This window comes from Kitasatospora sp. NPDC004669 (genome assembly GCF_040609455.1).
Classification (GTDB): Bacteria; Actinomycetota; Actinomycetes; order Streptomycetales; family Streptomycetaceae; genus Kitasatospora.
In genome coordinates, this window is the sequence record NZ_JBEXKB010000052.1 from 1 (window position 1) to 54,880 (window position 54,880).

Annotated in this window: 58 protein-coding genes and 2 pseudogenes (1 of these 60 cut by a window edge); 32 read left to right on the top strand and 28 right to left on the bottom strand. The window is 71.8% G+C overall.

Annotated features, from left to right (window positions below):
* Positions 1–236 precede the first annotated feature (236 nt).
* From ABZW30_RS33045 to ABZW30_RS33085, 9 genes are all read left to right on the top strand, one after another.
* On the top strand, positions 237–1,655 hold the full coding sequence (locus ABZW30_RS33045; protein ID WP_355674909.1) for a sensor histidine kinase: 1,419 nt from the start codon (positions 237–239) through the stop codon (positions 1,653–1,655).
* Positions 1,652–2,326 carry a response regulator transcription factor gene (locus tag ABZW30_RS33050; RefSeq protein WP_355674910.1) on the top strand — a complete coding sequence of 225 codons (675 nt, stop codon included), beginning with the start codon at positions 1,652–1,654 and terminating at the stop codon, positions 2,324–2,326. The genes ABZW30_RS33045 and ABZW30_RS33050 overlap by 4 nt, the downstream gene beginning before the upstream one ends.
* Positions 2,327–2,498: 172 nt before the next feature.
* Positions 2,499–3,146 (top strand): hypothetical protein, encoded by a 648-nt coding sequence (locus ABZW30_RS33055; protein WP_355674911.1) that lies wholly within the window; start codon positions 2,499–2,501, stop codon positions 3,144–3,146.
* A gap of 604 nt (positions 3,147–3,750) precedes the next feature.
* Positions 3,751–4,098, top strand: a complete 348-nt coding sequence (locus ABZW30_RS33060) for a PRC-barrel domain-containing protein (protein ID WP_355674912.1) — start codon at positions 3,751–3,753, stop codon at positions 4,096–4,098.
* A 102-nt stretch (positions 4,099–4,200) separates the two neighbouring features.
* Complete coding sequence (locus ABZW30_RS33065) at positions 4,201–4,467, top strand: metal-sensitive transcriptional regulator (RefSeq protein ID WP_355674913.1); 267 nt, start codon at positions 4,201–4,203, stop codon at positions 4,465–4,467.
* Positions 4,468–4,761: 294 nt separating this feature from the next.
* Positions 4,762–6,198, top strand: coding sequence for an endonuclease/exonuclease/phosphatase family protein (locus ABZW30_RS33070; protein ID WP_355674914.1), 1,437 nt, complete (start codon positions 4,762–4,764; stop codon positions 6,196–6,198).
* Between the two features lie 14 nt (positions 6,199–6,212).
* The gene (locus tag ABZW30_RS33075) at positions 6,213–8,198 is read left to right on the top strand and encodes a phosphocholine-specific phospholipase C (protein WP_355674915.1); all 1,986 of its coding nucleotides are present in this window, start codon (positions 6,213–6,215) and stop codon (positions 8,196–8,198) included.
* A 90-nt stretch (positions 8,199–8,288) separates the two neighbouring features.
* On the top strand, positions 8,289–8,762 hold the full coding sequence (locus tag ABZW30_RS33080; RefSeq protein ID WP_355674916.1) for a VOC family protein: 474 nt from the start codon (positions 8,289–8,291) through the stop codon (positions 8,760–8,762).
* Between the two features lie 4 nt (positions 8,763–8,766).
* Positions 8,767–9,216: an SRPBCC family protein gene (locus ABZW30_RS33085; protein ID WP_355674917.1), complete on the top strand. Its 450-nt coding sequence runs from the start codon at positions 8,767–8,769 to the stop codon at positions 9,214–9,216.
* Positions 9,217–9,245: 29 nt separating this feature from the next.
* Here ABZW30_RS33085 and ABZW30_RS33090 read toward each other — a convergent pair whose 3' ends face one another.
* Both ABZW30_RS33090 and ABZW30_RS33095 read right to left on the bottom strand, forming a co-directional pair.
* Entirely contained in the window at positions 9,246–10,511 is a 1,266-nt protein-coding gene (locus ABZW30_RS33090) for an aromatic acid exporter family protein (RefSeq protein ID WP_355674918.1), read from the bottom strand.
* A 105-nt stretch (positions 10,512–10,616) separates the two neighbouring features.
* The gene (locus tag ABZW30_RS33095) at positions 10,617–11,369 is read right to left on the bottom strand and encodes a polyprenol monophosphomannose synthase (protein ID WP_355674919.1); all 753 of its coding nucleotides are present in this window, start codon (positions 11,367–11,369) and stop codon (positions 10,617–10,619) included.
* Positions 11,370–11,616: 247 nt separating this feature from the next.
* Here ABZW30_RS33095 and ABZW30_RS33100 point away from each other — a divergent pair, with 247 nt between their 5' ends.
* Positions 11,617–12,393, top strand: a complete 777-nt coding sequence (locus ABZW30_RS33100) for a hypothetical protein (protein WP_355674920.1) — start codon at positions 11,617–11,619, stop codon at positions 12,391–12,393.
* 31 nt (positions 12,394–12,424) lie between these two features.
* On the opposite strand, the gene ABZW30_RS33105 is transcribed toward ABZW30_RS33100, so the two are convergent.
* The gene (locus ABZW30_RS33105; protein ID WP_355674921.1) at positions 12,425–13,990 is read right to left on the bottom strand and encodes a N,N-dimethylformamidase beta subunit family domain-containing protein; all 1,566 of its coding nucleotides are present in this window, start codon (positions 13,988–13,990) and stop codon (positions 12,425–12,427) included.
* 337 nt (positions 13,991–14,327) lie between these two features.
* Between ABZW30_RS33105 and ABZW30_RS33110 the strand changes: the two genes are divergently transcribed.
* A complete protein-coding gene (locus ABZW30_RS33110) occupies positions 14,328–16,268 on the top strand; it encodes an amino acid transporter (protein WP_355674922.1) in 1,941 nt (646 codons plus the stop codon).
* Between the two features lie 142 nt (positions 16,269–16,410).
* Here ABZW30_RS33110 and ABZW30_RS33115 read toward each other — a convergent pair whose 3' ends face one another.
* Positions 16,411–16,680 (bottom strand): GlsB/YeaQ/YmgE family stress response membrane protein, encoded by a 270-nt coding sequence (locus ABZW30_RS33115; protein WP_355674923.1) that lies wholly within the window; start codon positions 16,678–16,680, stop codon positions 16,411–16,413.
* A gap of 267 nt (positions 16,681–16,947) precedes the next feature.
* On the opposite strand from ABZW30_RS33115, the gene ABZW30_RS33120 reads away from it, so the two are divergent.
* A complete protein-coding gene (locus ABZW30_RS33120; protein ID WP_355674924.1) occupies positions 16,948–17,313 on the top strand; it encodes a hypothetical protein in 366 nt (121 codons plus the stop codon).
* A gap of 40 nt (positions 17,314–17,353) precedes the next feature.
* Here ABZW30_RS33120 and ABZW30_RS33125 read toward each other — a convergent pair whose 3' ends face one another.
* Positions 17,354–18,154: a HEAT repeat domain-containing protein gene (locus tag ABZW30_RS33125; RefSeq protein WP_355674925.1), complete on the bottom strand. Its 801-nt coding sequence runs from the start codon at positions 18,152–18,154 to the stop codon at positions 17,354–17,356.
* A gap of 42 nt (positions 18,155–18,196) precedes the next feature.
* Complete coding sequence (locus ABZW30_RS33130) at positions 18,197–18,916, bottom strand: TetR/AcrR family transcriptional regulator C-terminal domain-containing protein (RefSeq protein ID WP_355674926.1); 720 nt, start codon at positions 18,914–18,916, stop codon at positions 18,197–18,199.
* 140 nt (positions 18,917–19,056) lie between these two features.
* Between ABZW30_RS33130 and ABZW30_RS33135 the strand changes: the two genes are divergently transcribed.
* From ABZW30_RS33135 to ABZW30_RS33145, 3 genes are all read left to right on the top strand, one after another.
* Positions 19,057–20,304, top strand: coding sequence for an FAD-dependent monooxygenase (locus ABZW30_RS33135; protein WP_355674927.1), 1,248 nt, complete (start codon positions 19,057–19,059; stop codon positions 20,302–20,304).
* Between the two features lie 848 nt (positions 20,305–21,152).
* Complete coding sequence (locus tag ABZW30_RS33140) at positions 21,153–21,782, top strand: CBS domain-containing protein (protein ID WP_355674983.1); 630 nt, start codon at positions 21,153–21,155, stop codon at positions 21,780–21,782.
* Between the two features lie 186 nt (positions 21,783–21,968).
* Positions 21,969–22,619, top strand: coding sequence for a beta-glucanase (locus ABZW30_RS33145; protein WP_355674928.1), 651 nt, complete (start codon positions 21,969–21,971; stop codon positions 22,617–22,619).
* 94 nt (positions 22,620–22,713) lie between these two features.
* On the opposite strand, the gene ABZW30_RS33150 is transcribed toward ABZW30_RS33145, so the two are convergent.
* On the bottom strand, positions 22,714–23,085 hold the full coding sequence (locus tag ABZW30_RS33150) for a hypothetical protein (protein ID WP_355674929.1): 372 nt from the start codon (positions 23,083–23,085) through the stop codon (positions 22,714–22,716).
* Between the two features lie 276 nt (positions 23,086–23,361).
* Between ABZW30_RS33150 and ABZW30_RS33155 the strand changes: the two genes are divergently transcribed.
* The gene (locus ABZW30_RS33155) at positions 23,362–23,694 is read left to right on the top strand and encodes an SHOCT domain-containing protein (protein WP_355674930.1); all 333 of its coding nucleotides are present in this window, start codon (positions 23,362–23,364) and stop codon (positions 23,692–23,694) included.
* A gap of 153 nt (positions 23,695–23,847) precedes the next feature.
* Here ABZW30_RS33155 and ABZW30_RS33160 read toward each other — a convergent pair whose 3' ends face one another.
* On the bottom strand, positions 23,848–24,258 hold the full coding sequence (locus ABZW30_RS33160) for an organic hydroperoxide resistance protein (protein ID WP_355674931.1): 411 nt from the start codon (positions 24,256–24,258) through the stop codon (positions 23,848–23,850).
* A gap of 174 nt (positions 24,259–24,432) precedes the next feature.
* Between ABZW30_RS33160 and ABZW30_RS33165 the strand changes: the two genes are divergently transcribed.
* From ABZW30_RS33165 to ABZW30_RS33175, 3 genes are all read left to right on the top strand, one after another.
* Positions 24,433–24,906, top strand: coding sequence for a MarR family transcriptional regulator (locus ABZW30_RS33165; RefSeq protein WP_355674932.1), 474 nt, complete (start codon positions 24,433–24,435; stop codon positions 24,904–24,906).
* A 349-nt stretch (positions 24,907–25,255) separates the two neighbouring features.
* On the top strand, positions 25,256–25,825 hold the full coding sequence (locus ABZW30_RS33170) for a sigma-70 family RNA polymerase sigma factor (RefSeq protein ID WP_355674933.1): 570 nt from the start codon (positions 25,256–25,258) through the stop codon (positions 25,823–25,825).
* Positions 25,822–26,535 carry a hypothetical protein gene (locus ABZW30_RS33175; RefSeq protein ID WP_355674934.1) on the top strand — a complete coding sequence of 238 codons (714 nt, stop codon included), beginning with the start codon at positions 25,822–25,824 and terminating at the stop codon, positions 26,533–26,535. Before ABZW30_RS33170 ends, ABZW30_RS33175 begins: the two co-directional genes overlap by 4 nt.
* Positions 26,536–26,607: 72 nt before the next feature.
* On the opposite strand, the gene ABZW30_RS33180 is transcribed toward ABZW30_RS33175, so the two are convergent.
* The 3 genes from ABZW30_RS33180 to ABZW30_RS33190 all read right to left on the bottom strand — a co-directional run bounded on the left by ABZW30_RS33180 (position 26,608) and on the right by ABZW30_RS33190 (position 30,028).
* Positions 26,608–27,276 carry a GAP family protein gene (locus ABZW30_RS33180; RefSeq protein WP_355674935.1) on the bottom strand — a complete coding sequence of 223 codons (669 nt, stop codon included), beginning with the start codon at positions 27,274–27,276 and terminating at the stop codon, positions 26,608–26,610.
* Positions 27,277–27,478: 202 nt separating this feature from the next.
* Positions 27,479–28,891, bottom strand: coding sequence for an argininosuccinate synthase (argG, locus tag ABZW30_RS33185; protein ID WP_355674936.1), 1,413 nt, complete (start codon positions 28,889–28,891; stop codon positions 27,479–27,481).
* A gap of 420 nt (positions 28,892–29,311) precedes the next feature.
* On the bottom strand, positions 29,312–30,028 hold the full coding sequence (locus ABZW30_RS33190; protein WP_355674937.1) for a rhomboid-like protein: 717 nt from the start codon (positions 30,026–30,028) through the stop codon (positions 29,312–29,314).
* A gap of 215 nt (positions 30,029–30,243) precedes the next feature.
* On the opposite strand from ABZW30_RS33190, the gene ABZW30_RS33195 reads away from it, so the two are divergent.
* A complete protein-coding gene (locus ABZW30_RS33195; RefSeq protein ID WP_355674938.1) occupies positions 30,244–30,954 on the top strand; it encodes a rhomboid-like protein in 711 nt (236 codons plus the stop codon).
* Positions 30,955–31,137: 183 nt separating this feature from the next.
* The gene (locus tag ABZW30_RS33200; protein ID WP_355674939.1) at positions 31,138–33,831 is read left to right on the top strand and encodes a glycosyl hydrolase; all 2,694 of its coding nucleotides are present in this window, start codon (positions 31,138–31,140) and stop codon (positions 33,829–33,831) included.
* Between the two features lie 169 nt (positions 33,832–34,000).
* On the opposite strand, the gene ABZW30_RS33205 is transcribed toward ABZW30_RS33200, so the two are convergent.
* The 3 genes and pseudogenes from ABZW30_RS33205 to ABZW30_RS33215 form a co-directional block, all read right to left on the bottom strand.
* Positions 34,001–34,159, bottom strand: coding sequence for a hypothetical protein (locus ABZW30_RS33205; RefSeq protein ID WP_355674940.1), 159 nt, complete (start codon positions 34,157–34,159; stop codon positions 34,001–34,003).
* 349 nt (positions 34,160–34,508) lie between these two features.
* Positions 34,509–35,654, bottom strand: a complete 1,146-nt coding sequence (locus ABZW30_RS33210; protein WP_355674941.1) for a class I SAM-dependent methyltransferase — start codon at positions 35,652–35,654, stop codon at positions 34,509–34,511.
* A 285-nt stretch (positions 35,655–35,939) separates the two neighbouring features.
* A pseudogene (locus tag ABZW30_RS33215) lies at positions 35,940–36,059 on the bottom strand (radical SAM protein); the annotation flags it as partial.
* Between ABZW30_RS33215 and ABZW30_RS33220 the strand changes: the two are divergent.
* Positions 36,036–36,485, top strand: a complete 450-nt coding sequence (locus ABZW30_RS33220; protein WP_355674984.1) for a hypothetical protein — start codon at positions 36,036–36,038, stop codon at positions 36,483–36,485. The pseudogene ABZW30_RS33215 and the gene ABZW30_RS33220 overlap by 24 nt on opposite strands.
* A gap of 677 nt (positions 36,486–37,162) precedes the next feature.
* On the opposite strand, the gene ABZW30_RS33225 is transcribed toward ABZW30_RS33220, so the two are convergent.
* Positions 37,163–37,546 carry a hypothetical protein gene (locus ABZW30_RS33225; protein ID WP_355674942.1) on the bottom strand — a complete coding sequence of 128 codons (384 nt, stop codon included), beginning with the start codon at positions 37,544–37,546 and terminating at the stop codon, positions 37,163–37,165.
* 488 nt (positions 37,547–38,034) lie between these two features.
* On the opposite strand from ABZW30_RS33225, the gene ABZW30_RS33230 reads away from it, so the two are divergent.
* From ABZW30_RS33230 to ABZW30_RS33240, 3 genes are all read left to right on the top strand, one after another.
* Entirely contained in the window at positions 38,035–38,559 is a 525-nt protein-coding gene (locus tag ABZW30_RS33230) for a CbrC family protein (RefSeq protein ID WP_355674943.1), read from the top strand.
* A 122-nt stretch (positions 38,560–38,681) separates the two neighbouring features.
* Complete coding sequence (locus ABZW30_RS33235; RefSeq protein ID WP_355674944.1) at positions 38,682–38,918, top strand: hypothetical protein; 237 nt, start codon at positions 38,682–38,684, stop codon at positions 38,916–38,918.
* A gap of 138 nt (positions 38,919–39,056) precedes the next feature.
* On the top strand, positions 39,057–39,554 hold the full coding sequence (locus ABZW30_RS33240) for a DUF6745 domain-containing protein (RefSeq protein ID WP_355674945.1): 498 nt from the start codon (positions 39,057–39,059) through the stop codon (positions 39,552–39,554).
* On the opposite strand, the gene ABZW30_RS33245 is transcribed toward ABZW30_RS33240, so the two are convergent.
* From ABZW30_RS33245 to ABZW30_RS33280, 8 genes and pseudogenes are all read right to left on the bottom strand, one after another.
* Positions 39,482–40,729 carry an alpha/beta hydrolase gene (locus ABZW30_RS33245; protein WP_355674946.1) on the bottom strand — a complete coding sequence of 416 codons (1,248 nt, stop codon included), beginning with the start codon at positions 40,727–40,729 and terminating at the stop codon, positions 39,482–39,484. The genes ABZW30_RS33240 and ABZW30_RS33245 overlap by 73 nt on opposite strands.
* A gap of 16 nt (positions 40,730–40,745) precedes the next feature.
* Positions 40,746–41,384 (bottom strand): VC0807 family protein, encoded by a 639-nt coding sequence (locus ABZW30_RS33250; RefSeq protein ID WP_355674947.1) that lies wholly within the window; start codon positions 41,382–41,384, stop codon positions 40,746–40,748.
* Positions 41,381–42,019: a TetR/AcrR family transcriptional regulator gene (locus tag ABZW30_RS33255; RefSeq protein WP_355674948.1), complete on the bottom strand. Its 639-nt coding sequence runs from the start codon at positions 42,017–42,019 to the stop codon at positions 41,381–41,383. Before ABZW30_RS33255 ends, ABZW30_RS33250 begins: the two co-directional genes overlap by 4 nt.
* A 128-nt stretch (positions 42,020–42,147) precedes the next feature.
* Positions 42,148–42,762 (bottom strand): annotated as a pseudogene (locus ABZW30_RS33260) (class I SAM-dependent methyltransferase); the annotation flags it as partial.
* Between the two features lie 421 nt (positions 42,763–43,183).
* Positions 43,184–44,017 (bottom strand): transposase family protein, encoded by an 834-nt coding sequence (locus tag ABZW30_RS33265; protein WP_355674949.1) that lies wholly within the window; start codon positions 44,015–44,017, stop codon positions 43,184–43,186.
* Complete coding sequence (locus tag ABZW30_RS33270; protein ID WP_355674950.1) at positions 44,014–44,544, bottom strand: hypothetical protein; 531 nt, start codon at positions 44,542–44,544, stop codon at positions 44,014–44,016. The genes ABZW30_RS33265 and ABZW30_RS33270 overlap by 4 nt, the downstream gene beginning before the upstream one ends.
* 72 nt (positions 44,545–44,616) lie before the next feature.
* Complete coding sequence (locus ABZW30_RS33275; protein ID WP_355674951.1) at positions 44,617–45,126, bottom strand: helix-turn-helix domain-containing protein; 510 nt, start codon at positions 45,124–45,126, stop codon at positions 44,617–44,619.
* Entirely contained in the window at positions 45,062–45,931 is an 870-nt protein-coding gene (locus ABZW30_RS33280; RefSeq protein WP_355674952.1) for a helix-turn-helix transcriptional regulator, read from the bottom strand. The genes ABZW30_RS33275 and ABZW30_RS33280 overlap by 65 nt, the downstream gene beginning before the upstream one ends.
* A gap of 114 nt (positions 45,932–46,045) precedes the next feature.
* Here ABZW30_RS33280 and ABZW30_RS33285 point away from each other — a divergent pair, with 114 nt between their 5' ends.
* Together ABZW30_RS33285 and ABZW30_RS33290 are read left to right on the top strand one after the other, a co-directional pair.
* Positions 46,046–46,744, top strand: coding sequence for an SDR family NAD(P)-dependent oxidoreductase (locus ABZW30_RS33285; RefSeq protein WP_046426084.1), 699 nt, complete (start codon positions 46,046–46,048; stop codon positions 46,742–46,744).
* A gap of 706 nt (positions 46,745–47,450) precedes the next feature.
* Positions 47,451–48,146 carry an ATP-binding protein gene (locus ABZW30_RS33290; protein WP_355674953.1) on the top strand — a complete coding sequence of 232 codons (696 nt, stop codon included), beginning with the start codon at positions 47,451–47,453 and terminating at the stop codon, positions 48,144–48,146.
* A gap of 105 nt (positions 48,147–48,251) precedes the next feature.
* Here the strand turns inward: ABZW30_RS33290 and ABZW30_RS33295 are convergent, their stop codons facing one another.
* From ABZW30_RS33295 to ABZW30_RS33305, 3 genes are read right to left on the bottom strand one after another with little or no spacing between them, the layout of a single operon-like run.
* On the bottom strand, positions 48,252–48,851 hold the full coding sequence (locus tag ABZW30_RS33295; protein ID WP_355674954.1) for an ATP-binding protein: 600 nt from the start codon (positions 48,849–48,851) through the stop codon (positions 48,252–48,254).
* Positions 48,844–49,305, bottom strand: a complete 462-nt coding sequence (locus ABZW30_RS33300; RefSeq protein ID WP_355674955.1) for an ABC-three component system middle component 2 — start codon at positions 49,303–49,305, stop codon at positions 48,844–48,846. Before ABZW30_RS33300 ends, ABZW30_RS33295 begins: the two co-directional genes overlap by 8 nt.
* Positions 49,302–49,823 carry an ABC-three component system protein gene (locus tag ABZW30_RS33305; RefSeq protein ID WP_355674956.1) on the bottom strand — a complete coding sequence of 174 codons (522 nt, stop codon included), beginning with the start codon at positions 49,821–49,823 and terminating at the stop codon, positions 49,302–49,304. The genes ABZW30_RS33300 and ABZW30_RS33305 overlap by 4 nt, the downstream gene beginning before the upstream one ends.
* On the opposite strand from ABZW30_RS33305, the gene ABZW30_RS33310 reads away from it, so the two are divergent.
* The 5 genes from ABZW30_RS33310 (at position 49,822) to ABZW30_RS33330 (ending at position 53,344) form a co-directional block, all read left to right on the top strand.
* Positions 49,822–50,325 carry a hypothetical protein gene (locus ABZW30_RS33310; protein WP_355674957.1) on the top strand — a complete coding sequence of 168 codons (504 nt, stop codon included), beginning with the start codon at positions 49,822–49,824 and terminating at the stop codon, positions 50,323–50,325. The genes ABZW30_RS33305 and ABZW30_RS33310 overlap by 2 nt on opposite strands.
* 128 nt (positions 50,326–50,453) lie before the next feature.
* Positions 50,454–50,609 (top strand): hypothetical protein, encoded by a 156-nt coding sequence (locus ABZW30_RS33315; protein ID WP_355674958.1) that lies wholly within the window; start codon positions 50,454–50,456, stop codon positions 50,607–50,609.
* 128 nt (positions 50,610–50,737) lie between these two features.
* Positions 50,738–51,322, top strand: a complete 585-nt coding sequence (locus tag ABZW30_RS33320; RefSeq protein WP_355674959.1) for an isochorismatase family protein — start codon at positions 50,738–50,740, stop codon at positions 51,320–51,322.
* Positions 51,319–52,266 carry an AraC family transcriptional regulator gene (locus tag ABZW30_RS33325; RefSeq protein WP_355674960.1) on the top strand — a complete coding sequence of 316 codons (948 nt, stop codon included), beginning with the start codon at positions 51,319–51,321 and terminating at the stop codon, positions 52,264–52,266. The genes ABZW30_RS33320 and ABZW30_RS33325 overlap by 4 nt, the downstream gene beginning before the upstream one ends.
* A 124-nt stretch (positions 52,267–52,390) precedes the next feature.
* Positions 52,391–53,344, top strand: a complete 954-nt coding sequence (locus ABZW30_RS33330; RefSeq protein ID WP_355674961.1) for an IS481 family transposase — start codon at positions 52,391–52,393, stop codon at positions 53,342–53,344.
* Between the two features lie 648 nt (positions 53,345–53,992).
* Here the strand turns inward: ABZW30_RS33330 and ABZW30_RS33335 are convergent.
* The gene (locus tag ABZW30_RS33335) at positions 53,993–54,349 is read right to left on the bottom strand and encodes an immunity 51 family protein (protein WP_355674962.1); all 357 of its coding nucleotides are present in this window, start codon (positions 54,347–54,349) and stop codon (positions 53,993–53,995) included.
* Between the two features lie 158 nt (positions 54,350–54,507).
* Positions 54,508–54,880: the 3' portion of a HEAT repeat domain-containing protein gene (locus ABZW30_RS33340; RefSeq protein ID WP_355674963.1), read on the bottom strand. The gene runs 500 nt beyond the window's last position; only the last 373 of its 873 coding nucleotides appear in the window; its start codon lies beyond the right edge, outside the window — the gene reads right to left on this strand; it ends in the stop codon at positions 54,508–54,510.

Sequence of the window (54,880 nt, forward strand, 5' to 3'; positions counted from 1 at the left end):
CCCGGCCCCGCCCGCCCCCCCCCGCCCCCGCCCGCGCCCCCCCCCCCCCCCCCGGGCGGGGGGGGGGGGGGGGGCCCCCGGTTCCCCCCCCAAACCTTTCCCGTGGCTGGGGGGGCGCCGCCCGCGGGGCGCCCCCCGACCCGGCGCGCCGCACCCCACCCGGGGTGCGGCGCGGCACGAACTGGCAGAACCCTGCGAGGGTGCGGCCAGGGGACCCCGACCCGGAGAGCACGACCATGAGCGACACCTGGCAGCGCCTGCGCCGCGACCACCCCCGGCTGCTCGACGCCGTCGGCGGCGCGGCCATGATCGCGATCACCGCCCTCGGCGCCATGGTCGACCAGACCAGCGGCCGCTTCATCCCGGTCGGCCCGGCCACCGGCGTCCTGGCGCTGATCGCAGCCGCCGCCGTGTTCCTCCACCGCCGCCACCCGCGCGCGGTGGTCGTCGTCACGCTGCTCTGCACCATGCTGCTGACTCCGACCAGCCCCCGGCTCACCCCGATGCTGGCCACCCCCCTGCTGCTCGCCCTCTACTTCCTCGCCGTCCACACCGACCGCTCCACCGCCCTGCGCGCCTCGATCGTCACCGCCGTCCTGCTCCTCGGGATGTCCCTGCTGGCCGGCCCGGGCGGCCCGATCGGCGAGCGGATCAGCGTGCTCGCCTGGGCCCTGCTGCCCGGCGCTCTCGGCGACTCCATCCGCAACCGCCGCGCCCAGCTCGCCGAGATCGAGCAGCGCGCCGAACGCGCCGAACGCACCCGCGAGGAGGAGGCCCGTCGGCGGGTCGCCGACGAGCGGATCCGGATCGCCCGCGACCTGCACGACGTCGTCGCCCACCACATCGCCCTCGCCAACGCCCAGGCCGGCATCGCCGTCCACCTCATGGACACCCACCCGGTCCAGGCCCGCGAGGTGCTCAGCCACATCACCGACTCCACCGGCTCCGCCCTCCAGGAGCTGCGCGCCACCGTCGGACTGCTGCGCCGAGCCGAGGAGCCGGCCCCGCTGGAACCCACCCCCGGTCTGGACCGCCTGCCCGAGCTGATCAACACCTTCGAGCGGGCCGGCCTGTCGGTGCGGCTCGCCGTCGAGGGCGAGGCCCGGCCGCTGTCGCCCGGCGTCGACCTCACCGCCTTCCGGATCCTCCAGGAGTCGCTGACCAACGTCGCCAAGCACGCCCACGGCGCCGACGCCGAGGTCACCCTCTCCTACAGCGGCAGCCGGGTCGCCGTCAGCGTCGTCAACGGCCGCCCGCCCGCCATCGGGCGCCCCCGTACCGCCCTGCTGCCCCAGCCGGCCCCCGGTGAGAGCGGCTTCGGCTTGATCGGCATGCGCGAGCGGGCCGGCGCGGTCGGCGGCCGGCTCACCGCGGACCGGCGGCCCGACGGCGGCTTCCTGGTCCTCGCCGAGCTGCCGCTGCGCACCGGCGCCCGGGACGACGGCGCCGTACAGGCGGAGGACACCGCCCGGCCCGGCGGCGCCGCCCGGCCCGAGGAGCCGGACCGCCCCGGCGAGCCGGCCCGACCCGCCCCCGCCGTCCGACGGGACTGCCTGGTGCTGCCCGACCGCTTCACCCGCCCTGACCGCGCCGCCCGCCCCGACCGTTCCGTCCGACAAGATCGCGCCATCCGAAAGGACAACGACCGCACATGACCATCCGCGTGCTGCTCGCCGACGACCAGGCCCTGCTGCGCGGCGCCTTCCGGGTGCTGATCGACGCGGAGGAGGACATGGAGGTGGTCGGCGAGGCCGCCGACGGCCGGGAGGCGGTGGAACTCGCCCGGGCGACCAAGCCCGACATCGTCCTGATGGACATCCGGATGCCCGGCGTCGACGGCCTCGGCGCCACCGCCGAGATCTGCGGCGACGAGGAGCTGTCCGGCACCCGGGTGCTCATCCTCACCACCTTCGAGATCGACGAGTACGTGGCCCAGGCGCTGCGCGCGGGCGCCGGGGGCTTCCTCGGCAAGGGCGCCGACCCGAAGGAACTGCTCGCCGCCGTGCGCACGGTCGCGGCCGGCGACGCCCTGCTCTCGCCTGCGGCGACCCGGGCGGTGATCGACCAGTTCCTCGCCCAGCCCGATCCGGCCGCCGTCGCGCCCGCCGAGCGCCTCGCCGTGCTGACCGCCCGCGAGCGCGAGGTGATGTCCATGGCCGCCACCGGGCTCACCAACGAGGAGATCGCCGAGCGGATGTTCGTCAGCCCGTTCACCGTCCGTACCCATGTGCACCGGGCGATGTCCAAGCTCGACGCGCGTGACCGGGCCCAACTCGTCGCGATCGCCTACCAGTCCGGCCTGGTCCCGCCCGGCCGTCCGTCCTGACGGCCGCTCACCCTGCGTGCCGACCGGCCGCAGCTGTGCGGCACTCGATTGCTGAGCTGTCGTCAAAACATGAATCGGAGAAGCAGTTCAAGATCTCACCTGGCCGAAAACGACCTCCGAACTGGTGTATCGGCGAGTAGTCTGCCGATGACTCAGAATGAGGAGGACGTTCGTGGAAACCAAGGACACGGCAGGCGAGGTGCGGATTCTCCAGCCGTTGCCCGGACGCACGGAGGGCGGATCGCGGGCGTTCGAGCTGCGGCTCGCGCGGCTGCTCCTCCTGCTCGGGGTCGAGGTCGCGCCGGGTGCGGACTACCCGGGTGCGGCCCGGTGGGAGGTCCACAAGGCGCTCGCCGGGCGGTCCGAGCTGCCCGAGGAGTACTTCGAGGCGCTGATGGAGGCCGCGGTCCACGACCCCAACCCGAGTTTCAACCGCCGCTTCGTCGAGCCCGCCATGATCGCCTTCGGCCAGCGCCGGGTCCGCCTGGCCCTGCTCGGCTACCTGCAGACCGGCACCGACCCGGAGCGCGCCGGCGCCGCCCGCGCCTGGTACTGGACGGCCCTGTCGGTCGGCAGCGGCCGCAACGCGACCGCCGACGAGGGCGCGATCGTCCGGGACAGCTGGAACGAGGCCGCGCTGCGGGAGTTCGTCGCCAACGATGACATCGACGTCCGCCGCTGCATCCTCCCCGGTCTCCCGCTGGTGCCGCGCGCCTACCCGGCCGAGCTGCACGCCCTGGTGGAGACGGCCATTGCGATCGCCCAGTCGCACCCCGACGAATACATCCGCCACCGCGTCGAGATCCAGACCGGCCTCTGAGCTTCGGGCACGCCCGCTCCGGGTGCGCCCCCCAGGTGCGTACCCGGAGCGGCGGATCCCCCCGGATTTCCGTTTCGCCGACGACCCGCCGAATTCGGACGCCAACTGGCCGTTCCCGCCGAATGATTCGTGGGCTTGTCGTCCGATCGCGCCAATCCCGATCGACCGCCATCCACCGTACGGACTGCCGCCATGGCGTCATGACCGAGCCCCGGCCCGCCGCCGTTCGCCTCCTGGAGCCCGACCGGCTCCGCCTGGTCGAGACCCCGCCGCCGCCCCTCCCGCCGGCCGACCGCGCCGCGATGGACCACGCCTGGGAGAAGGTCGCGAGCGCCGGCCCGGGACTCTTCGACGGCCCGGTCGTCACCTGCACCGGCCTCGCTGCGGATGGCCCGGACACCCCGGTCCTGCACCGGGCCCGGATCCGCTACCGCCGCTTCGCGCTCGGGCCGGCCCCTTCAGCGCCTTGCCCCCGGGTGGTCGGGTCGCCCTCGCAGGTCCCTTTCGTCGTGCCGCGGGGCCCGTCCCGGCGCAGGATGGAAGCTCCGGGCTGTGCAGCCGGCGGCAGCCGCGACACGGGAGGTCCGAGGCCGTGGGGATCGCTATGGCAGACATCCGCGAGTGGCGCGGCCACGCCGTGGTCGACGAGAAGGGCCGCCGCGTCGGCACGCTGGAGTCGGTCTACGTCGAGACGTCCACCGACGAGCCGTTCTTCGCCACCGTCGTGGTCGGCATGATGGGCAGGCGCCGTCTGGCCTTCGTCCCGTTGGAGGGCGCGGTGGCCGGGCCGGGCTATCTGCGTGTGGCGTACCCGCGGAACAAGGTCCGGCAGGCCCCCGCGATCGGCACCGACGACATCCTGCCGGCCACCGACGAACCCGGGGTGTTCGCCTACTACGAGCTGTCGTACGCTACCGGCGCCGGAGGCGAGCGCCGCCTGGCCCGGCGCTGAGCTCATCGCCGAGTCCGTCGGCGGACTTCCGGGCCGCCCGGGAATGAATACCCCACCGGGTACACTTGTCAATCGACAGTCGATGTGAAAGGCGGCCCGGACATGCAGGTGGACGAGGAGGCGGTTGGCGCGGTCCTGAACCGACTGCGTCGCGCCCAGGGTCAGTTGGCCGGGGTGATCGCGATGATCGAGGCGGGTCGGGACTGCAAGGACGTGGTCACCCAGCTCGCCGCCGTCTCGCGCGCCCTTGACCGGGCGGGGTTCAAGATCGTCGCGAGCGGGATGCGCCAGTGCATGGCCGCCGCCGACGAGGAGGCCGCGCCGATGAGCGAGGCCGAGCTGGAGAAGCTGTTCCTCGCCCTGGCCTGAACCGCCGGCCCGACCCGGCGGGTGCGGCCGACAGTCCAGGAGGGCCGTGACGGATCGTCCGTCGCGGCCCTTCCGCATGTCGCGATGACGGTTCCGCCACGGAGTTCCCCGACCGCCCGACGCTCGGTCACGTGTCGTTCACGCGCCGGTCGCTGGTCTTCGGGTGAATGAGGGCCGCCCGTAGTTGTACAGCCAACTGTGGGCGTTCTCCCTCCCAACCTCCGTGACCAGCCGCGCGCGGCCCCGGCACCGTCCCCCGGCGGACCGGACCCGTTGGCGGCGGACAGGACAACCGTGGCCGCAGGCAGCGCCCTGACCCTGACCTCATCCAGCAGCCCCGCCGAAGGCGACCGGCTCAGCTTCCACTGGACCACCGACGCCCCCGACGCCAAGAACTGGGTCGGCATCTACGACGGCAGCCGCCAGCCCGGCAACGGCGCCTCGCTGCTGTGGAAGTACACCCCCGGAACCTCCGGCGACCTCCAGCTCGACACCTCCGCGCTGACGGGCGGCCCGTACACCGCCTACCTGCTCGCCAAGGACGGCTACGGCGTCCTCGCCCAGACCGCCCCGTTCAGCTTCCTCCCCAAGCCCGCCGTGGTCCGACCGCACGCCGCCGTCGACTCCTTCACCGCCACCCCCGTCGCCCCGGGCGCGGCCGTGCGGATCAAGCTCGGCGGCCTCTGGTCCCGCCCGACCGGCAACGCCCCCGGCTCCGCCGCCTACCGCAAGCTCGGCGGCGCGGCCTGGGCCTCGGTCGCCGCCGACGGCACCCTCACCGGCACCGCCCCCGCCACCCCGGGCCGGAACCCCGAGCTGGTCGTGGTCGGCGTCAAGGACAGCACCGGCGCCACCGACACCCTCACCGTCCTGGTCCCGGTCGCGGACCCGGCCGCCCCGCCCCGGCTCAAGGCCGCCAGCTGGAACCTGCACAACGCCGGCGCCGCCTACACCGACGCGCTGGAGAAGCAGCTGCGCGTCGTCCTGGCCCAGGGCCTGGACGTGCTCGCCCTGCAGGAGACCGCCGGCGAGCGGGCCAAGGCACTGGCCGACGCGCTCGGCTGGTACGCCCACCAGAGCCCGGGCAGCGTCGGCATCCTCAGCCGCCACCCGCTCATCGACCTCACTCCGGCCACCGCCGAGCTGCCCGCCGTCGCCGCCACCGTGCAGCTGCCCGGCGGCCGCGGCGTCCGCTTCTGGGCCGCGCACCTCGACGAGGCCGGCTACGGCCCGTACGCCGTGCAGGACGGCGGCAGCGCCGCCCAGGTGACCGCCGCCGAGAACGCCTCGCTGCGCTTCAAGCAGGCCAAGGCGCTGGCCGAGGCCGTGCGGGCGGACCTGGCCCGGCACCTCCCGGTGGTGCTGGCCGGCGCGCTCTCCTCGCCCTCCCACCTGGACTGGACGGCCGCCACCGCCGCCGCCCACAACGGTGTCGGCGCGCTCGACTGGCCGGTCACCGCGGCCCTGCAGGCCGCCGGGCTGACCGACAGCTTCCGCGAGGAGAACCGCGACCCGGCCAAGGTCCCGGGCTCCACCTGGTCGCCCACCCGAAAGCGGCGCGGCGACCGGCCCGAGCCGCAGGACCGCATCGACTACGTCCAGTACGCCGGGCCGCTGAAGCTGATCGAGGCGCACACCCTGGTCGCCGACTGGCCGCAGCCCGAGCCGAACTCCGCCGCCAACGAGTGGCCCTCCGACACCGCCGCCGCCGTCGCCACCTTCCAGCTCTGAGAGGCCAGTTCGTGATGCCCGAACTCTCCCGCCGCACCTTCGTCGGCGCCACCGCGGCCGTCGGTGCCACCGCCCTGACCGGCCTGTCCGCCACCCAGGCCCAGGCCGCCCCCGCTGCCGAGACCGACAGCGCTCTCACCGGCACCGTCAAGGACGTCAAGCACGTCGTCGTCCTGATGCAGGAGAACCGCAGCTTCGACCACTACTTCGGCACGCTGAACGGCGTCCGCGGCTTCGGCGACAAGCAGGCGCTCCAATTCCCGGACGGCACCGACGTGTTCCGCCAGCCCGACGGCCGTCGCAGCGACGGCGGGGCGATGCTGCCCTACCGGATGGACACCGCCAAGTACAACGCTCAGAACGCCGGCGGTCTCGCCCACGACTGGGCGACCGGTCACCAGGCCATCAACAACGGCGCGATGAACAAGTGGATCGCCGCCAAGGGCGAGCGCACCATGGGCTACTTCACCCGGGACGACATCCCCTACCAGTACGCCCTGGCCGACGCGTTCACCATCTGCGACGCCTACTTCACCTCGCTGGCCGGCCCCACCGACCCCAACCGGCTGTACCTGTGGACCGGCACCGCCGGGCCCGGCCGCGACGGCACCACCGGCCCCTGGATCGACAACACCCCGGTCACCGACAACCCCGTCGCCGACTGGACCACCTACGCCGAGCGCCTGCAGGCGGCCGGCGTCAGCTGGCGCGTCTACCACAACCCCAGCAAGGACGACCGCACCGGCGACTACGACGACAACGCCCTCTCCTACTTCAAGCAGTTCCACAACTTCCCGCACGACGACCCGCGTTACATCAACGCGATGACCAAGTTCGACCCCACCGACTTCGACCGCCACTGCAAGGACGGCACCCTGCCGACCATCTCCTGGCTGGTCGCGCCCTACCTGTTCTCCGAGCACCCGGAGGCCGGCCCGGCGTACGGCGCGCACTGGGTCAACCAGGCGCTGCAGTCGCTGATGTCCAACCCCGACGTCTGGCGACACACCGTCTTCCTGGTCATGTACGACGAGAACGACGGCTACTTCGACCACATGGTCCCGCCCACCCCCGAGCCCGGCACCCCCGAGGAGTTCACCCACGGGCGCGCCATCGGCCTCGGCAACCGGGTCCCGCTCTGGGTGGTCTCGCCCTGGTCGCGCGGCGGCTGGGTCAACTCCCAGGTCTTCGACCACACCTCGGTGCTGCGCTTCATGGAGCTGGTCACCGGCGTGGCCGAGCCCAACATCTCGGCCTGGCGCCGGGCCGTCTGCGGCGACCTCACCAGCTGCTTCGACTTCGCCGCCCCCGACGACTCGCTCCCCCAGCTGCCGGACACCAACGCCCTGATGGCCAAGGCGGACGCGGGCGCCAAGCTGCCCGGCGTCGCCCTCCCGGCGATCGGCGCCCAGTCGATGCCCGTCCAGGAGCGCGGCGAGCGCCCGCACCGCCCGCTGCCGTACCAGCCGTGGGCCGACGTGTCGGTGGACCGCAAGACCGGCAAGGTCAGCTGCGTGATGGGCAACGACGGTTCGGTGGCCTTCCCGTACACCGTCTACCCGAACATCCTGCTCCCGTTCGCGGGCACCCCGTACACCGTCGCCCCCGGTGCCAGCGCGACGTACGTCTGGGACGCGGCCGCCACCGACGGCCGCTACGACTTCACCGTGCACGGCCCGGACGGCTTCGTGCGCCGCTTCGCCGGCACGGTGGTCCGGGACGGTCAGGACGGGCAGAACGACATCGGCGTGCCGATCGTCACCGCCGACCTGCACGGCGACCTGAAGCTCACCCTCCAGGTGGCCAACGACGGCATGACCGACGTGGCCTTCACCGCCGCGCCCAACGACTTCGCGGGCACCGCGCAGACCGTGTGGGTCAAGCCCGGCAAGCAGGTCAACCTGCCCTGGCCGCTGGACAAGCAGGGCCGCTACGACGTCGTCGTCACCGCCCACACCGGCCAGCGCTTCACGCAGCGCTACGCGGGCTGGGTGCACTGACCCGCGGCCGGCCCGGCCGGGGGCGCCGATCCGGTGACCCCCGGCCGTGGCTCGGCCGCCGTGGCAGAGCCCGCCGCTACCGTCGGGCGCATGCAGAAAATCACCACCTTCCTCTGGTTCGACGACCAGGCCGAAACGGCCGCCGTCTTCTACACCTCGCTGTTCCCCGACTCCGGAATCACCGAGGTCACCCGCTACGGCGAGGCCGGCCCCGGAGAGGCCGGCTCGGTGATGACCGTCGACTTCGAACTCGCCGGCCGGGAGTACACGGCCCTCAACGGCGGCCCCGAGTTCACGTTCACCGAGGCGATCTCACTCCAGGCGGAGTGCGAGGACCAGCAGGAGATCGACGAACTCTGGGCCAAGCTCACCGCCGACGGCGGCCAGGAGGGCCCGTGCGGCTGGCTCAAGGACCGCTACGGCCTCTCCTGGCAGATCACGCCGCGCGTCCTGCGCGACCTGATCGCCGACCCGGACCGGGCCAAGGCCGACCGCGTGATGGCCGCCATGCTGCGGATGCGGAAGATCGAGATCCAGCCGCTGCTCGACGCGGCCAGGGGCTGAGGCCGTGACCGCCCACACCCACCGCGCCACCGTCTACCTGCGTGCCACCCCCGAGCGGGTCTGGCACGCGCTCACCAACGCAGACGAGTCCGGCCTCTACTGGGGCCACCGCAACGTCTCCACCTGGCTGCCCGGCGCGCCCTGGGAGCACCAGCGCGCCGACGACTCCGGCATCGCCGACGTGATCGGCGTCGTCGAGGTCGCCGAGCGCCCGCACCGGCTGGTGACCACCTGGGCCGGGCCGGAGGAGCGGCGCCCGGGCGGGCCCTCCCGGGTCAGCTTCGACATCCAGCACTGGCAGGACCTCAGCCGCCTCACCGTCACCCACGAGAACCTCGCCGACGAGACCGAGCGGGCGAACGCCGAACAGGGCTGGTCGGCGGTGCTGTCCAACCTCAAGACCTACCTGGAGACCGGGCACCCGCTGCCGCAGCAGCCCTGGCTGATGCCCTGACGTCCTGATCTCCCGGGCCCGCGGCAGGATCAGCGCCCGGCCTCCGCCGCCGGGCGCTCCGCCTGGGCGGACGTCCGACGGCCGGGTCCCCGCTCGCCCCGGATGTAGCGGCGCAGCCCGGCGAACCGGGAGAACCGCTCGCGGTTCGCCACCGAAGCCCGGTCGAGCTCCTCCATCAGCCGCCGACTGCGGTGCTCCAGGTCCAGTTCGTCCAGGATCCGGTCCACCTCGGCCAGCATCGAGCCGTGCAGCTGCCAGGCCTCCGGGTGCTCCTGGACCCTGCGCAGCAGCACCTGGGCGACGTTCTCCCGGGAGGCCCAGGCCGCCGCCAGTTCGGCGGTCAGCCGCTCCTCGGCCTCCTCGGCGTTGCGGCTCACCTGGGTGGTGACCAGCACCGCGAAGCTGACCATCGCCCCGCCGACGTGCGCCAGCAGCTCCTCCAGCCCGACCGCGACCTCCGGCGGGAAGAGCCGCTCGCCGGGCCCGCGCCGCTTGGCCAGGTCGGTCAGCGAGCGGGCCAGCACCCGGATCACCACCACGCAGATCTCCAGCGTGTCCAGCCCGGTGCGCAGCACCAGCCGGGAGAGCAGCCCCTCGCTGATCCGGGGGTTGAACCGCAGGCTGTCCTCGGCCTGGCGCAGCGCCGCGTCCACCTCGACGATCGCCTGGTCGAGCCGGCGGGCCTCGTGCAGCCGCTCGGCGGCCCGGGCCACCGGGGTAGGGCGGCCCAGCTCCTCCGCGATGTCCAGCAGCAGCTTCCGGGCCCGCCGGGCGAGGTCCTCGATCGACTCCCCGGCGGTGTCCACCCAGACCGGCGGGGCGAAGAGCAGGTTGAACAGCAGGCCGACGGCCGCGCCGATCAGCGTCTCCAGCACCCGGTCCCAGGCCTGCGAGGCCAGCTTGGTGACGCCCAGGATCAGCATCGCGCTGATCGCGACCTCCTGGACGAACTCCTCGACCCGGACGAACCGGCCGATGACCAGGGAGGCCAGGATGATCAGCCCGAGGCTCCACCAGGAGAGCCCGACCACGGCGCTGAAGCCGATCGCGATCAGCACCCCGACCACCACCGAGTTGACCCGGCGGATGCTGGTCTTGAGCGTCGAGTAGACGGTGACCTGGACCACCAGCAGCGCGGTCAGCGGCGCCGTCAGCGGCGCGGGCTCACTGCTGAGCCGGGTGGCCACCGCGTAGGCGAGGGTGGCGGCCACGGTGGCCCGCACGGTCTGGACGACGAAGGGCTCTCGGGCGCCACGGCGGACCAGGGTCGTGAAGGACTCCGGGAGAAGGGCCATGACGGCCTTCTTTCCCCGCGGCCGCCGCTCACACCGCCACCCGGCCGTCCTACTACCCGGATGACCGCGCCGGAGGCGCCGGTCGTTGCGTTCGGCCCATCGGCGTCAGTCGAGCTCGCCGGGTCCGTTCTCGCGGTTGAAGCGCAGCTTCCAGGGCGCGAGCGCGGACTCGACCTGCACCCCGATGCTCATCTTCGAGGCGCCCTCGATCCGCTCCTCGAAGCGGATCGGCACCTCGCGGATGGTCAGCCCGCGCTGGACGACCCGGTAGTTCATCTCGACCTGGAACGAGTAGCCGTTGCTCTGCACGGTCGGCAGGTCGATGGCCCGCAGGGTGGTGGCCCGCCAGGCCTTGAAGCCGGCGGTGGCGTCCCGCACGCCCAGGCCGAGGATCGCGTTGACGTAGAAGTTGGCCCAGGCGGAGAGTGCCTTGCGGTGCCAGGGCCACTCGGCGGCGGTCGAGCCGCCGGGCACGTAGCGGGAGCCGAGCACCACGGCGGTGTCGTCGGTGAGCAGGGCCCGCACCATCGCGGGTATCGCGGAGGCGGGGTGGGAGAGGTCGGCGTCCATCTGGACCACGACGTCGGCGCCCTCGTCCAGGGCGCGGGCGATGCCGGCCAGGTAGGCGCGGCCGAGGCCGTTCTTCTCGGTGCGGTGCAGGACGCCGACGGTGCCGCCGGAGTCGGCGGCGAGCTTGTCGGCGATCTCGCCGGTGCCGTCGGGGGAGTTGTCGTCGACCACCAGTAGGTGCAGGTTCTCCAGCGGGAGTTCCGCGAGGAGCCCGGCGAGGACCGGAAGGTTCTCCCGCTCGTTGTACGTGGGGACGACGACAACGACCTTGGGGGAGGCCTCGACCATGTTCTGTTTCCCTTGTGCCCTCGCCGGCGGGCACCCGTGCCGTACCGGTCGGTTGTCCTGGACGACCTTCGCTACTGACGACCTTCGCTGCTGTTAGACCGTGTGAGTCTAGCCGGGCCGACGGCCTCCTCCCGCCCGGGGCGTCCGGCCGGGGCCGCCCCACCGGGGTACGGAAACCAGTTCGACTGTGATTGGTCGCTGTGGCAGGCTTCCGGATCGTCTCGAACGGCCGACCCGGAGCATTCCTTTGACGATTCGTCGTACCGCCCTGCCCCTCACCGCGCTGCCCGTCACCGCCATGGCCCTCGCGCTCACGGCCGTCGCGGGCTGCGGCCCGGAGGGTTCGGCGCACCCCGCCGCGAGCCCCGCCGTCGGGGCACCCGCGGACGCCGCGGGGGCGTTCGACCCGGAGGTGGCGGTGGCGCACGCCGATCCGGCGCCGTACGCCGCGAGCCTGAAGATGACGACCACGGCGGGCGAGGGGGACGAGCGGGTGCTCATGAACATGAGCGGCCGGGTCAACGTCAACACCCCGACCCTCGGCAGCCATGTGGAGGGGACGACCACCGTCGGCGGGTTCCTGACCCTGAACTCGACGGAGTCGCTGACCGTGGACGGCACCACGTACATGCGCGACAAGGCGAAGGGCACGCCCTGGAAGAAGGCCCCGTCCACCGGGGACGACGGCGCCGACAGCAACCACTACGGCACGTACGCCAAGGTGCTGCTGGCCGCCGGCCCCTCCGCCCGCAAGGGCATGGAGTCCGAGGGCGGCGTCCCGGTGTTCCACCTGGCCGCGCGCCTGTCGGTGGAGCAGGTGCGCCGCGCGGACCCTTCGAACGCCGATCGGATGGCGTCCAACGGCGTGGACGGGCTCGACTACCAGCTGTGGATCGACCGGCTCGGCCGCCCGGTGCGGGGCGAGCAGTCGATGACGGTGAACGGCAAGCTGACCGTGGTCAAGGGCGTCTACTCGGACTTCGGCCCGCCGGAGACCTTCGTCCCGCCGATCACGGCGAGCTGAACCGGACCCACCGGCCGGCCCGCCCGGCCCGCTACGCCGTGCCGTAGACGGCGGCGAGGTTGTCCTGGGCGGGGTGGGTGCGGCCGGCCGGTCCGGCGGCGAAGGCGCGCAGGACGTTCTCGGTGGCCTTGCGGACCACGTCCCCGGCGTGCGAGTCGATGCCGTGGTCGGCCTTGCCGCCGCCGGGGCCGCGCGCGTCCAGCGTCTCCACCCAGCGCATCGTCCCGCTCGCGAAGACCCCGGCGCCGCTCGGCACGGTGTAGTACGCGGTGTCGGAGTGGGAGTGGCGGCCCTCGCAGACCACGGGGGAGTGGGCGATGACCTCGATCGGGCGCGGGGTGGGGAAGCCGGTGTCCACCCGGTCGTACTCGACGCCGACCAGGTGCGGGAAGGACGCCCCAGCCGCGACGCCCGTCCCCTCGAAGGCCCAGTGCCCCGGCGAGGTGACGACGTACGGGGCGTCCACCGGGTAGCCGTCGTAGATCACGCCGAGCATCGAGCTCTCCGGGTCGGCGCCCGGGCCGACCCGGAAGTCGGTGGTCGCCGGGGCGCCGGCCTGGTGGCCCGGGTCCTGCTCCCAGGCGTCCTTGTAGCAGACCACCGTGCGGTCCGGGCCGAGGTCGGTGGGCTCGAAGCGGACCCGGCGGAAGCAGCAGTTGGCGCCGAGGATCGCCAGGTTGGTCCCGGCGTCGCGGGCCGCGACCACGTTGGCCCGCTGCTCGGGGGACCAGTACTCGTCGTGGCCGAGCGAGAGGACGGCGGCGGCGCCGTGCAGCAGCCCCGGGTCGCGGGCCACGTCGATCCCGGTGGTGTAGGCGAGCGGCAGCCCGAGCCGCTCGGCGAGCGCGACCAGCGGCGCCTCGTAGACCAGGAACAGCCCGGCGCCGTGGTCGTAGTCGTACGGCCGGTCGAAGACCACCCGCAGCGAGCGGGTGGCCAGGGTGCCGGTCGGGCCGTTGTAGAGGCTGTAGCCGCCCCACTCGTTGTAGGCCTGCCAGGTCGCCGGGGCGCTCATGACCACGGTCTTCCCGGCGGTGCTCGCCGAGCGGACGGTGAGCGGGACGTAGCGGCGGCCGGGGCCGCCCTCGACGTCCAGGCGCAGCAGGTAGGCGCCCTCGGGCCAGCCGGTGGTGTCCACGGTGAGGGTGCGCTGCCAGCCGGTCAGCACGGTGCGGGTGGCCTGGTCCACGTGCGGCGCGGCCTGCTTGCTGCCCGGGACGTGCTCGCGGCGCCAGACCAGGCGGGCGCGGGCGCCGTCGTACCAGCCCATCCGGTAGGCGGAGACGGTGAAGGTGGCGGCCGGGGTGGAGACGTGCAGGCCGAAGGACTCCCCGGGCAGCACGCTGACCCGGTCGGCGAAGCCCTCGACGGCGTCCGCCGGGCCGGCGTCGGTGATCTCCCAGTCGGGGTTGCCGGGCTGGGACTGCTCGCTCTTCAGGCCGACGTGCTGGGCGGCGGTGGGGTCGGCCCCGCCCGGGGTGCCCTGGGCGTCGGGGGAGGGGTTCGGGGCCGCGTCCGGGTGGTGGGTCCCGCAGGAGGCGACGGTGGCCGCCATCAGGCCCAGGCCCAGAATCCCCCGCCGGCTCGGTTCCGCCACCACGGCCTCCCTGTCGTCCGTCGCTGCACCCCGCGGCCGGGGGGTCGCCGTCAACCTCGTGTGTCAATGCACGCGGTCATCCTCACCCGTTTCGGCCGGTTCATGCCGACCGCCGCGCCGGAGCCGCGATCACGGCCGGACGGCGGCCGCCACCCGGGAGGGCCGGACGGACGGACCCTGGCGTGTTGGCGCGCGGTTCCCGGTCGGCCGCGATCCGGTCACCTAGCCTGACCAGGCCCGCCGTCCGGCGGCCAGCAGGGGGCCCGGAGCCGCGCGCGGCCGGCCGAAGTCGTGGACAGGGGTGTACGTGGTTTCGTCGGGTTCGGCCGAACCGGGAATGGCTCCTGTGACGCGGGGCGCGAGATTCCGGGCGTGGATGCTGGAAGGCCTGTCGGACATGGCCAAGCAGCACCCCGGCCCGCACGCCCAGGCACCGGAGCACGAGGGCCAGAGCTGGTGGCGGGTCATGTGCCTGACCGGTGTGGACTATTTCTCGACCCTCGGCTACCAGCCGGGCATCGCGGCCCTGGCCGCAGGCCTGCTCTCTCCGGTGGCGACCGTGGTGCTGGTGGTCGTCACCCTGCTCGGGGCCCTCCCCGTCTACCGGCGGGTGGCCCGGGAGAGCCCGCACGGGGAGGGCTCGATCGCGATGCTGGAACGGCTGCTGTCGTTCTGGCAGGGAAAGCTCTTCGTCCTGACCCTGCTCGGCTTCGCGGCCACCGACTTCATGATCACCATCACCCTGTCGGCTGCCGACGGTGCCGCGCACCTGGTGGAGAACCCGCACGTGAGCAGCGTGCTCGGCGGGAGGCAGATGCTGGTCACGCTGGTGCTGGTGGCCCTGCTCGGCGCGGTGTTCCTCCGCGGCTTCGGGGAGGCGATCGGGGTCGCCGTCGTGCTGGTGGCCGTCTACCTGGTGCTCAACGTGGTCGTGGTGGTCAACGGTCTGTGGCACGTCCTGAAGTCGCCGCACGTGGTCACCGCGTGGTCGGACGCGCTGACCGCCGAGCACGGCAACGCGATCGCGATGATCGGCGTGGCGCTGACGGTCTTCCCCAAGCTCGCACTCGGCCTCTCCGGTTTCGAGACCGGAGTCGCCGTGATGCCGCACATCAAGGGCGACCCGGAGGACACCGAGCAGAGCCCGACCGGCCGGATCCGTGGCGCCCGCAAGCTGCTCACCACCGCTGCCGTGATCATGAGCATCTTCCTGATCGCGACGAGTTTCATCACCACCGTGCTGATCCCCCCCGACGCCTTCAAAGCCGGTGGGCAGGCCAATGGTCGCGCGCTGGCCTACCTCGCCCACAAGTACCTGGGCAGTTTCTTCGGCACCGTCTACGACGTGTCCACCATCGCGATCCTCTGGTTCGCCGGCGCCTCCGCGATGGCGGGCATGCTCAACCTGATGCCCCGCTACCTGCCGCGCTACGGCATGGCCCCGCACTGGGCGCGCGCGGTGCGGCCGCTGGTGATCGTCCTCACGTTGATCGCCTTCCTGGTCACCTGGCTCTTCGACGCCAACGTGGACGCCCAGGGCGGCGCGTACGCGACCGGTGTGCTGGTGCTGATCAGCTCGGCCGCCATCGCGGTGACCATCGCCGCCCACAAGATCGGGCAACGCCGCTGGCGGGCCGGTTTCGCGGTGATCGCCGCGGTGTTCCTCTACACCACGGCCGCGAACATCGCCGAGCGGCCGGACGGCGTCAAGATCGGTGGCTGCTTCATCGCGGGCATCGTGCTGGTCTCCTTCCTGTCCCGGCTGAAGCGTGCCTTCGAGCTGCGCGTCACCCACGTGGAGCTGGACGACGTGGCGGAACGGTTCGTGCGGGACTACATGCACCGCCCGTTGCGGCTGATCGCCAACGAGCCGAACAGCCGGGACCTCGCCGAATACCGCGACAAGCTCCGCCAGATCCGCAAGGACAACGACATCCCGGCCGAGGACGACCTGGTCTTCGTCGAGGTCACCGTGCTCGACCCGTCCGACTTCGAGGCCGCACTGACCGTGCGCGGCGAGGTGCTGCACGACCGCTACCGCGTGCTGTCGCTGGAGAGCTCCAGCGTGCCCAACGCCCTGGCCGCGCTGCTGCTGCAGGTGCGCGACCTGACCGGGCAGCAGCCGCACATCTATTTCGAGTGGACCGAGGGCAACCCCTTCGCCCAGTTCCTGCGGTTTTTCCTGTTCGGGCAGGGCGAGATCGCGCCGGTCACCCGCGAGGTGCTCCGCGAGGCCGAGCCGGACCGCACCCGGCGGCCCGCGGTGCACGTGGGCTGAGACGGTTCAGTCCTCGTCGCCGAAGGGCTCGTCCGACCAGCGGAACGACGCCCGGTCGTCGCGTATGTGCAGCAGGAACTCGGCGACCGGGCCCTGCGGGGAGGCCAGGGTGAGCGTCCTGTCGATCCGGCCGTACGCCGGGTCAGCGGGGTGGGCGGGACTTGGTCCAGGCGGGTGCGACGAAGGCCACCAGGGTGACGGCGAAGCCGAGTTGGAGGAAGTGGCGGATCCAGTCGATGCCTGCGGTGTGGCGGACGCCGATCCAGCCGGAGACGGCGTTGCCGAGCCAGGCCCCGGCGGCGCCGAGCAGCATGGTCAGCCACCAGGGGATCGACTGCGGTCCGCGCAGGATCAGCTTGGCGAGCACGCCCAGCACGAAGCCGATGAGCAGAATCCACAGGAGCTGGAACATCGCGGTCCACCTTCCCGGCGCGCCGGAGGGCACCGGCGTGCCGAATCGCCGAAGACGCGGTTCGTCCCATGATCACCCGGTTCGGCCGAACGGGCATGTCGGCGGGGCACCGGAGGTGACGGCCACCGGCGCTGACCGGTCCTGGTCGGACAAGGGCGAGAACCCGCCGCCGGTGGGGCCGGAAACGCACTGTTCGGCGGGTTATTCGTACCGGTAGGAATGGGCCCTGGCGCGGACACGCCGCGCCACCCGAGAGGAGCCGCTCCAGTGACCCGACTTCGTGCCGCCGTCCTCACCCTCGGCTGTACCGCCGCCGCGCTGACCCTGACCATGGGCACCGCCCAGGCGGCGCCCGGCGACACCAGCACCGTCTGCTCCTCCTCGCTGACCCCGGGCGGCTATGTGGACGTCCAGTGGTGGAACAGTGCCGGCTGCGGCTCCGGGTTCAACCCGAACACCAAGAAGATCATGCAGCTCACCGGCTACCCGGTCGGCACCGTGGTCAACGCCTGCGCGTCCACCTGGCCGCCGGCCGGCTGGACGATCGTCAGCAGCTTCTACAGCTCCGGCTGCCAGTACTCCTCCGTACCGAGCTTCAACAACAACTCCTGGCAGTTGAAGCGCGTCTCCTGACGGCTTCCGACAGCGGCCGGTCGCAGCGGTTCGCGGGGCCTCAGGGCTCCCGGACCGCCGCGACGGCCTCGCGGACCTCCTGGTGCGGGTCCTCGGCGAGGCCGTCCAGCAGCTCGGCGACACCCGGGGTGGACCAGCCGCAGACGGCCCAGACCAGCTCCTTGCGCACGCCCGGGTCCGGGTGGTCGGCCAGCCGGGCGAGGAGGTCCACCGGGCCCCGGCGGCGCAGGCCGAACCAGTGCAGGGCGGCGCGCAGCTCGGCCGGATCGCCCGCGTCGCCGGCCGCCTCGATCCGGGCGAGCAGGACGGGGACGGGCGGCGGCGGGCCGTCCAGTGGGTGCGGGTGGCGTTCGCGCATGCGCCGGTCGCCGTAGCCGCCGCGCAGGCGGCAGCCCGCGCAGGTGCAGGGGCGGGTGCCGGGGGCGTTCGGGAGGTAGCGCCAGCCCGCGACCTGCGGCACGGCGCGGATCCGGTGCACCTCGCGGGCGCCGAGGGCGCGCGGTACGACCACCTCCCAGCCGCGCGGATCCGTGAGCGCGCCGACCCTCGCGACCGCCTCGGCGGCCGAGAGCCACTTCTGGGCCTCCTTGGCGCGGTCCCGGTAGTGCCCGACCGACACCTGCTGGGTGTCGTCCAGCCGGACGTGCACCGCGACCAGCGACCCCTTCGGGCCGAACCGGGCCAGCTCGCGCAGCCACTGGTGGGTGAGCGTGTACGAGGGCAGCACCGGGAAGCAGTACACCCCGCGCACACCGCCCTGGCCCCGGCTGTCGGCCCGGATACCGGCGCGGCGGATGCGCGGCGCGTTCGCCGCGGCGGTCAGGTGTACGAACATCGCCATGGGGCGGGATGCTAGCCGTCCCAGGGGGTGCCGATCGAGGGGTTATCGCGGCGGTCGGGGCTCCGTCCGGCGGTCGATCAGGGCCGCCAGGCCGTCCAGGATGCGGTCCAGGCCGAAGTCCAGGGCCTGGTCGTGCCCGCCCGGCTCGGCCATGGCGGCGGCGAGGGCGGGGTAGCGGTCGGCGTGCCGGTGCACCACGGTGCCGAGGGCGGCGAGGAGTTCGGCCTCGGGGGAGCCGTTCGGGCCGACCGCGCGGGCCTGTTCGGCGATACCGCGCACGTGTCCGGCGAGCAGCACGGCGGAGTCCATCCGCTCGGCGCCGGTCAGCCCGTAGCCGTCGAGGGCGGCCACCACCCGCTCCAGCCAGGCGAGTTCCTTCGGGCCCGGCACCCGGGGGCCGACGGTGGCGTCCAGCAGCCACGGGTGCCGGGTGAAGGATGCGGCCAAGTGGTGGGCCCAGGCGGTGAGTTGCCCCCGCCAGTGGGCGCCCTCGGCGGGCGCCGGCGGCTCGTCGACGGCTGACTCGACCATCAGGGCGATGAGTTCGGTCTTGCCGGGGACGTAGCGGTAGAGCGACATCTTGGTGAAGTCGAGCAGTGCGGCCACCTTCTGCATGGAGACCGCGCCGAGCCCCTCCGCGTCCGCCACCTCGACGCCGGCGGCGGCGATCCGCTCCAGGCTGAGGGTCGGCTTCGGCCCCCGGGTCGGCTTGGCCGGCGGGCCCCAGAGCAGCCGCACCGTGTCGTTCGCCGCCTCGCCCATCGTCCGCTCCCGTCCTGGGGGTTGCCTGTCCGCGCCAACTGCGTCTACCGTACACAGCAATGAACAGTGTCCGCGAGACACAGTTACTCGGCTCTCGACGCTCGACTCCCGAACGTCGACCCTCGGACGGAGTGGTTCCCATGAGCGGCTTTGCGCACGGCGCCTGGAGTGGTTCCCCGCGCGATTCCCGTCGCACCAAGGTGCTGATCTCGGGCGCGAGCATCGCCGGTCCGGCGCTGGCCCACTGGCTGAGCCGGTACGGCTTCGAGGCGACGGTGGTCGAACTCGCCCCGGCGCTGCGCGGCGGCGGCCAGAACGTCGACTTCCGGGGCCGCACCCACCTGACCGTGCTGGAACGGATGGGCGTCCTGGAGGAACTGCGCGCGCTCGACACCGGCGGCAGCCCGATCACCTTCGTGAACCAGGACGGACGGCAACTGCTGCACCTGCCCGCCGAATTCGCCGGCGGCGAGCTGGAGGTCCCGCGCGGTGAACTGGCCCAGCTTCTCCACCGCCACAGCAGCGCCCGCGCCGAGTACCTCTTCGGCGACTCGATCACCGACCTGGCGGAGACCGCGCACGGCGTCCGGGTCGCCTTCCGGCACGGCGCACCCCGTGAGTTCGACCTGGTGATCGGCGCCGACGGGCTGCACTCCAACGTCCGGCGGCTCGCCTTCGGCCCCGAGCAGCGGTTCGTCCGCCACCTCGGCTACTACGCGGCCACCTGGCAGCTGCCGAACGACGGCGGCCTGCCGGCCGGTGGGGTGGGCCTCAACGCGCCGGGTCGGCTGATGTCCGTCGGGGCCGACCATCGCGACCCCGCCCGGGCCGGGGCCTTCTGCCTGTTCGCCTCGCCCGAGCTGCGCTATGACCGCCACGACCCGGAGCAGCAGAAGGCGTTGATCCGGGACGCTTTCGCGGGCCTCGGCTGGCGGGTGCCGCAGCTGCTGGCGAGCCTGGACGCCGCGCCCGAGCTGTACTTCGACTCGATCAGCCGCGCCGACGTCCGGACCTGGTCCACCGGCCGGACCGCCCTGCTCGGCGACGCCGCCTGCGGCGCCGCCATCGGCGGCATGGGCACCGGGACGGCCGTGGTGGCCGCGTACGTCCTGGCGGGGGAGCTGGCCCTGGCCCGCGGCGACCACCGTGCCGCCTTCGCCCGGTACGAGCGGCTGCTGCGCGACTACGCCCAGGGCTGCCAGAAGGGCGGGGACCGGACCGGTCCGTTCCTGGCGCCGCGCACCGCGACCGGGCTGCGGCTGCGCAACGCCGTGCTGAACCGGCGGTGGGCGCTGGACAAGATGCTGGAGCTGGGCAAGCAGGTGTCGAGCATCGAACTTCCGGACTACGGGCAGGCGTTGGCCGACCGGGTCGGTGCGGCGGGCTGATCCGGCCGCCGTTGTCGAGGAGCGCCTCGACCTGGACGGCCGCCCGGGCGGGGCGTTGGAGGGTCAGGGCGCGGTCGGGGCGGGGCGGTCGGCCGACCGGTCCGGGCCCTCGACGGTGATCCGGGTGACCCGGCGACTGCCCACCGCGAGCAGGTACTCCGTCGGTTGCGGGGAGTGCCACCACGTTCAGACCACGGTGTCCCGCTCGAGCCGGCTGCACGCCCGGCCCGGACCGCCGCCCGGTGCGCTGCGGGCCCCGGGGCCCGCAGCAGCACGGCGGTGGCCGCGCTGCCCTCGCCGGTCCAGCGGTCGGAGCGCAGGCGGAACCAGGCGGCCGGGCCCGCGTTGTGGGGCAGCGGCTGCACCGCGACGGCCCGCAGGTTCAACTGCTTCACGCCCGGGCTGCCGTCCGGCACGGCGCAGCCCGCCCGCGCCCGGGCCTGTAGGGCGGCCAGGTCCGCGCGGCGCACGGGTCGAACGCGGAAGGCTCCGGCGTCGGCCCGGCCGGGAGCTCTGCGGCCGCCGCGACCGTCTCGCCCACCGTCCGTTCTGCCAACGGGCCCTCCCGGGGCCGTGCGTGCCGTCGTGGTGGATGGTCCAACGAGTCGATCACGTGATGGTTGCGCCGTCCGTGGCCCCGGCGCGCCCCAGGACGGCTCGCTCCGGCTCGTCGGCTCCGTGTTCGCAGGTCAGGGCCATTGGTCCTACCCGCTCAGCCCCTTGGCCCCTGGCGATCTGCGCCGTTCGGGGCGATGCTGCGGGTACCGGCCGGGACGATCCGCGCCCGGTCCGACCAACACCGTTGGACGAGGTGAACCGGCGTGCGGCATGCCACCGTCGAATCCGTGATGACCAGCCCCGTGGTCCGGGTCGCGCCCGAGACCGGTTTCCGGGAGATCGTCGCGCTGCTGACCGACTACGACATCACCGGCGTGCCGGTGGTCGATCCGGAGGGGCGGCCGCTCGGCGTGGTCTCGGAGGCCGACCTCCTGCGCACCCTGGCCGCGCAGGAGGACCCGGGCGGTCTGCTGCCCGCGCCCGAATCGGCGAAGGCCGGGCAGGGCGGCGAGATCACGGCGGCCCACCTGATGACGGCGCAGCCGGTCTGCACCACGCCCGACACCAGCGTGGTCGCGGCGGCCCGGCTGATGAGCCGGCACGGGCTGAAGCGGCTGCCGGTGCTGGACGAGGAGGGGCGGGTCATCGGCATGGTGAGCCGCGGTGACCTGTTGCGGGTCTTCCTGCGCGAGGACCGGGTGATCCGGCGGGAGATCGTCGAGGAGGTGCTCGGCCGGATCGACGGAGTGAGCCCGGCGGAGATCGGGGTGGAGGTCGACCAGGGTCGAGTGGTGCTCAGCGGCACCGTGCCCGAAGCGCACCTGGTGCCGGTCGTGCTGAACCTGTGCCGCTCGGTGGACGGGGTGGTCTCGGTGACCGACCGGCTCCGGGCCGGGGGTGCCACCGCGTCGGTCGGCTGATCCGGGCCGCCCGTCCGGCTGCCGCTTCGAATTCGGCGGACGTATCCCGAGCCTGCTCCGGACGTATCCCGAGCCTGCTTCGGACCCAGACGGTCCGCTTCGCATACTGCGTAACGTATCGGGTAACTCACTCTGTGTGCCCGACGGTTCGGACTGTCGGGGTGCCGGAGCATTGGGGAGGCTGCCGTGGCAGTCGTGTTCGACGCGGACTTCACTTCGACCAGGCAGTGGATTGCCGGGCGCAGCAGCGCCTACCCCCAGATGGGGCCGACCAATCGGAGCGACCACAAGCTCGACTACCTGAGCCGCCAGTACTGTCCCGGTGGGGTGTTCGCCGCTGTCCGGCGGCCCACCGGCGGGCTGTGGACCTGCAATCTGCTGACCACCGAGGGCAGTCCGCAGGGCTTCCAGGTCCGTACCGGGGACGTGCTGTCCGCGCAGGTCACGCTGCCCGTCGAGCTGGGCGCCTGGCCGGCGATCTGGACCTGGCGGGACGGCGGCAACGAGGTCGACGTGTTCGAGTACCACCCGGACAACCCGGACCTGTTGGAGATCTCCAACCACGTCCGGGGCGGCTTCCGCTACTGGCACGGCGGCGGCGTCGGGATCGAGCCGGGGGCGACCTTCGACCTGCGGGTGGTGCTCGGCGCGCACTCGCTGGACTGGTACGTCGAGGACGAGCTGGTCTACGCGGACCTGCACGGCGTGGGGACCGGTTGGCACGCCTACCTGATCGTCAACCTGTCGGTGGCGGACGGGACCTACCACGACCGGCCGCCCTTCGACGGACCGAACCGGCTCAGCTGGGTCTGCCACAGCCTGCAGGTCGAGCGCTGACCCGTCGGTCTGGGGAATTCTCGGTGCTCGTCGGTTTCGCAGCGCGCTCGCTGGTCCGCAGCGTGCACGTTGGTTCACGGTGTGCGCGTCGGTTTCACGGTGCGAACGATGCGGTGATCGGGCCGCCCGGGCCGGAGCGCTGGAACCAGACCGCCTGGCGGTGCGGGCCGATGTGCGCGGGGTCGGTCACGTACAGGTCGTCGCGCGGGGCGCGCTCGTTGCCCGGGGCGAGTGCCGCGTCCACGGCCCGGTCGGCGATGGCGCGCAGCAGGGCGGTGGCGGTGGCCTCCGCAGCGGCGGGGGCTATGGCGAGGGCGGTGAGTTGGGTCCAGAGCGAGACGGACACGTAGGCGATCGGGGAGCGGCCGAGCGCCTGGTGGGGGCCGTGGTCGGTGTGGCGGCGGAGCGTTCCGGCGGCGACGAGCTGCTCGGGGGAGCGGTGGTCGTCCGACGGGTGGTAGCTCATGGGCGGCAACGCTACCCCGGGGTCGGGGGTGCGAGCACCGTGACGTTTTCTCAGCCTCTCTTCACAGCGCTTTGACCGGTCGGGGGCGCACGATGGTGGTAGGGCGCTGATCGCCCCGGGCGGTCCTGCTTGCTCTGCGGCGCTGCTCCTTGGCGCGACGGCGCCTTGGGCGGCCCGGAACCCCGGGCGGTACGGCGCCTTGGGCGGCCCGGAACCCCGGGCGGTACGGCACCGGTCACCTCGGTGGGCCCCGACGGGCCGGAGGAGGAGGTCTTGATGAGGCACTGGCACGGGTACGGGCCCGGCCATGGACCGGGTGGTTGGGGCATCGTGGTGATGGCGATCGGCTCGCTGCTGATCCTGGCGCTGCTGGTGCTCCTGGCCATCGCCCTGTTCCGGTACATCTCCCGCTCGCGGCAGCCGGTTCCGCACGGCCCCGCGGCTGCGGGCGCCGCCGGGCCGGGGCCGGGCGGACCGCCCGGTTGGGCGCACGGCCCGACCCCGGAGCAGCTGCTCGCGGAGCGGTTCGCGCGGGGTGAGATCGACGCGGAGGAGTATCGCCACCGACTGGAGACGCTGCGATCGGCGGCCGGGCCGGGCAGCGGCTGACCGGGGGCACGGAGTGTGTCTGAGGCCCGCCACGTGTGCGGCGGGCCTCGGTGTCTGGCTACTGGGTGTCGGTGCTCGGCCGGCTCGCCCGGTGTACCCGGCTTGCCCGACCTTCCCGATGCGCCTGACTCATTCGACTTCGACGTATTCGGCTTATTCGACGACCAGCTCGACTGGGATGTTGCCCCGGGTGGCGCGGGAGTACGGGCAGACCTCGTGGGCCTGCTCGACCAGCAGCTGGCCGGTCTCGCCCGCGAGGGAGTCGGGCAGCTCGACGCGCAGCACGACGGAGAGGCCGAATCCCGCGCCGTCCTTGCCGATGGACACCTCGGCGGTCACCGAGGCCTCGCTGGTGTCCACCCGGGCCTGGCGGCCGACCAGGCCGAGGGCGCTGGCGAAGCAGGCGGCGTAGCCGGCCGCGAAGAGCTGCTCGGGGTTGGTGCCCTGGCCGCTGCCGCCGAGCGCGGGCGGCATCGCGAGGGCGAGGTCGAGCTGGCCGTCCGAGCTGACGGCGCGGCCCTCGCGGCCGTTGGCGGTGGCGGCGGCGGTGTAGAGCGCGTCCATGGTGGTTGTCCCTTCGTGTTGATGCTCGTCTCGCGGGGTGCGGGTCGTGGGTCGTCGTGCACGGGTGTGCCGCTCCGGCGGATTCCCGGCGGCCCGCTGCCTGCTCGACAAGTAGAGCACGCAATTTAATTGCGCACAACTCAATGGTGTGAGTGTCATCGGTACCATGGGGTCATGACCACGCTCCCGGGCATGGCGGACGAGGAACTGCTCCGTCTCGACCAGCAGATCTGCTTCTCGCTCAATGCCGCCTCGCGCGCCTTCGGCGGCGTCTATCGAGTCCTGCTCCGGGACCTCGGGCTCACCTACCCGCAGTACCTGGTGATGCTGGTGCTCTGGGAGGACGGCGACCTTCCCGTCAAGCGGATCGGCGAGCGCCTGCGGCTCGATTCCGGCACGCTCTCCCCGCTGCTCAAGCGGCTCGAGGTGGCCGGGCTGGTGCGGCGTGAGCGCAGCCCGGAGGACGAGCGGTCCGTCACGGTCGGTCTCACCTCCGAGGGGTCGGTGCTGCGCGAGCGGGCCGGGCAGGTGCCGCGCCGCCTGCTCGCGGCGACCGGGCTGCCGGTCGAGGATCTGGCCGCGCTGCGCGAGCTGCTGGAGCGGGTGACCGGCGCGCTGGACTCGGCGGTGGTGGAGCCCGCGCCGTAAGTCTCGGGGGTGGGGCCGGGATCGGGGGCGTTGCCGGTGGCCGGTGTCGGCGTCGGCGGCGCTCCTGGTGGCGTGGAGCCGCCGTGCGGGGCTGCCGCGAGGCTTTGTCAAGCCCGACTTCATCGGGGTGTGATCTGGGTCACGCCATGGGCGTCGGGTGGCCGCCCGAACGCTCGAATGGGCAGGTCAGCGGCAGTGTTCGGAAGTGAACGGAAACATTCGCCAATTGTCCGCCCGATCCGGTCAACAACCCGGGCCTCCCGGACGGTTACAGCACGAGCCCCCAAAGGGGGTCGTCGGTGTGCCACCCGGTGGGCCGGCCAGCTGACCCAGGAAAGAGGGGGCGCGTGTGAACACTCCCGGGCCGGGCGAGGAGCGGAGTCTGCGGGCGGACCCGCTCGACGACTTACCGGCCGACTTCGAGGCCTTCTTCACCCGCGAGAACTCCGGCTACCTCCGCTACGCCCAGCAGCGGCTGCGCCACCGCGAGGATGCCCAGGATGCCGTGCAGAACGCCGGCACCACGCTCTACCGGAACTGGCGCCGAGCCCTGGCCAGTGAGGACCCGCAGGCCTTCGCCTTCAAGATCGTCAAGGATGCGGTGATCGACGTCATGCGCGAGCGCCGCCGCACCGAGCGCAAGCGGCTACGGGTGATCGCCCAGCGGCGCCCGGACACCAGCCAGGACGAGCTGGAGGAGCTCGCCGAACTGGACGCCCTGGACTGGGCGATGGAGGAGCTCGCGCGCGCCGCGCCCGTACAGGCCGACGTGGTCCGGTTGCGTCAGGCGGGCCTGTCCTACCACGACATCGGCCGGGCGCTCGGCATCGCGCACACCACCGCCCGCACCTACTACAGCCTTGGGCGGCGCCACCTGGAGTACTTGCTGGAGCACCCGGACGACGAGCAGGCGACATGAGGATCACCGAGCTGCTGCGCGCGCACGCCGCCGAGCTGGACCGGGAGTTCCGCGAGCACGACCCAGCGGCGTTCACCCGCCGACTGGCCGAGCGGCTGGCAGCCGCCCGCCGGTCCGCCCCGACCGCGCGGGAGCGCCCCGCCCGGCCGCCCGCCGCCGCACGGCCGCCGCACGTCCCGGTGCCGGGGGAGCACGCCTGGGCCGGGGGCCGGTCCGAGTTGCGGCGCGACCTGCGGTACCTGTGCGCGGGCGTCGCGGGCGCGGTGGAACCGGCGGAACTGGCCCTGGACCTCGAACTCGCCGAGAAGACCGCTCTGCGCACGCTCGGCTGCCTGCTCTACGGCATGGGTCGGACGGCGGACGGGGTCTTCTGGTGGCGGATCGCCGTCCAGTACGGCGACCGGTTGGCCGTCCACTGCCTGGCCGTGCACTACGCCGCCGAGGGCGAGCGGGGCGACGCGGCGCGCTGGGCAGCCGAGGCCGAGGACCTCAGCGGCCCCGGACGGCTGCCGGAGCTGGCCCCGGAGGCCCGGCCGAGCAGCACGGCCGAGTTCGCGCGGCGGCTGGCGGAGCGGTACGACGGGGAGATCCTGCTGACGCTGCGGGACGCGGTCGGGGCGGGGCCGAGTGCCCGCGGCGACGGGGGCGCCGACGGCGGGCGGCTGGGCGTGCGGACGGTGCGGGGGAGGGGGGTGGTGCGGATCCGGTGAGGGCGCCGGGGCCGTTGCGGCGCCGGGCCGTGCGGGCGGCGCCCCGGGTGCGCGGATTCCGGTTCAGCGGGTTCAGCCGAGCCCGGTGAGGGCGTCGCCCAGGTAGGCGGCGCCGAGGACCAATGGGACGGCGGTCGTGATCGCCGCGTTGTGCGCGGCCGTCCAGGCACGCCACTCGCCGAGGGTGCGGATCGAGTGGTCGTTGCCGAGCCGGTGGACCGTGAGCGGCAGCAGGGTGCCCAGCGAGCCGAGCAGGACCATCAGGGCGGCGGCCAGCGCCTTGGCCCCCGCACCGGTCGGACCGGCGGCGATGGACGCGGCGCCGCCGATCGCCGGGAGCAGGGTCTTCGGGTGGGCCACCACCAGGGTCGCGGCGAGGCCGACGGACCGGGCGGGAGTGAGGCGGTCGATGCCGAGCAACCAGGTCGGCGGCGCGGTGACATGCCCCGGTCTCGGACGGTCGCGCCACTGCTTGGCGGCCAGCAGGAGGAGCAGGGCGCCGAGGGCGAGCTTCAGCCAGAGCGACCAGGTCGGCCCGCCGCTGTCCGGGCTCAGCGCGCTGCCCGCGGCCAGGACCGCTGCCACGACCGCTGCCAGGCCGAGCACCCAGCCGGCGGTGAAGGCGAGCCCGTTGGTTCGGCCGCGGGGCGAGGCGAGGATCAGGAGCACGGCGATCAGCGGCAGCGGGCTGAGCGCGACCGCCACCGCCGAGGCCAGCATCGGGCCGATCGCCTCACCCATCCCCGGACCTGCCTTCCCGTCGCCGGGTGCCGTCCGCCATTCAGCTACCGCTGGGGGCGGTGCGCACGGCCGGTTCGGCCGTTCGGGTGAGGCGAGCGGAGCGGCGCAGGGCCGCCGCACCGAGTGTGGTGCGACGGCCGTGCGCCGGGTGCGTCCCTCGACGACAGTCGCCTGACTCCGTCGGCTGGGTCACGCGACTGGGTCAGTCGGTGCCGGACTCGATCGCCGCGTGATCGAGCGCGGTGGACTCCGCCTCGTCACCGGTGCCGGCGGCGATCGGCGCCGCGCCACCCGGGGCGAGCTCGCCGATCAGACCGCTCCAGGGCGCCAGCTGGCCGTGGCCCGCGTACTGCTCCAGCTTGCTGCGGGAGTCGGCGATGTCCAGGTTGCGCATGGTCAGCTGGCCGATCCGGTCGTCCGGGACGAACGCCGCGTCGACGCTGCGCTCCATCGACAGCTTCTCGGGGTGGTAGCTGAAGTTCGGGCCCTGGGTGTCGATCACCGAGTAGTCCTGGCCGCGCCGCAGTCGCAGGGTGACGCTGCCGGTGACAGCCTGGCCGACCCACTTCTGCAGGCTGTCGCGCAGCATGAGCGCCTGCGGGTCGAACCAGCGGCCCTCGTACAGCAGCCGACCGAGCCGGCGGCCCTGGGTGTGGTAGGTGGCGAGGGTGTCCTCGTTGTGGATCGCGTTCAGGAGGCGCTCGTAGGCGGTGTGCAGCAGCGCCATGCCCGGGGCCTCGTAGATGCCGCGGCTCTTGGCCTCGATGATGCGGTTCTCGATCTGGTCCGACATGCCCAGACCGTGCCGCCCGCCGATGACGTTGGCCTCGTGCACCAGCTCGACGGCGGTGCCGAAGTCACGGCCGTCGATCCGGACCGGGCGGCCGAACTCGAACTCGACGGTGACGTCCTCGGTCTGGATCTCCACGGCCGGGTCCCAGAAGGCGACGCCCATGATCGGGGCGACGATCTCCATCGAGGCGTCCAGGTACTCGAGCCGCTTGGCCTCGTGGGTGGCGCCCCAGATGTTGGCGTCGGTGGAGTAGGCCTTCTCGGCGGAGTCCCGGTACGGCAGGTCGCGCTCGGCGAGCCACTCGGACATCTCCTTGCGGCCACCGAGCTCGGTGACGAAGGCCTGGTCCAGCCACGGCTTGTAGATCCGCAGGTTGGGGTTGGCCAGCAGGCCGTAGCGGTAGAACCGCTCGATGTCGTTGCCCTTGTAGGTGGAGCCGTCGCCCCAGATGGACACCCCGTCCTGCTGCATGGCGCGCACCAGCAGGGTGCCGGTCACGGCGCGGCCGAGCGGGGTGGTGTTGAAGTACGTCTGCCCGGCGGAGCGGATGTGGAAGGCGCCGCAGGCGAGGGCGGCGAGGCCCTCCTCGACCAGCGCGGCCCGGCAGTCGACCAGTCGGGCCTGCTCGGCGCCGTACGCACGGCCGCGGGCCGGGACGTCGGCGAGGTTCGGCTCGTCGTACTGGCCGATGTCGGCCGTGTAGGCGTAGGGGACGGCGCCGTGCTCGCGCATCCACGCGACCGCGACGGAGGTGTCCAACCCGCCCGAGAATGCGATGCCGATCCGTTCACCGACCGGCAGCTTGCTCAAGACCTTCGACATGCATGCACCCTTGACCCACCCGCGCGGCGCGGGCTCCTGATTTAGCGACGTGTGAGGGGATTCGGCGTATTCGATCCGATGCCCGCACTCTGGCATAGGTTTGCAGAGTAGCGCAAGAGAATACGGAGGGGTCGGTTGGGGTGGCGGTTCGCGGTGTCGCCGTCCGCCGACGGTGGATCGAGTCAACTCGGCCGAGAATGGGGGCGGTTGGGGTGGTGGCGGGGTCGAAACGGCGCTTGGGGGATGGGTCGGGAGATCGGCTGGATTTTTTCGGGGTGGATGGCGTGGATGGGGTGGATGGGCCGGGGCGGCCGGGGCCGGCTCGGCGGATGTGCGGGGAGGGGCCGTGGGGATACGGGCACGGGCCGGACTCCCACGAGTGGGGGAGTCCGGCCCGTCGTGGTCGGGGCGGTGGGGGCGTCAGCGGGTGCGGCCGCCGTTGTGCGCCGGCTCGCGGCCGGGGTCTCCGCCGGATCCGCTGTCGCTCGGCAGGGAGGCGCGGGCGCGAACCCATGCGGTGCGGGAGGCGAGGACACCGAGCCCGAGGGCGACCAGGTGTCCGGCGTCGGCCAGCTGCTGATTCACTGTCCAGGCGGTGGCCAGCGCCACGGCGAGGGCCGGCAGGCCGTACCGGCGCAGCGGGCGCGGGCCCAGGGCGAGCAGACAGGCGACGGTGGCGACGAGCCCGTAGCTGATCCCGACGTCCCGGGCGCGGGAGAGCGCGCCGGGGATCCGGGCGGTCAGCATGACCCACATGGCGCCCTCGGTCAGCAGAGTGGCGCCCAGGTGCCCGAACGCGAAGACCGCGATCGCGCGGGCCGGGCCCCAACGCCATTCGGCCAGACCCAGGACGACGGCGACCGCGGCGATGCCCGCCCAGGCCGGGACCCCGTCGACCACCAGGCCGCTGGTGAACATCGTCCACCACTTGCCGACCTCCATGTGGTGGACGTTGCTGCTGTTGTGCCGGACGAACCGGGCACGCTCGGCGTGGCTCTGGTTGGCGAGCCAGGAGGCGGTGACGGTCAGGAGGATGACGTAGACGGTGGTGAGTCGCAGGCGGAGGGCGGTTCTGAGCGCCGGGTGCCGGGCGGTGGCGGTGTCGGTCGGTCTCGTCGTCCTGAGGCGGTCCCTCATCGTGCCTGGCGCCCTTGCTGTGTGGTTTCTCGGATGCCGGCAGCTCCACGGGAGGCCGGAGGCCCAGCCTACGTCAGTCGGGGGTGGTGGCCGCGCCGGCTGCGCCCGGCGGCGAGGGGCGACGGGGTCGGATCGGATCACCCGAACGGGCCGCCGCGGCGGCGGGCGGCGGCGGAGGCGGGCGAGGGTGGGGAGGGACCGTCGAGGAGGCCCCGATGACCGGCAGCACCACCGAGGTGCCCGAGGCGCACCGGCGGCGCTGGTGGGCTCGCGCGGCCCGAGCGGTGTGGGCCTATGTCCGGCGGGCCCCGGGTACCTACATCTGGCTGGCGATCCTGCTGATCACCACCCAGGTGATCCGGCACGTCGACACCGTGACCGCCGACCGCATCCTGGAGCGGCGCTCGACCAACCTGCACCACTTGCAGGTCTCGCCGGTCCGTGTGCTGGCGACCAGCGCGCTGTGGATCGCGGGCGGCGGCTGGCTGAGCTACTTCGCGCTCTACAACATCTTCCACGTGCCCGCCGAGCGCTGGCTCGGCACGCTGCGGTGGATCTCGGTGGCGATGCTGGCGCACGTCGGCGCCACCTACCTCAGCGAGGGTGTCCTCGGGTGGGCGATCCATCGGGGCCTCGCCGCGCCGAAGGCCGTCTACACGCTCGACTACGGCGTCAGCTATGCGCTCGCCGGGGTGGTCGGGGTGCTCACCTACCTGATCGTACGGCCCTGGCGGTACCTGTACGTGGTCGGGGTGCTCATCGTTTACGGCGTTGGCGTGTACCAGAGCCGGGACCACACCGGCATCGGGCACCTGAGCGCGGTGCTGATCGGGATCGCCTGTTACCCGATCACCCGGGACCGGCCGGGAGCCTTCGACCCGGTCGTCTCGTCGCGGGCGCTCCGGCGGAGGCCGCGCACGAGGTGAACAGCCGTCAACTGTTCTGATGCGTGAGGGCATTCGGTGAATTCCAACTGTTCGAAACGGAAACGCTCTTAACCGTTTCTTACCGAATGGACCTTCCCCAAGTCGGGCCGACCGGACAGGCTTGCCCCCTGCTTCGCCGGGGCCGCGCGACCGCGCGGCCGGCCACAGGGGAGGACCGCACTCGTGCCCACCAGGCAACGACGACGGCTGCTGCTGAGCGCTGTCACGTTCACCGCCGTCGGACTGACCACCACCCAGGCGCTCGCCGCGCCGTCCACGCCGCCGACGCCGCAGCCCTGGCAGGTGCGGCACCAGGCGGACATCGGAAAGCAACACACCCAGAAGGTCCGGGGCGAGAGCGCCCTCTCGACCTTCAGCCCCAAGGCCGAGACGGCGGCCGGGGACGGCGGCGACGAGGCGGAGAACTCCGCCGAGGGCACCGCCCAGTACACCGAGGCCCGCACCGCCCCCGGCGTGGTCGCGCCGGGCGCCTACGGCGCGGCGTGGTCGCAGCTGCAGTCCATGCCGCACACGGACGGCCACTGGGAACATGTCACCGACAAGCCGTACAACTCCGACGACCCGCGCTACCGCGACGTCAACTCCAACTCCAGCGGCGGCGCCGGCCTGGTGACCGGTCGGATCACCGGTATCGCGGCCGACAGCGACGGCTACGTCTACGCGGGCGGCGCCAACGGCGGGGTGTTCCGCTCCCGCACGGGCGGCGGGCAGTGGGAGCCGATCGCCGACAGGCTACCCACGCTGTCGACGGGCACGCTGAACCTGGATGGGGGTGGGCGGCTCTGGTACGCCACCGGCGAGTCCAACACCGGCGCCACCTCCTACGTCGGCACCGGCGTGTACGTGCTCTCGGACCCGAAGCGCGGGAAGTTCCAGCCCGGCAACCGCGTCGGCGGCGCCGAGCTGGAGTCCACCATCATCCACGCGCTGCGCTTCGGTGGCGGCAAGGTGTGGGCGGCGACCAGCCGGGGCGTGTGGAGCCACTCCACCACCGACCTCTCCGGCCCGTGGACGCTGGAGTTCGCGCCCAACCCGGACTACCTGCCGGGCGGTTCGAAGGCCAAGGACCCGGCCGCGCCGTACAAGAACATCGCCAATGACATCGCGATCGACCCCAAGGACCCGGCCAAGGTGATCCTGGCGGTCGGCTGGCGCGGCGGCGACACCTACAACGGCTTCTACAGCAAGGCGGCCGACGGCAGTTGGCAGCGGGTGGCCTCGCTCGGAGACCTGCCGACCGACGCCGCGAACGTCGGCAACGTGACCTTCGCGCGCTCGGCGGACGGCTCGCGCTACTACGCGATCGACCAGTCGCCGGACGTGATGGCGCACAACCCGGACACCGGCCTCAAGGGCATCTACGTCTCCAAGTCCGGTTCGCCGTCCGGTCCGTGGGCGCTCATCGCGGACAAGGACAAGCTCAAGGGATCGGGTTCCGCCCTCCAGGACCCGGGCTACCAGCCGGGCATCCAGGCCTGGTACAACCAGTCCCTCCAGGTCGACCCGGCCAACCCGGACCACGTCTACGCGGGACTGGAGGAGGTCTTCGAGACCACCGACGGCGGCTCCGATTGGGCTACCGTCGGACCGTACTGGAACAACGGCTTCCCGTGCTGGAGCATCGACCCCACCAAGCAGACCGGTGACTGCTCACCGACCACCCACTCCGACCAGCACGCCGTCGCCTTCGGCAGCTACCGGGGCAAGGTCAACGTCTACGTCGGCAACGACGGTGGCATCTACAAGCGCCCGGGCAACGGGCAGTTGGACGCCTGGGGGCACGGCAAGGACTGGACGCCGCTCAACGACGGCACCATGGACACCTTGCAGTACTACTCGGTGGGCATCGGCAAGGACCCGGCGGACCGCTCCGGCAAGGGCGTCATCGTCAGCGGAGGTCTGCAGGACAACGGCGAGTCCATCCTGCGCGCCCACGACAAGGTGATGGGATCCAACTTCGGCGGCGACGGCGGCGACACGCTGGTCGACCCGGCCAACGGCTGCAACATCGCCGAGGAGTACGTCTACCTCGACATGTGGGTCACCCAGAACTGTGCTGTCAACGACGGCAGTTGGACGAAGGACCCGAGCAAGGCCACCTCCTACGAGGTCGCCCCGCCGGACAAGGACACCAGCTCGGCCCGCTTCATCGCGCCGATCACCAGTGACCCCAAGGACGTCAACACCTGGATCGCCGGTGGCCGGCACGTCTGGGTCCAGCACAAGGGCTACGCGATTCGCAGCGGCAGCGAGTGGACCAGCGCCTACGACCTCGGCGCCGGCCACGTCGCCACGGCGGTCTCGACCGTCAACGGCACGGTGTACGCGGGCTGGTGCGGCCCCTGCAACAACCAGGGCTTCAGCCGCGGCATCGCGGTCGGCAAGACCGACGGCACCGGCTGGCACCAGCTCGACCTGCCGGTCGACGGCACCCTGCCGAACCGGTACATCTCCTCCTTCGCGGTGGACGAGAACGACGCCCAGCACGTCCTGGTCGCCTTCTCCGGCTTCTCGCGGACCTGGACCGAGGGCCCCGGCGCAGGCATCGGCCACCTCTTCGAGACCCGTGACGGCGGCGCCACCTGGACCGACGTCTCGGCCAACCTGCCGGACGTCCCCACCACCTCGGTCAAGATCCTGCCCAACGGCGGGCTGGCGCTGGGCACCGACCTCGCCGCCTTCTACCGCGCGCCCGGGCGTGCCGACTGGCGCGTCCTCGGTCGCGACCTGCCCACCACCTCGGTGCAGCAGCTCAAGACCGGCCCCGACGGCCGCCTCTACGCCGCCACGTTCGGGCGCGGTATCTGGTCCATCGACCCGCGTGAGCTGTACCAGGACAACGACAACCAGTACTGACCGCTTCGCGGTTTGATCGGTGCCCGGCCCGCCCTCGACGAGTGCGGGCCGGGCACCGGCGTTGTGGGACTCTCGTGGGCGGGGCCGGTCCTGCCACGCGGGCGGGAGACGCGAGACGGGCCGACGGGCGCTTCCCCGGGCGGCGCCCGTCGGCCGAGTGGGTGGTGGGCTACTGGCCGAGGCGCTGGGCCAGGCAGAGGATGTTGTCCTCGCTGTCCTTGAACCGGACGGCGCGGATGTCGTCGCGTTCGGCGACGCCGTTGACGGTCTTCGGTTCGGGGAAGTCGTACTCCTCGAAGGTGATGCCCCGGTCGCGCAGGGCGGACATCTCGCCGTCGAGGTCGGCGACCTTGACACTGGCGAAGGTGTGGGAGGGCTGTCCGCCGCTGGGGGCTGGTAGATGGTGAGCTCGGTTCCGCCGCAGTCGCAGGTCGGCTCCTCCTCCGCTTCCTCGGTGAGTTCGAGGCCGAGGGTGTCGGTGCCGAGGGTGTCGGTGCAGAAGGCCTCGGCGTGGGTGAGATCGGTGGCGGGGATGGCTGTTTGCAGCGGTCCGTCTCCAGGCGTGGTGTTTCGCCTCCTCCCTGTTGCCGGGCTGGGGATGTGGGGTGCCGGTCGCCCGGTGAACGGGAGGTGGCTTCGGGGCGTGCGCGCCAGGGTGTCGGGGGTCATGGCGGAGGTCATGCGAGGGTGAGGCTCCAGAGCGAGGTGATCTCGGCCGCGCGGGCCGCGTGGAGGGGGTCGGACCGGTCGGGGGCGGTGGCTCGGGGGTGGCGCGGGACGGTGTCGAAGCGGCCGGTGACCCGCAGGCCGGCCGCGGCGATGGCGGTGAGCAACTCGGCGCGAGTGCGCAGGCCGAGGTGCTCGGCGAGGTCGGAGAGGACCAGCCAGCCCTCACCGCCCGGGAGCAGACGGTCGGCCAGGGATTCCAGGAAACCGTGCAGCATTCGGCTGTCCTGGTCGTAAACGCCCTGGTCGAGGGAGGAGGAGGGCCGGGCCGGCAGCCACGGTGGATTGCAGACGATCAGGGCGGCTCGCTGGTCGCCGGGCGGGTAGAGGGCGGTGCCGACGGTTTCGACGCGGTCGGCGAGACCGAGGCGCTGGGCGTTGTCGCGGGCGCAGGCGAGCGCGCGCGGGTTGGCGTCGGTGACCAGGACCCGGCGCAGGCCGCGTCGGGCGAGGACTGCGGCGAGCACGCCGGTGCCGGTGCCCAGGTCGAAGGCGGTCGGGTGGTCGAGGGCGGCCACCGGGAGCGGCGCCCGGGCGACGAGGTCCACGTACTCGCCGCGGACGGGGGAGAAGACCCCGTAGTGGGGGTGGATGCGGGCGCCGAGGGCTGGGACCTCGACGCCCCGGATGCGCCACTGGTGGGCGCCGATCACCCCGAGGAGTTCGCGCAGGGACACGATGCTGTTGTCAAGGAGCGGTCCGTAGGCGGCCAGGCAGGCCGCGCGGACGTCGGGAGCACGGTGGAGTCGGATGCGGTGCTCCGGGTCGAGCGGGACCAGGAGCATGCCCAGGACGCGCGCGTGGCGGGCGCGCTGCCGCCGGTGCTCGCGGAAGGCGTCGACGGGGTTCACGGGGGCGGATCGGGGTCGGCGCCGCTCGGCGCGGCGGCGCATGGCGTGTAGGAGGCGAAGCGCGTCGGGGTAGTCGCCGTGCCACAGCAGCGCGGTGCCCTCACAGGCGAGGCGGTAGGCGGCGTCGGCGCGCAGGGTGCGGTCGGCGGCGATCAGGCGGCGCGGCGGGGGCGTGCCGTTCTCGCTGCGCCAACGGGCGGAGAGGGTGGACAGGCTGAAGGTGGTGGGCCGGTGGATGTCGGACACCGGGGCTCCTCGTCGTCGAACGTGCAAGGGGGCACGAAGAGCACTTCGACGAGGAGGTGAGCAGCGGGTGCGCCGAGTGGTGGCACTGCCGCAGTGGCGAGCGCTGACGTCAGGGCAGATGCGGCTCACGCGTCGAAGCGCGAGCCGGGGTGTCGCCGAGCACGAGGCCCGGCACCGCGGCGTGTCGTATGCCGCTGGTCATGGCGGGCCTCCTTTCTGAACGTCCTTGTCCTGCGCGGTCGTTCGTACGCTTTCACGCCGAGTGGCCGGTTCGCAACCGATATATCACCCGCCCGTCGGCCAGGCCTGCGGCACCCGCTCCAGGACGCCCGTGCCGAACAGCTCGTACAGCGGCAGGGTCTCCAGGCGGACGTAGCCGATGTGGCAGTCGCATACCGGCAACGGTACGTCTACACCTACCAGGAGCCAGACACCTCGGCCTGGAAGCGCAAGCGGGTGTGCCTGGACGACGGCCGGATCGTCTACCGCCTCCCTCGCCCCGTACTTGAAGGCGCGTTCGAAGACCTCGAACGAGGACTCGCACCCAACGGCGCCAGGACCGACGGGCTCATCGTCCCGGATCCCGACCGCCTCACACGAGACAACCGGCATTTCGAAGACGCCATCGAAGTGGTCGAGAAATTCGGCCGGCCCATCATCGACAAGAATGACTGCGGCGCGCCACTGCGAGCAATGAAGGCGCCAAAGAGGGCAAAGAAGCCTGCCGACTTCTTCTATTGCACCCTCGTCGCCGTGTTGGTTTCCCCTGCGACGGGACGGAACCGCCCGGTACGCGAGCGATTGAATCCGGTGTACCGGGACGGTTCCTGAGGCGCTCCGCTCACCACAAGCGGGAGCCTGGCGAGTCTGTCATTGGCTGCGGCGCGGGTCATGAGCGGAAACGTGAAAGGAATCCGGTACAGTGTTTGACCCGCGCCACTTGCGCGGCCGGCACCAAGTTGTGGCAGACAGGCTCGCACCTGATGGGTTGAACGGAATCCTAGAAGGCCAAAGGCTCCAGGATATGGCAGAGCAAGAACTCGATGAACTCGCTGAGGATCATGATGTCCACCTTTCCAGGGCGCTAGAGCGGCGACAGGGTAGGCGGGGCTCCGGAGCGTCAAGGTCCGGTGCTCGAACCTTCCGCCGACCTACCGGGCGTCACCTCAGGACTTCCTAGTCTCCGGTAGGCATCGGAGAAGCGCTCACGGCGATCGGCCGAATGGCCGGTGGTTCCCACTGTCAGGTCACGACCTCGGGAGCGATTGAGGTCGGCGCGTGCCGGCCCGGCGGGTCGACTGGTGGGTGATCAGCAGGCGGCCTGGATGGCGTCCCGCTGAGTGGTGCAGCAACGATCTCGGAGTGAGACCTGGTCAAACCGGGTGCCGTGCTGGCCCCGGCTCGCAAGGAGTCGCCTCACTCCAACCGGAGTGACCTTCCCCGAAGCGCGGTTGGCCAGTTCCGCCCCGACCGGGCTCCCCACCGCCGTTCCCCTCTCTAAGGGAAGGTCAGCACGTGGACTTTCCAGCAGGGCAGGGGACGGGACCTGTGGCCCCGGCGTAGGCCGCTGCTTCGACGGCCGCACGGTGGGCGACCCTTGCTGCACGGGCAACGGCGTAGTAGGTGTCATCGGCATAGTAGCCGTCGCGGTAGTAGCCGTAGTCGTACCAGTCGTACCAAGAGTAGGCCGCTTCGACGGCCGCCCAGTGGGCGACGTCCGCGGCACGGGAAACGGCATAGAAGGCTTCCTCGGTGGCGCGGACGGTGGCAGCGGCGCTCGCGGTGCCACCGACGTTGCGCGCTCTGGCGTCCGTGTCACCTACCGGGACCGCGGCGGCACCATTTTCGGCCGCAGGCAGTGCCCCGGCCCGGGCTGCGGCGCCAATGGCCACACGCCCGGATGGGACGCCGACGGCCGGTACAGCGGAAGCCAGAACCCCTCCCAACACAGCGGAAACCACACCTACCCGCACAACGCGGGCTGAACACCTTCTCATTGCCAAACCCTTCCACTCTTCCACGAAGCTCATGGGGAGACGGGCACCAGGCCCCGGCGCGACAACCGCACTCGGGAAAACGCCGAGTCACACCGCCGCAGGCGACTGCCTGCTGTTCCACTCTCAAACACCGCGCCTGCCCCCGCTATCCCCGCCACCCATCCGGGGTTCGGACCTGGCCCGAACGAGGCCGGCCGTGATCGCGGCCGAGCTGGTGAGCCGCGGGGTATCCGGGCGCAGGTGCCGTCGAAACCGGGAAGGCGTCCCGTGGGACTGGTCCTACGTTGTCAGTGGGTCGGACGGGTCGGCCGATCGCTCCCAAGGTCGTCAGTCCCGGAGGACTGACCCAAGAGGCAGGGGCTGCGGTGATACGGTCGCTGCCCGTGACAGAGCAGCTTCCTGTATTCCCGTACCACCCCGACCCGGTGGCCACCGGCGCCATCGTCCGGTCCGACGCGGAGTGCAGCTGCTGCGATCGGGCCCGCGGCTACGTCTACGTCGGCCCCGTCTACGCAGCCGAGAACCTCCGGAACCGGCTCTGCCCATGGTGCATCGCCGATGGAAGCGCGGCTGGCCGCTTCGAGGCTCAGTTCACAGACGTGGTCGACGACGTCTCGATGGATCGGCTGTTCGCGATCACGCAACGCACTCCAGGATTCAGCGGGTGGCAGCAGGAGCACTGGCTGATCCACTGCGAAGACGGCGCTGCCTTCCTCGGCTCCATCGGAGCCGCCGAGCTTGCCGCCTACCCGGATGCATCGGCATCACTCCGACAGGAACGTGCCTCCTGGCCGAAGTCGCAGGCCGAGCAGTACCTCAACACGCTGACCAGGGACGGTCAGCCGACCGCCTATCTCTTCCAGTGCCGAGCATGCGGCACCCACCTTGCGTACTCGGACGCCACGTAGGCCCGGCTCCGGGCGAGAGGTTCAAAGAGCCGGCTGAGTGAACGTTGGAGGCCTGTCGTTCACCTCTTGTCGGAACGACAGACTGTCCTGGTTTCCACGTTCAACCCGAGGAACAGTCGGGGGTGCGTCCGCACCGTCTCCGGAATGCCTTTGCCACCCATGAGACCGGAGCGGCCGCGGCCGCGGCGGCGGCCACCGGGCTGGGCGACCGGGCGGCGGTCGAGCGCGCCGTCCGCGCCGCCTACCGGGCGGCCGGGCTGGCTGAGCCCACGGCCGTCCGCTGGTTCCGCTCGCCGCTCGCCGCTCGCCGCTCGCGGCGACGGAGGCGGCGCTGGAGCTGCGGGCCGCGGGTGCGGTGAGCGTACGCGAAGCGGTCCGGACCCGGCCCCGGGAGCAGGCCCGGCGGCGGGTCGTCGAACAGGTCGGCGCGGCCGACTGGGCGGCGCACTGGGCACTCACCGGCGGCGAACTCGGTCACCACGCCGCTCGCGGACCGGGTGCGCAACGCCGTGCTCGACCGGCTCGCCCCCGAGGCAGACCGTGCCGAGGTCTCCTCCGACGCGGCCGCCGAGGCGCGGGCCCGCCGCACCACCGTCCGGCTCGCCCTGCTGGACGCCGTGCGCGGCCGGCACGACGCGCCCTGGTTCGCCACCTTCGAGGCCGCCGGGGCGGGCGCCGAGGCCGTCGCGCCGCTCGCCGAGGCGGCACGGGAGGCCTGCTGGTGGTGGCCCTACCAGGACGTCGCGCTGATCAGCGAGCGGCCGGTCGCGCTGCACCGCGACGAGGCCGGGCGGCTCGACCGGGCGGACGGCATGCACGAGCGGCACAACCGGGGCAGTCCTCACACCAGTCGCAGCCGGGATGGTGAGCCGGCCCGCCCGGCTGTCCGGTCGCCGAGCGGGTCGGCTCACCGAGTGAGGCGTCACACCACGGTGTGCTCCAGCCAGTCGAGGATGACGGCGTTCCGCAGCTGCGGTGCCATCGGGGCACAGTGATCGCCGGCACCCTGGACCGCAGTGAGGACGGTGTGCTGTTTGGGGCACCGGAGGAGGTCGTAGAGCAGGGCGTCCTGGCCGGGGATGAGGGCTTCGTCCTCGTAGCCGAGAACCAGGGTGGGGCAGTTCACCAGGTGGGCCACGTCGTCGCAGCGGAACCGGCGGATGGTGTGGGCGAGTTGCCAGAGGTCCTGGGGTGCCCGGCCGGTGCGGGCGTCGTGGAGGAACTGGGGGCCGAAGATCTCGGCGCGTTTGGCGAGCAGCGGGGCGGCGGGGCCGAGATCCGGGAGGACGGTCTGCTGCCAGTGGCGGTTGACGGTCTCGCGGTCGGGGCCGTCGGCGAGACGGCGCCAGATCTCGGGCCAGGCGAGCCAGTTGTTCACGGCGCCGGGGTCGGCGACCACGGCGGCGAGGCGGGGCTCGAAGGCGGCGGCGCGGATGACGAGGATGCCGCTCATGCTCCAGCCGGTCAGGGCGATCCGGTCGGGGTCGACCAGCGGTGAACGGAGGAGGTGGTCGACGACGGGGCGGATGACGTGTTCCCAGTCGGGGCGGAACGGGATGCCGCGCTCGAACAGCAGGCTGCCCTGGCCGGGGCCTTCCAGGATCACGGCGTTATAGCCGCGTTCGACGGCAGCGTACGCACCGAAGGCGTACAGGTCGATGCTCTGGGCGTCACTGCCGTTGGCCAGGACGAGGGTGGGTCGGTGCCGGGGACGGCCCGGGGGAGTGAGGAGGTAGGCGGGCAGCCCGAGGTCCTGATACGGGATGCGCAGTCGCTGCACGGGCGGGTCGAGGAGCTCGCCGGCGCGGTGCCAGCAGGCCTGCATCTCGGCGAAGACGGTCGGTTCGTCGGCGGGCCGGGTGCTGCCGAGGACGGAGAACAGTGCCAGGGAGAGGTACTTGGCGGCGCGCAGGTAGCCGTCGCGGGCGCCCGCCGAGCGGCCGGAGCGCAGGGCGGACTCGGCGGTGGCAGCGGTGCGGCGGCCGAGGGCGAGGAACTCCTCGTGGTAGCTGCGGCCGGACAGCCCGGCCCGGTTGATGCGGTCGACGGCGGCCAGGACCTCCCCGGCCTCGGCGACGCGGTAGGCGGTGGCCCCGAGGGCCGCGCGGGTCTGGAGGTCGAGGTTCGGTTCGGGCAGGAGCAGTAAGCGATCAGCGGCAGTGGTGGTCAAGGGAGGTCCGTTCCGGTCAGGCCCGCAGGCCGTGGCGCTTGGTGTGCGCGAGGTGGAAGAGGAACAGCGGTACCGCGATGACCGGCCAGCAGGCCTGCATGGCCGCCGGGGCGGCGTCGACCGGCAGCAGGTAGGCGAAGGTGAGCTGGGCGAGGGCGTTGAGCAGGCTGGCAGTGCCCCAGACCACGGTGAGCACCCGAAGGCCGTGGCGGAAGGAGGCGTCCTGGTCCCAGCGGCCCTCCCAGGCGCGCAGCCCGTCGTCACCGGCCTTGAGCTGCACGAACGAGCGGAAGACCACCATCAGCGCCGGGCGCCCGTAGCCGACCGAGGCGAGCAGCCAGACACCGATCAGTCCGCCGAGCATGCCGGTCCAGGCCTCGCGGATCAGCAGGGTTCGCGGGTCACCGGTGAGTACGGAGAGGACCAGCCCGAGCCCGATCATGCTGAGGATCAGCAGCGCGAGGAAGTCGACCCGGCGGGTGCGGACGAGCCGGACGACGACGGTGGCCGCCGGCACCGCGGCCGACCAGAGCAGGGCCCACCACTGGTCCACGCCCACGAGGCGCAGGCCGTAGTAGAGGCCGAGGGGCAGGAGGAGGTCGAGCAGCAGCGGTAAGAAGACCGCGGTCCGGCGGGGAGCGGCATGGACGGTCATGACGCGGCCTCGTTCCTGGTCGCGAGGTCGAAGAGGGTGACCAGTTCGCGGCCGTAGGCGCGGGCGTCGAAGTCGTCCTCGACGGCGAGCCGGTTGGCGGCCGCGTCGATCGAGGCGCGGATCGCGGTGGCCATCGCCTCGGCGTCGAACGGGCGGAAGGCGCCGCTGCGTTGGCCGTCCCGCAGGTGCTGCACCAGTAGGGCGACGGGGGTGTCGAAGCCGGCCGTGCCGATCAGTGGGGTGCCGTCCTCGCGGCGGGCGTTGCTGAGGACGTCCACCAGCGCCCGCACCTCGACCGGGCGTTCGGCCATGAACTCCAGGTTGGCCTCGATGTAGGCGGCCAGCATCGTGCCCGGTTCGGTGTGGGCGCGGATGCGCGGCTGCATGAAGACCCGCGCCTGCTCCTGGACGGTGTCGACGAGGGCCTGGAAGAGGTCCTCCTTGTCGTCGAAGTGGTACGAGATCAGCCGCACGCTGGAGAGCTTGGCCCGTTTGGCGATCTGTGCGAACGAGGCGCGGGCGTAGCCGAGTTCGGCGACGGTCTCGATCGCGGCGGTGACGATCTGGCCCCGCCGGGCGTCGGTGATGAAGCTCCGGCCACCGGTCGGAGGGGCGTCGTTGGGATTTACTCGCATGAGTAAAAAATAACACGAGTCGGCAAAGCGGTGGGCGTGAAACAGCCCCGCCGCGTCCGGTCAGGGGCGCGGCGGGGCTGGGCACGTCGGGGCCGGGCGTCAGGCGCAGCCGGCCGGCAGCGGGGTGGTCAGGGTGCCCGGGCGATCAGGACGGGCTGGAAGAAGCCGGTGTCGGCGGGCTGCGCCCAACCGATTCCGGCGAGGCCCGCCTCGGTGGCGAAGCCGCTCAACTGCTCCTGGGTGAGCGCCCAGTAGCTGGATCGGCGGACCACGACCTGCCACTGTCCGCCGTCGTCCGGCAGCAGCAGGAAGAGCTCCAGGTCGTACCGTTCGCCATCCGCGTGCCACTGCCAGAGCTGGAAGATGACCGACCGCTGCCCGTCCCGCTCGGTGGTCTGCGGCGGGGTGGCGGCCGGCCGGGCCCGGCGCAGTTCGTCGTACGGGCGGGTGGTGACCAGTAGCACCCCGCCCGGACGCAGGACCCGGCGCATCTCGCCGAGTGCGGCCCGGACGTCCTCGGCCGTGAGCAGGTGCGGCAGCGCGTTGTCGGCGCAGACGACGACGTCGAACCGCCCGGCCGGGAAGGGCAGTCCGCGCATGTCGGCGGCCGCCGTGGGCAGTCGGAGCCCGCGTCCGGCGGCCTCGGCGGTGGCCCGGGCGGCGGCGACCGGGCTGAGGTCGGTGCCGGTGGCCCGGTGGCCGAGCCCGGCCAGGCTGATCGCCTGGGTGCCGATGCCGCATGCGCCGCCGCAAGGCAGCCCTCTGCCCGCCTCGGACCGTCCCTCCGCACTCTGGCCATCCCAGGATGGCCGATCCCGCCTGAACGCCCGAGAGCGCGGCCACCAGGACGTCGACGTCCTGCACGCTCGTGCGGCCGTTCTGGCCGAGGTCGCGAACGAACCCGCAGTACGTCCAGCCCGTCGCGTGCAGCACGTCACCGCGGCGCTCGAACGCGATCGCCCGGGTGTAGCCGCGAACCTCCAGCGGAACCACCAGCGTTGCGCCTTCGGCGAGTTGGTGTTAACTGCACCAGTGCTCTAATCCTGGAGCGAGTTGATCATTGAGCCTCTGCCAACGTGAAATCACAGGTCAAAGAGCTGGTGTGACCGATTCTCGGGGTGCTCACGCTGGTCGTGGGCGACAGTCTGCGGAGTAGATCATCCGTCAGCGGTTGACTTCGAGGTTCGTCAGAACGAGCAGGGCGCGCAGGAGGTGGGTGGCGCGGGCGGGGTCGGTGCGGAGTTTGGTGAGGGTCCGCCAGTTCTTGACGTGGGCGAATCCGTGTTCGACCGGTGCGCGTCCGGTGGCGAGGACGCGATTGGCGGTCTTCTGGCCGGGGGTGAGCTTGTGAGCGCGGGTGGCTGTGAAGCCGGTGACGATCACGGGGTCGCGTACGTCGTTGTCGAGGCCGCGGAAGCCGAGGTCCGCCAATGCGCCGAGACCGGCGGCGCGCAGGTGGGCCAGAATGTGGTCGTGGCGGGCGGCCGTGATGTCGTGGGTGCGGCCGGGCCGGGCGGCGGATATCCAGATCAGGCGGCCTTTCTCGTCGGTCACGGCGAGGAAGTGCAGGCCGTGATGGCGGTATTTGCCGGAGTAGTTTCGTCGGTCGGCCTTTCCTGTACGGCGCCGGGTGGGGATGAGGGTGCCGTCGATCAGGACTACCTCCCCGCCCTGCTTGGCCACCTTCTTCAGGGCGCGGTCCAGGCGCGGAGCCTGCGCGGCGAGGAGGGCGATCAGCTCGTCGCGCCAGCGGTGGACGGTGGACTCGGACACATTGTTGCCGCCGGCCATGTCGGCCAGGCGCTGGTCGTGGCGCAGCACGGCCAAGACGATCACCGTGATCCTCCCGGGCGGCAGGATCCGCCACCTGGACCGAATCGCCTTCAGGTGGCGTCGCAGTAGATCGGCGAGGTACTTGACGGTGCTCGTGGACAGCGGCAGACGGCACTGGTAATCAAGCGGGCAGGTGTTCTCGGCGCGTTCTTTGGATCTCGTCACACAGTTCCAACGGACGCCGGGGGCAACCCGGTTACGCCCGCACCCCACCACTCCGGGCGCTGGCGTCCCTGGTCACAGGCAGGTGGTAGACCGGCCGTCGGGTAGTTTCCGCAGCCAGCCGCGATCGACGAGTCTGACCAGTCTCCCGCGCAGCGGTTCCAGCTTGGCCCGCACACTGACGTCGATTCCCAGCGCGTCACCGACCTGCCGGGCCATGACCGGTCCGGCGCGGCCTGCCGCACGGCGGCGAGAATGCGCTGGTAGTCCGGCGGGAGTGTGCTCGCCTCCACGCCTGACGTGCGGTGCGGGATCAGCGTCACCGCTCGTCCGCCCACCTGCCCGGGCGCCGGCGTGACCGATGCCCGTTCGTTGGCGAGCTGTTCGCTCACCCGTTCAAGGACGCGCTCGGCGACGGCGAGTTCGTTCCGCTCGGCCCGTACCTCCGCCAACTGCTTGGCCAGCTGTTCTTCGAGTTCGTCCAGTTCCGCGCGCCGCGCGGTGATCCGTTCCAGCAGCTCAGGATCCATGCACCGGATCGTAGAAGGCCGTCCAGCCGCAGCGAGCAAGAACCGGGGAGCTGACGAGGTTCAGGCCGTGTTCTACGGGTCTGGCGTTTGGTGAAGGGCGTCCCGTCGCGCTGTGCCTCGCTCCCACATGCTGCGTGCCACTGGTTCCAGCGCCCGGCCCTGGCTGGTCAGAATGTAGCGGACGCGCGGAGGCCAGCCCGGGATGCGGTGACGCTCGATGACGCCCGCACTGGTCAACTGGGTCGGCCTGTCCGAGAGAGCGGGCAGGGCGGCGGACAGTTCGGAGTATGTGGTCTGACCGCGGCGTAGGAACTCGCGGACTACCAGCGGCGTCCACCGACCTCCCAGCGCGGCGAGGGTGATGTCAACAGGGCACCGCGGTTCGTGGCCAGGCGGAACGAGGGCGCTGTCCGGGCAGTCCGCCAGCGGGCCGTCCTGATCACCCGTCGGTGCGTGTCCAACGGTTTGGTGCGTCACGAAAACCGTGAGCCGTCGGTCGGCCGATGGGCGGGGCGGATCAGTTGCGCGTGCCGGCCGGTGGGCCGACGACGGTGGTGAGCTGGAGTTTGGTCTCGTCCTCACTGCCCGGCGCGGCGGTCATGATGACAATCTTGAGCTCCGTGTCGCCGTCGGTCAGGACATCGCAGTCCACCGTGACCGGGCCCACCGACGGGTGATCGACCCTCTTGTGGACCTCGCGGTTCGCGGTCACCCCTCCCGTCGCCCACAGCTCGGCGAACCTCTCGTTGCCTGCGTTCAGGTCGCGGACCAGCGCGGCCAGGCGGCTGTCCCGGGGGAAGCGGCCGGTGGCGCGGCGCAGATCGGAGACGAGGGCGGCGTCGGCGGTGTCGGGGTCCGTCTCGGTGACCGGCCACAGCGCGAGGGGGGTGTGATCGACGTCCACCGGGAACCTGTCGCGGGCGAAGTTGCGCATCCGCGGCGGCGAGGCCAAGGGGTCTCCCAGCAGGGCGGCCCACCCGTGGTTCCACCACACCAGTTGCCAGTCCGCCGCGAACACGGCCACCGGTACGTCTCCGAGGCGGACGAGCACCCGTTGCATACCGGGCGGGAGATGGTCGCAGATCGTGCCGTCCGTCGGAGGCACGATCTGGGCCAGCCGGTAGAGGTGGTCCCGCTCGGCGGTGGACAGTTGGAGAGCGCGCGCCAGGGACGCCACCACCGACGCCGAGGGTGTCGTGGCCCGCCCCTGCTCCAGGCGCACGACGTAGTCGACCGACACTCCGGCCAGGTCGGCCAGTTCCTCGCGCCGCAGCCCGACAGCCCGGCGCTTGCGGACGACCGGCAGCCCAGAGGCTGACGGGGGCAGCCGGTTCCGCCACGTGCGGATCATCGCGCCCAGTCCAGCTCCGGGGGGTGTCGTCGTCATGCTCTCCATCCTCCCGCGTCCCCGATCACATGCGGGGGCGCGAGGGTGGTACTGGTCTTCCCACCGTCGAAGCGTCCCTGGTCCGGTTCCCTCGTCAAGGCAACTATCGAAGGCATGACGATCACTTTCATCACCGGAGCCAACAAGGGCATCGGCCGCGAGACCGCCCGCCGCCTCATCGCGTGCGGTCACACCGTTCTCCTGGGAGCCCGCGACCGTGAGCGGGGTGAGGAGGCAGCCGCCGCGCTGGGCGCACGCTTCGTCCCCGTCGACGTGACCGACGACGCGTCCGTGGCCGCCGCCGCCGCGGACGTCGCCGAGCACGAGGGCAGGATCGATGTCCTGATCAACAACGCGGGGGTCCAGGGTCCCTTCGGTGATCCCGGCGATCTCACCGCCGCCGACGCCCGCGCCGTCCTCGACGTCAACGTCATCGGCGTGGTCCGCACCACCACCGCGTTCCTGCCGCTGCTGCGCCGTTCGGACGACCCCGTGATCATCAACGTCAGCAGCGGCATGGGCTCCCTCGCCTTCACCCACGACCCCGGCCGGTCCGAGTCGCACGTCGTCGTGCCGCTGTACGCCTCCTCGAAGGCGGCGCTGACGATGTTGACCACGCAGTACGCCAAAGGGCTCAAGGGCATTCGCGTCAACGCCGCCGACCCCGGCTACACCGCGACCGACATAAACGGTCACAGCGGCTCCCAGACCGTCACCGAGGGCACGGACGCGATCGTCGCCCTCGCCACCGAGGGGCCCGGTGCCGGCACCGGACGCTTCATCGACCGCCATGGCGAGATCGCCTGGTCCTGAGACCGGCGGTGCCGGGTCACCGGCCCTGAAGAACAGAACGGGCAGAACATCGAGACCGGTCCCGGACAGGAGAACCGCTGCCGCTACTGGCGTCGGCGGAACCTCCGGCCGAGGTGATCAGGACGTACGAGCCGGGGCCCGGCACGTCGAGACGGTAGCCGCCGTCGGGCCCGGTGACCGCGCGGTCCAGACGGCGTTCCACATCTCCGCCGCCTTCTTGGTGGTCGCCGCCCTCGTCGCCGCGTTTGTACTCAAGCAGAAGGGCTGGGAGAGCCTCGCCGAGGCAGATGCCGCCGTCGGGATGGCGGAAGGATGACGATGCTGCGGCAGCTCGGGTTCCTGACCGGAACTACTGCGCGACGCACTGGACTTGCGAGTGAGCACGGAGACCACCCGCGCCACCCACCTCCTGCGCTCCCTGCTCGTCCTGACGAATCTTGAAGTCAACCGCTGACAGACGATCTACTCCGGAGACTGCCGCCTCCGACCAGCGTGAGAACCTCGGGAGACCGTCACGCCAGCCCTTTGACCTGTGCCTTCAAGTTGGCGGAGGCTCATTGAAGGAAGCTCCTCTTGTTAGACCTGCGCCACCAGCTGATCGAGGGCCGGGCCGCCACTCACCCGTCCCCGGCAGCGGTATCCACCCGCTTCGCCCCGGCTACCCCGCTGGGCGACGACCTTCGAGGGCGACGAACAGGGACGGCTCATGACCACCTTCACCACGCGTTGGTTCCTGGCGTCGACCCCGGCCACGGTCGGGGTCGCCCGCCACCGGGCCGTCGACCAACTGCGCGCCTGGGGATACCAGTTCGACCAGGACGTGGCTGGGACGTTCGCCCTCCTGGTCGGCGAGGTGGTCACCAACGCCGTCCTGCATGGCAAGGGCAACCTGCTGACCCTCGCCCTGGTCGCCCGCGGACAGGAGGTCTTCGTCGAGGTCCTGGACGCCTCCAACGTCGCACCCAGTCGCCGGGAGGCCGATCCGCAGGACGAAGGCGGCCGGGGCATGTTCCTGGTCGACGCCCTCACCTCGACCTGGGGGATCCACCCCACCCCTCGGGGCAAGGCCGTGTGGCTGACCTACGCTCTGCCCGAGCAGCCGGTTCCAGCCCGCGGGCGCCGAAGAGCCGAACACGCAGGTGCCGACGCGGAAGTAGTCGAGGATGCTGCCGGCTTCGCTGACCATCGCGAGCCGGTCGAGGTCGGAGCGGTACTGCTGTTCGAGCAGTCCGAACCTGGTGAGCAGATCGTGGATTTCGGCCAGACGGGACTCAACGGCAGCGAGCTCCCGTGCGGCATTCATGCGGTCGGCGACCGCGCCGACGTGGCGGTCGGTGATCACCCGCAGGGAGCGGGACTGGGCGTCGATGGTCGCCTGGATCCGGGTCAGCCGTTCGCGTAGTTGGGAGGCGTTCTCCCGGCTCGTCAGCTTGGCGGAGAGCTCCAGGACGATCTGGTCGAGGAGCCCGATCTGGCCCTTGTGGGCCCGGCGCTGATCGGCGTTCGGTCAGGTGTCGACCACCGGGTCGTCCTCGCCGGTAAGCAGGTACTTCATCACCGAGGCGGCAGCCGTCTTTCCGGAAGCCGCGTTCGAACGCAGGACCGGGGAGAGGGGGTCGCCCATGCGGGTCTCGGTTACCAGGGACAGGTGCACGAGGTCGGCCAGGGACAGTCCGCGGGTGCCGCCGGCGTCGTTCTTGCGGATCTGCGCGTCGGCGTATCCGGGTTCCGCGAGGAGTATGGCGCAGAGGCTGCGGGAGCTGCCCGAGCGGTGGACTGCAGTCAGTTCCCGGTCGGACCTCCGGGTGACCAGGTCGCGCAGGTCCTCGTAGTGGACGGCGACGGTGCCGGCGCCCGGTCGCCGGACAAGGGTGATCGGCGCTCCGTCGGGCATTTGCAGCCCGAGGAAGATCTGGCTGTAGCCGTCGGCTTCGGGGATGAGCGGCAGACGCGCACCGCCGAGCATGTACTCGATGGACTCGACGATGAAGGACTTGCCGGTGTCGGAAGCGCCGTAGATGACGGTGAGGTCAGGGCCGAAGGCCACGCGGGCGGTGGGCTTTCCGGAGCCGGCGTACGTGAGGTGGGTCAGTCGCAGGTCAGCCACGGGGAACCTCGGGGGGTAGGGGCGTCTCGGCAGGGCGGTTGAGGAGTGCACGAGTGGCCGCTCGCACGTCGGCGCCGGGCGCGTACTGGTGGACGGCCCATTCGGCGCGCTCGCGCAGGCGCTCGACGTAGGGGGTCTCGAGGAGTTCGACGAACGCGGGCTCCCGCTCCGTCGCGCGGTAGACAAGCCCGTCGGCGACGGGCTCAAGGCGGGCCAGCTCGGCCCGGATCAGGACGAGCAACGCCTGCTCCAACAATCCGCGCTTCATGCCTAGTTCGCCCGACCGGGCCGACAGGTCAGGGTGGAGGCTCGGCGGGCCGTCGAACTCTCCGCTGCGCAGGAGTGCGTAGTCGAGGAGGGTGATCTGGGCCAGGTCCAGGGGTTCGGGATGGCTCTCGGCCAGCAGGACCAGTGCGCGCATCCCGATTTCGAGGGGGCTGTTCAGCGGGTTCACGCGGTACCTCCCCGGCGCCAAGCCAAGCGGTCGGCGTTCACCAGGTGGTGGCAGACCCCCTTGCGGTCCAATGGCCGCACGAATTCGGTGAGGATCGTCTTGGCGAGTCCGACGTTCCCGGAAGCGGCCAGGACTGCTTGCATGCGGTCGTACCCGAAGTCGAATCTGCCGGCCGCTACCTCGACCACGATGTCGTGGACGTCGTCGAGGACGGCTTCGAAGTGCCCGTCCGTTGTCGAGTCACGGGCGAACAAGCGGAGGGATTCCGCACTGTAGAAGGCCTCGCGCTGCCTGCGCATATGATCACGTGCTTCTTCGTGTTGGGCGATGCGCTCGAGGGTGTCGGCCTGCTCTCCCCAGAGTTCTCCGTAGGCCCGTACCAGCTGCTTGATGTACCGGGCTTCCTTCGGGGCGTGTGCGTCGGGCGGCAGCATCCTCTGCGGTCGTGGCGCCGGTGGCTGGGGGAAGCGCACCGCCCAGTGCGGCGTGGTCTGGTGCAGCGACAGCATCTCGTCCATGTCGATGGTGGTGAATATGGAGAAGTCGGTGGCCTCGGCGAGTTCCCGGAGTTCGCGTCGCTTCTCGCAGGTGAGTGAGGTGATGACGGTGTCGCCGGTGGTTGAGGAACTCGGTCTTGGACTCGGTCCGTTTGGACAGCCGCCGGACCAGTCGGGGGCCGATGATCGGCGCGACGAGACGTACTGCTGGGGAACGGTGAAGTGTCCGCTCACCACCGAAGCGAACATCTTGCGCATCTCGGGAGCGGCCTTCGACCAGGTGACCATCCGGGGCATGGCGAGCTGTTCCAGCGGAGAGCTCGCAGATGCCTTCTCGCGCGGGGACAGGCGAAGTGCATCGGGGCGGCACCGCTCTATCCGGGATGGAAGCGGACCCTGGCCGGAACAACTTTCAGCCCTGGTCGAGCAGTTCGGCGACGAGGTTCTCCCGGTCGCGCTCGACCTGACCGACGCCGCTGCGGCTGGCGCCTCCATGAGCTTCCAGGCCGCCCCACAGGAGTAACGGGCGACAGCCGGTGCCTTCGCCGACCTGGCCTGCGGCAGCGGACCCGCCGTCGGCCCGGACCGCGCCATCCGGGGGCGTCCTCCCGGGGCAGGTATCCGACGAGGCCGCCGCCGATGACGTACCACATGGAACACGATCGTCGCGTCGTGGAATTGTTCGGCGAGGAGATTGGGGATGCCGAGTTGGTATTCACGCAGTACATCAACAAGGACAACGGGCGGGATGTGGCCCACAAGAACAATTTCCCCCGTGATTACAAGGATCTGGCACGGTGTGGATGAAACGACTGCGACTTCCCCACTGGGGACCTCCAGCCCGGGCAGCAAGCCACCAGTCCTGACCGGATCGTTCCGCATCCAGGCCCGATGGGGTCTACGCCCGGGCACCCCGCAGCGGCGAGGATCGGGGCATGACCAACGCACTCCTCGTCATCGACGTCCAGGAATCCTTCCGGCAGCGCGAGAACTGGGCGGCCGTCTCCAACCCCGGGATCGTCGGGCAGGTGAACCGGCTCGTCGAGCACACCCGGGCACAGGGCGACCTCGTCGTCTGGATCCTGCACTCCGAGCCCGGCACCGGGACGGTGTTCGACCCCGCCCTCGGCCACGTCCACCTGATCGACGGGCTGGTCCCGGCGGAGGGTGAGCCCGTCATCACCAAGACCTCGCACAACGCCTTCACCACCACCAACCTGCAGCAGCTGCTCACCCAACACGGGATCCGCGAGCTGGTGGTCAGCGGGATCCGCACCGAGCAGTGCTGCGAGACCACGACCCGGGTCGCCGCCGACCTCGGCTACGACGTCACCTTCGTGATCGACGCGACCGCCACCCACCCGATCGAGCACCGCGACGCCCCCGTCGGGCGCAGCCTCGACGAGATCCTCGCCGACCCGCGCACGCTCTCCACGGAGGAGATCACCGCCCGCACCGAGTACGCTCTGGCGGGCCGCTTCGCCACCGTCATCACCGTGAAGGAGCTGACCGGATCGTGACCCGCGTCGTCTTCCTGCTCGTCCCGCAGCTGCACCTGCTGGACCTCGCCGGGCCCGCCCAGGTGTTCTCGACCGCGAACGACCACGGACTCGGGTACGAGATCGGCTACGTCGCCGAGCAGGAGGACGTCCCCACCGCGCAGGGGATCGCGCTGCGGGCCGCCGCCGCGTGGCCGCGGCTGTCGCCCGGGGACCTCGTGGTGGTCCCCGGCTGGCGGGCACCGGTGCTGCGGGCCCACGGGGACCTGTCCCCGGCGACGCTGGAGCACCTGGCCGCCCACCACGCGGCCGGCGGCACGGTCGCCAGCGTCTGCGCGGGCGCGGACGCGCTCGGTCGCGCCGGACTGCTGGACGGCCGCCGCTGCACCACGCACCACGACGTGCAGGACGAACTCGCCCGCCGCTACCCGAGGGCGAGCGTGGTGCGCGACGTGCTGTACGTGGAGCACGACCGGGTGGTCACCTCGGCGGGCATCGCCAGCGGCATCGACCTCGCCCTACACCTCGTCGCTGTCCGGCACGGACCGGCGGCGGCCGCCCGAATCGCCCGGGAGATGGTCGTCTACGCCCGGCGCAACGGCGACGAGCGGCAGGCTAGCGCGATGCTCCGGCACCGCGCCCACCTGGTCGACGCCGTCCATCGGGTGCAGGACCTGATCGACGCCCGTTTCACCACCCGGCTGAGCCTCACCGACCTTGCCGCTGCGTCCGGCGTCAGCGAGCGCACCCTCACCCGCCACTTCACCGAGGCCACCGGGCTCACCCCGCTGCGTTACCAGCAGGAACTGCGCGTCGAGCGGGCCGAGCACCTCATCGCGCACGGCGCGACCACGGAGGCGGCCGCCAGGGCGGCCGGCTTCCAGGACGCCCGGATGCTCCGCCGCCTGCGTGCCCGAGCCGGGGCCGTCCGTGACGGGGCGGTTCGCGACGGCGCAGTGGCATGACGCGCTAGGTGTACTGGCCACGGAGGTTGGTGACAGGGTTCACGGCGTGGTGATCTTGAAATGAGTGAGGGCCTTCTGGCTCGGTGTGGATTGCGACATCTACCCGGCGACCAGAAAGGCCCTCATGCCACACCGTAACGCACCGCTGACCGAGACCGGACGCCTGCGCCTGGCCCGCTGCGTGGTCGACGACGGCTGGCCGCTGCGACGGGCCGCCGAGCGCTTCCAGGTCTCACCGACCACGGCCAAGCGCTGGGCTGACCGCTACCGCACGCTCGGCGAGGCCGGCATGACCGACCGGTCCTCCAGACCGCACCGCAGCCCGCGCCGTATCCCGACCCGCACCGAACGGCGGATCATCAAGGTCCGCGTCCTGCGCCGGTGGGGACCGGCCCGCATCGCCTACCTCCTGCGACTGAACCCGGCCACCGTTCACCGCGTCCTCACCCGCTACCGCCTGGCTCGCCTGGCGCACCTCGACCGCGCGACCGGCCGCGTCATCCGACGCTACGAGCGTTCCATGCCAGGCGAGTTGGTCCACGTCGACATCAAGAAGCTCGGCAACATCCCCGACGGCGGCGGCCACCAGGTCCTCGGACGCCAGGCCGGCCGCAAGAACCGCTCCGGTGCCGGTTACAGCTACCTACACAACGCCGTGGACGACCACTCCCGCCTGGCCTACAACGAGATCCTGACCGACGAGCGCAAGGAGACCGCCACGGCGTTCTGGGCCCGGGCGAACGCGTTCTTCGCCCGGGCCGGGATCACCGTCCAACGCGTGCTGACCGACAACGGCTCCTGCTACAAGTCACATGCCTGGCGCGATGCCCTCGCCGCCGAGGGCATCGCGCACAAGCGAACCCGTCCCTACCGGCCGCAGACCAATGGCAAGGTCGAACGCTTCAACCGCACCCTGCTCGACGAATGGGCTTACGTCAGGCCCTACCGAACCGAGCAGGAACGACGCGACGCCTACCCCGACTGGCTCCACACCTACAATCACCACCGCGGACACACCGCACTCGCAGGCAAGCCACCCGCCAGCCGCGTCCCCAACCTCGCGGGTCAGTACAGCTAGAGCTCCGCGTTCTCCGCCCGCAGCTCAGCGATCTCCGCCCTGGCTGCAGCCAGCTCGCTCCGCAACTCGCCAACGACTGCACCCAGTTCCGCATAGCTCGGCAGCGGCGGGGTCCCGGACACAAGACCCAACGATCAACCAGCAGAACGCCAAGATCAACTCGGCGTGCCAGAAGCACCAAATCAGTCACCGCCATTCAAGCTGTACCTGTCTGCTGTCTGAATGGGCTGTTGTGAGGCGCGAACGATCTGGGACTGGCCGGGACCTTGCGTCGGAGTGGTGGAGGGCAGTTGGCTCTGCGGAAGGAGGGCACCTGCCTGATCACGGTCGATGGCGTGGCGTACCGGTGGCGTGTGTACAGCGGGGCCCGTTGCTGCACAGGGTGCGCGTGGGGGCGGTTCGACTTCGTGGTTGAGCGGGCCGATCAGAAGGGCGCGGTGTTGATGGCCGCGACATCGGCCTTTCCCGTGGTTCCCTCCACCGTCGGGACGGGAGTTCGCGCCGCGCTCGATCACGGGTGGCAGCCGACGCGAAGGGGACCGGCTTTCCGGCTGACCGGGCTGGTGTAGCCCATCTCCCGACCGCCAGAGGCCCGCGATCGGAGGGCGCGCGTGGCGTCCCTACCCTGCGAAGATATCTGATTGATGGTCAGTCGAGGTCGTCCGGATGGACGCTGCGTATCAACTCCGCCAGCTGGGTGCGATCGTGGAACGCCTGGGACAGGAGCGTGGCGAGGCGTCGCAGGGCGTCCAGGTCATGGCTGCGGGCGACGAACATCCCCGCCTCGGAACCGTAGGTCAGGCGGTCCGCCACCTCGGGCGCGTGCGAGCGCACCGCCGAGCGGGCGACGCCCTCCCAGCCGTACCCATTGCCTTCCCGGCCGCAGGCCGTGAACTCGTCCTCGACGGCGACCATGGCGTCGTCCGTGAGCATCAGGTAGTAGGACTCCGGCTCGTGGTCGTATTCGGAGAGCGTCAGGGGTGCGTACGAAGTCTCGTCATTCATGGGCCCGATCGTAGGGGCCGGGTCTGACGACGGGGCCGTGGCGGAGCCTGGGCATGTTGTGCCCGCTCGCGTCCGCTATCCGCGGAAAAGACGAGCCCCCGAGATGCTGTCATATCGTCAACTCCGGTCCGACTGTCGCGCAGACCGTACTCGTACTGCTATCCGATCCGGCGGCGGCAATTCACAACGAGGACGACGGCCTTCTCCGGAATCTCGTCGCCCACCGCGATCCGGACCTCCGTGACCGTGCCGGGCCAGTCTGCGATCAGTTCCTGGTCGATCGCGTCGTTCGACAGGGTGGCCATGAGTTCGCCGGCCCGGACGGGCTGCCCGGGTTCCACTAGGACCTCGGCCACGTTCCACGGCACGCCAAGCCCCACGGTGGCCGCGGTGAACGTCACCGGCCCCAGCTCGCGCCAGAGCGGCGGTGCCAGCGGCTCGCCGATGCGCTGTTCGACCTGGTCCAGGGCCACACCTGCGCGCCGGGCGAAAGAGGAGTCGTCCGCTGTGTGCTCGCGCAGCAACGGTCCA

Excerpts from the sequence above, each read along its gene's own strand:
- ABZW30_RS33140 (WP_355674983.1), top strand. The coding sequence starts at position 21,153 with ATGACCAGCCCCGTGGTCCGGGTCGCGCCCGAGACCGGTTTCCGGGAG.
- ABZW30_RS33310 (WP_355674957.1), top strand. The coding sequence starts at position 49,822 with ATGTCGATGGTGGTGAATATGGAGAAGTCGGTGGCCTCGGCGAGTTCC.
- ABZW30_RS33060 (WP_355674912.1), top strand. The coding sequence starts at position 3,751 with ATGGCAGACATCCGCGAGTGGCGCGGCCACGCCGTGGTCGACGAGAAG.
- ABZW30_RS33135 (WP_355674927.1), top strand. The coding sequence starts at position 19,057 with ATGAGCGGCTTTGCGCACGGCGCCTGGAGTGGTTCCCCGCGCGATTCC.
- ABZW30_RS33270 (WP_355674950.1), bottom strand. The coding sequence starts at position 44,544 with ATGGATCCTGAGCTGCTGGAACGGATCACCGCGCGGCGCGCGGAACTG.
- ABZW30_RS33045 (WP_355674909.1), top strand. The coding sequence starts at position 237 with ATGAGCGACACCTGGCAGCGCCTGCGCCGCGACCACCCCCGGCTGCTC.
- ABZW30_RS33285 (WP_046426084.1), top strand. The coding sequence starts at position 46,046 with ATGACGATCACTTTCATCACCGGAGCCAACAAGGGCATCGGCCGCGAG.
- ABZW30_RS33335 (WP_355674962.1), bottom strand. The coding sequence starts at position 54,349 with ATGAATGACGAGACTTCGTACGCACCCCTGACGCTCTCCGAATACGAC.
- ABZW30_RS33125 (WP_355674925.1), bottom strand. The coding sequence starts at position 18,154 with ATGGCGATGTTCGTACACCTGACCGCCGCGGCGAACGCGCCGCGCATC.
- ABZW30_RS33190 (WP_355674937.1), bottom strand. The coding sequence starts at position 30,028 with ATGAGGGACCGCCTCAGGACGACGAGACCGACCGACACCGCCACCGCC.
- ABZW30_RS33320 (WP_355674959.1), top strand. The coding sequence starts at position 50,738 with ATGACCAACGCACTCCTCGTCATCGACGTCCAGGAATCCTTCCGGCAG.
- ABZW30_RS33150 (WP_355674929.1), bottom strand. The coding sequence starts at position 23,085 with ATGAGCTACCACCCGTCGGACGACCACCGCTCCCCCGAGCAGCTCGTC.
- ABZW30_RS33315 (WP_355674958.1), top strand. The coding sequence starts at position 50,454 with ATGGAACACGATCGTCGCGTCGTGGAATTGTTCGGCGAGGAGATTGGG.
- ABZW30_RS33175 (WP_355674934.1), top strand. The coding sequence starts at position 25,822 with ATGAGGATCACCGAGCTGCTGCGCGCGCACGCCGCCGAGCTGGACCGG.
- ABZW30_RS33130 (WP_355674926.1), bottom strand. The coding sequence starts at position 18,916 with ATGGGCGAGGCGGCGAACGACACGGTGCGGCTGCTCTGGGGCCCGCCG.
- ABZW30_RS33110 (WP_355674922.1), top strand. The coding sequence starts at position 14,328 with ATGGCTCCTGTGACGCGGGGCGCGAGATTCCGGGCGTGGATGCTGGAA.
- ABZW30_RS33205 (WP_355674940.1), bottom strand. The coding sequence starts at position 34,159 with ATGTCCGCCCTGCGCGACCGGGGCATCACCTTCGAGGAGTACGACTTC.
- ABZW30_RS33160 (WP_355674931.1), bottom strand. The coding sequence starts at position 24,258 with ATGGACGCGCTCTACACCGCCGCCGCCACCGCCAACGGCCGCGAGGGC.
- ABZW30_RS33050 (WP_355674910.1), top strand. The coding sequence starts at position 1,652 with ATGACCATCCGCGTGCTGCTCGCCGACGACCAGGCCCTGCTGCGCGGC.
- ABZW30_RS33255 (WP_355674948.1), bottom strand. The coding sequence starts at position 42,019 with ATGCGAGTAAATCCCAACGACGCCCCTCCGACCGGTGGCCGGAGCTTC.
- ABZW30_RS33165 (WP_355674932.1), top strand. The coding sequence starts at position 24,433 with ATGACCACGCTCCCGGGCATGGCGGACGAGGAACTGCTCCGTCTCGAC.
- ABZW30_RS33090 (WP_355674918.1), bottom strand. The coding sequence starts at position 10,511 with ATGGCCCTTCTCCCGGAGTCCTTCACGACCCTGGTCCGCCGTGGCGCC.
- ABZW30_RS33280 (WP_355674952.1), bottom strand. The coding sequence starts at position 45,931 with ATGACGACGACACCCCCCGGAGCTGGACTGGGCGCGATGATCCGCACG.
- ABZW30_RS33095 (WP_355674919.1), bottom strand. The coding sequence starts at position 11,369 with ATGGTCGAGGCCTCCCCCAAGGTCGTTGTCGTCGTCCCCACGTACAAC.
- ABZW30_RS33075 (WP_355674915.1), top strand. The coding sequence starts at position 6,213 with ATGCCCGAACTCTCCCGCCGCACCTTCGTCGGCGCCACCGCGGCCGTC.
- ABZW30_RS33115 (WP_355674923.1), bottom strand. The coding sequence starts at position 16,680 with ATGTTCCAGCTCCTGTGGATTCTGCTCATCGGCTTCGTGCTGGGCGTG.
- ABZW30_RS33195 (WP_355674938.1), top strand. The coding sequence starts at position 30,244 with ATGACCGGCAGCACCACCGAGGTGCCCGAGGCGCACCGGCGGCGCTGG.
- ABZW30_RS33330 (WP_355674961.1), top strand. The coding sequence starts at position 52,391 with ATGCCACACCGTAACGCACCGCTGACCGAGACCGGACGCCTGCGCCTG.
- ABZW30_RS33080 (WP_355674916.1), top strand. The coding sequence starts at position 8,289 with ATGCAGAAAATCACCACCTTCCTCTGGTTCGACGACCAGGCCGAAACG.
- ABZW30_RS33250 (WP_355674947.1), bottom strand. The coding sequence starts at position 41,384 with ATGACCGTCCATGCCGCTCCCCGCCGGACCGCGGTCTTCTTACCGCTG.
- ABZW30_RS33065 (WP_355674913.1), top strand. The coding sequence starts at position 4,201 with ATGCAGGTGGACGAGGAGGCGGTTGGCGCGGTCCTGAACCGACTGCGT.
- ABZW30_RS33305 (WP_355674956.1), bottom strand. The coding sequence starts at position 49,823 with ATGGACGAGATGCTGTCGCTGCACCAGACCACGCCGCACTGGGCGGTG.
- ABZW30_RS33155 (WP_355674930.1), top strand. The coding sequence starts at position 23,362 with ATGAGGCACTGGCACGGGTACGGGCCCGGCCATGGACCGGGTGGTTGG.
- ABZW30_RS33290 (WP_355674953.1), top strand. The coding sequence starts at position 47,451 with ATGACCACCTTCACCACGCGTTGGTTCCTGGCGTCGACCCCGGCCACG.
- argG (WP_355674936.1), bottom strand. The coding sequence starts at position 28,891 with ATGTCGAAGGTCTTGAGCAAGCTGCCGGTCGGTGAACGGATCGGCATC.
- ABZW30_RS33180 (WP_355674935.1), bottom strand. The coding sequence starts at position 27,276 with ATGGGTGAGGCGATCGGCCCGATGCTGGCCTCGGCGGTGGCGGTCGCG.